Below are 57,671 nucleotides of genomic sequence, written 5' to 3'. Positions count from 1 at the left end.
GGGTGCGCATCAGCTCCGGCTCGAAACGGCTGACATCACCAAACGTATAAAACTGTTCGAGGTAGATGTCCGTCAGGCCCGTGCGCTCATGCAGCCCACGTAACACGGCGTCGTTCAGATTTTCATCCGCTCGTACAAAACCGCCCGGCAAGGCAAACAGGCCGGTGTTGTGATATTCCATAATCAGGATTTTCAGGTCGCCGTCTGAAAACCCAAAAATCACGGAGTCGTAAGCAATATGCGGTAAAAAGGCCTTTTCTGGCATATGGAAAATTTTCTTCAAAAATAGTTAGCACTTGTGATAATAACCAATTACTATTGTCACAAACTGAGACAATAAGGATGAGAACTTTTTACTTACTGACGGCACTCCTGCTGTGCTGCTTGAAAAACACCGGTCTGTTCGCCCAGGGCAACAATGGTTTTCCGGTGCAAACCAAAGTGGAAACGGGCACTATCGAGGGCCTGTATGACACCAAAACCGGCTTACAACTCTATCTGGGAGTACCGTTCGCCAAGCCTCCGGTGGGGGACCTCCGCTGGAAAGCACCGCAAGCGCTTGCCAACTGGACGGGCGTGAAACAAACGAAGGCGTTTGGCCCGCGTGCCATTCAAGCCCCGGTATTCGGGGATATGGGTTTCCGTTCGAACGGCATCAGCGAAGATTGCTTGTACCTGAATGTGTGGACGCCGGCTAAACGCAACACGGCCGGGCTGCCTGTTTTGGTCTATTTCTATGGGGGCGGATTCGTCGCCGGAGATGGTTCCGAACCTCGGTACGACGGCGCAGCAATGGCCAAAAAGGGAATTGTGGTGGTGACGGTCAATTACCGCCTGGGATTATTCGGCTTCTTTGCCCATCCGGAGTTAAGTAAGGAAGCCGCGTACAAAGGATCCGGTAATTACGGACTGTTGGATCAGGCTTTCGCATTGAAATGGGTGAATAAAAACATTGCAGCCTTCGGCGGTGATCCGAAGAAAGTCACCATTGCAGGCGAGTCGGCTGGTTCCATCTCGGTCAGCGCGCAAATGGTTTCTCCGTTGTCAAAGAACCTGATAGCAGGAGCCATTGGCGAAAGCGGTTCCGGAATTGGCGCATTGTCAGCGGTACCCCTGGCCGAAGCCGAAAAAATCGGTGCGGACTTCGCAAAAAATGCGGGTTATGCCTCGCTGGCGCAACTCAGGGGTGCCAGCACCCGCGAGCTGTATGAAGTGTATACCGAATCCAAACGTTTCGGTTTTCCTCCTGTGGTCGACGGATATTTCTTCCCCAAAACCATGCTGGAAATTTTCAAGGCCAGAGAGCAGGCGCAAGTTCCTTTGTTGTTGGGATGGAACTCCGCCGAGATTCCAGGCTCCGCCTTTACCCAGGGCCCTGTTACGGAAGAGAATCTGGTGAAGAAAGTGAAAGAGGCATATCCGAATGATTGGGAAGAAGTATTGAAAGTGTATCCGCATGGCGACGCAAAGGAAGTGGAATGGGCTGCTACCAATCTGGCCTCCGATCGCTTCATTTCTTACAGCACCTGGAAATGGTTTGATATGCATCGTAAAAACAGCAACCAGCCGGTTTATCGCTATCTGTACAGTAAACTACGTCCGCCGTTGGTCGATAAAAGCTTAACACCCGGCCTGGCTGGCGGCGTACAGCAGGGGAGCCCAAAAATGCCCGAGCCTATCGGCGCTCCGCATGCGTGTGAAATCGAGTATTGCATGGGTAACCTCGATCTGGTGAAAGACTATGCCTGGACGGCTGACGACCACAAGGTGTCGGAAACAATGCTGAACTACTTTGCAAACTTCGTCATCAAGGGAAATCCCAACGGTGATAAACTTCCCGAATGGCAGGCCGCGCAACCAAACGATGCCACACCACCGGTGATGATCCTGAACACGGAATCGAAAGCAGTAAAATATAATGATGCCCGCTATTTGTTTCTGGATAAAAAGAGTGAGAGTAAGTAGGCTTATAATCCGACCGCTTTTTTTGTAAAAGCGACGACTTATTTCGAAAGGAAAATAAAAAGACAGAAAGCCGCCATTTGGTAAAACCAAGTGGCGACTTTCTGCTATAATTCCTATTATAATTTTTAATTTTAATTCAGAATGAGACGTGTTTTGGTGGTTTCTCCGTTTGGTCTTCCCATGTGCAGGTAATATGTTCCTCTCGGTACATCGGAGACGTCGATCTCTAATTTTTTATTTTCCTTAAAGTTTGCGTACTGCTTCAAAGCATTTACAGACTTAACCTGTTTTCCGCTTTTTTCGCTTATTAGTAATATGGTCGATGGGAGCGTTGAAAAATCATCGACGTTGTCAAATTCAATGTTGACCACTTCTCTGGCAGGATTAGGGAAAACAGTGTGGGATGTTGCAATTCTGGCTCCGCAATAATCAACACAAATAGTAATCCCTTTTTGAACCGATCCAAAACAATTGCTTACGTTAACGGTAATGCCATAGCAGTTGTTGACATATGAATTGAAATAGGCTGTTGGTCCACTGTAATTAAAATAGGTATTGGCGGGATCGCTTACGGCCCAGGCTCCCCATACACTTCCGGGTTCGCCAGTCCATACGTTTAGATCAACGCCGCTACCATTACACATAAAATCAGGCGAGCCACCACCATTTGTAGTTACTTGTATTGCGGCCGGAATAGGAGCGCTTCGCTTTACATTTAGTGCGAAGCTGTAAGCGGAGTAGGCTGCACAAACCGAGGAATAAGACCTTACTTTCACGGTTCCATCCGAAGTACCAGTGATGTAGGCAGAATTGGTACCGCCTGGTGAGCTGGCTGAAATTCCCCCCGTTGTAATCCATTCGTAGCTTGTCGCGGAGGACGCTGTTGCCGTAATGGTAACAGGATTGCACAATAGTATGTCTGCTGAGTTAATGGTGGGTTGGGTAGGCAATGGGCGGGTAATGTTAACCTGGATTGCCACTTTCGTGGTCCCGTCAATCCGTTTAGCTTCCACTTTGATGATTCCCGGCCCACCGGCAGACGGCGTAACTGAAACACTTGGTGTAGTGGTTGTTGTACTGGCGGGAGACCAACCGCTTGGGAAAGTCCATGTATAATTAACTGTTTGGCTAGGGTCTGTTGCGACAGCTGGTACGGATACCGTAACAGGACTCGTTCCGCAAGCATGGTTGCGATAATTATTATTATTGTAGTTTGTCCCGGCAATATTCATGGTACTTATGGATCCTATGTGCTTGACCTGGACTTGAAGAGCCGGTGCCGTTAATGTATATACGGTCGAGCCATTGTTGATTGTATAAGTTAACGTCGCCTGCACCATATGTTGGTTTGCCCCGTTTGGTGTATTGGCCCATTGCACATTTTTTGCTTTCCATCTGGTCATCAAGGGCGATGTTGACCGGTTTTCCCACACGATTGTACTTGACGTATTGTGCCCGGTGAACGTCCAGTTGACCGTTAGATTGGTAGCATTAGCAGGCATATCGTATTCGGTTAATACATATTCTTGGTTTGTTAAGGGCTCAACCATACTAAAATTTCCGGTAATGAGCACGTTGGGTGCAGCAAAGGAATTTGTCCATAAGGAGATACAGGTTAAAAGGAGTAGCAATCTTTTCATGATACATTGTTTGTTTAGAAGTTATAACTGAGATAAACTGATGAAATGGTGAGTGCGGCAGGAGGTCTATTTGATCGTAAAGTGTATGCAATAAAACGCCTTGACAGTTTTTTATGCGCTGACTTACGTGAATCGCATAAAAATCCCGTCCGATATGCTTTCGGTTAATGAATTATATATAGAATAAATTGTCTTTTGTAAAGCTAAGTAACTCGTGGCTAATTATCAAAATGTTATACAAAATATTTTTATATTCCAATTGTTACCAATTGTATACTTAAATAGTGTAATTGAAATTAGCTTGGATAGCTTTTAGCTGATTGGGTTTTTAATTCTTTGTTGGTAAACCCTATTTGTGAAATGTTATGAAGTAATTTCGTTTTGTGCATACAACTTCAAATTTAGAATCAATTGCTTCGGTGCTTCGGGACCTTTGGGATAGGCATACACCGACCATATGGCCGCGGAAACAGCCAGGCAGAAAAGTTTCATGATAAATTGTTATTGAATGTGGAATGCAGGATCAGGAGAGTATCACCTGATCCTGCCGATTGTACTGCGTGACTTGGGAGTTATTTTGGTAAAGACTCAGTTTTTCAAATAACTGATCAGCGCCTCTTCCTGCCGCACATTCATGGTTTTGCTGACGTGAACGGCCATCCGGAAGTAAGCAATGCCCCAGAGGGTATTAGCCAGAAACTGGATAATTACGCCCGGTACGGGGATCAGCGCAAACCCCAGCAATGCCAGCCAACCGGTCCATTTCGGTAATATTCCACTCTTTTGGACGGCGATGGCCATGCAAAACAAACCCGCCATGGTACATGCCAGCGAAATCCCGAAAAGTGCGGCCAGTGATCCTTCCATGGTGGCATAGGAGATCGCATTCGGTGCCCCGGCCAGGAACAAGTGTCCTGCGGCAGGAAACAGGAAATAAGCGACGGCAAACACGCCGATCCCCAGCATCTGATGTGTGAGGGTAAGGAGCAGCCCTGCAAAGGCCCATTTTTCGGCCCTCGTTTTTTGCAGGTACAGATACAGCCCTACGGTCCCGATCATTTCCAGAAACACCCCCAGAAATCCCCGCCCTGCCCACCACAAGTAGGCATTGGATGTGGTCAGTTCAGCAAATGCTCCGGGTTCGGCACTGGCCTTGAAAATAACATTCTCCTGCTCTATCAGGAGGTCGCCAAAGGCAAAAACAAGCCCTGCTATCCCCAGGCAATGCAGGGATACTACGATTCTTTTTTTCATGTAGGTATTATTATTTATTCGATTGGTAAATACCAGTTGATAAACAGGTTATCAGGATCTTGATAGTCGGGCAAGGTGTCGAACCTGAAATACGACGCGCCATAACGGTGTTGTATATTCGTTTGCTGTGCCAACATGTTGTTCACCTCGGTACTCATGGTTTCATAATCCCGTACCCGGCAGCAAAAATCATATCTGACGTATCGGCCATCCAGTATCCTGGTTTCAAGAAAAGGATCTTCCGGAAGTTCAAAACCTATGGGAACAATGGCGGCGTCATAACGCGAGTCGCGGGTGCCTGTCATATGCGGGCATTCATGCAGAATGGCGTAGTAGTTAAAATCCCCGGGAGATCTGTTGATCGACCTGATGTATTCGGCGACGTCTTTCCATACCGCGAATATGCTTTCGGAGAAATAGTCACCCCTTGAAGCGAAAACCCGCGCGACCTTGGGCGACTCGCTGTTAACGACGCCTTTTGTAGATATATACTTGAAAGTTTGCACCGGAAAAGTCTGCTGGTGCTGCTTCGATTTCCGATACTGAAGCGGGGGCACTTCGTATAATTTTTTAAATGCCCTTCCAAAAGAGCTGTCATCTTCAAAACCGATCAGGTATTTTATTTCATGGACCGGCACCCGTGTTAAAGCCAGGAAGTAGGCGGCGGTATGCAATCGCTGCTCCTGAATGTACCTGCCAAGGCTCGTCCCCAGCTCGGCGCTCAGTTTCTTCTGAAGGTGAAAGGGGGAGTAGCCTGTCAGATCGGCCAGATTTTCCAGGGTAATTTTACTATCCAAATGGCTATTGATGTATAACAGTACTTCGCTGGTCATTTTTTCAATATTTACACTGCAAATGTACGCCGCCCGATTTATAAAAAATGTGCAGTTCTTGCGGTCGCTTCGAATAGCAGCGATCGAAACCGGCGGTAAACTGCGATGGTTGGATGGGATTGTAATGCGCAGCTTTTTGAAAACGATCCACGTGACAACGCTCCCCGTTTTCCTGAAAGCGTCCTGCACATTCCGTGAAGACGGAAAACGCCGGCAGGTGAATGAAACAATGCAAATGCCGGCGTCAGACAGAAAGAGGGTTTTAAGCTTGTTTGCGGAGATATTTGGTCAAGATGACGATCAGCTGGCCATCGATTTTACCCTCAATTTGTTCTGTGTTGTCTTCCACAACACGGATATTTTTGACTACCGTACCCATTCTGGCATTCAGGGAACTGCCCTTCACGTCCAATGTGCGGGTGAGCACGACCGTGTCCCCGTTTTTCAGGATATTGCCATTGCTGTCCCGGTGAACGGCCATGTCGGCTGCTCCTTCGTGGTCTGAGCTTGCCTGGGCCCACGTCAGCATATCTTCGTCCAGATACATCATATCCAGATTGTCGGCAGCCCAGGTCTCATTTTTCAGGCGGCTCAGCATGCGCCAGGCGACGACCTGCACAGCGGGTACCTCGCTCCACATCGTTTCGGAGAGAAAACCCCAGTATTCGCTGTTCATTTCCTCTTCTCTTTCTATCTGCGAACGGCATTGCTTGCACACGACAATCTCGTTATCGGAGTAGCCGACAGGTGGGATCTGATAAACGGAGATCTGCTGATCGGATTTACATAGTTCGCATGCGTTGCCGCTTCTTTTTTCTAGTTTCAAATTCATATGATGGTCAAAATTATTTTCCTCAATAGGCCGCATTCCCGCAGATCACTCCGGTAATTCCTCCGAGGGAGCAAGTTCTTTCAGCATTTCCTGCGATTGCTGCAACTGGCGCACGTAGATATTTTTGGCCAGGTCGAGGAACTGGTATACCTCCCGGTCGGGAACATCGTAGTAAATGGTGGTTTTTTCCCGGCGGCTGCTTACAAACTTCATCACGCGCAACTTGGCCAGATGCTGCGAAAGGATCGATTGGTCGGCTTGTATAACAGCCTGTAATTCGGTTACAGAAAGCGGGCCTTCCCTGAGTGCGTCGAGTATGGCAAGTCGGACAGAATGCCCCAGCGCCTTGAAAAACTCAGCTTTGTAAAGATGTAGCGGGCTGTTCATTGGTTTTGTTATATTAGAATATTCAAATATATGTGATTTTATCCAATATACTTGCCTGCGAGGGGGGGCGAGCATGTCGATCGGTTCGCTAAGACGGCAAATCGGTGTGGGGCCTGAGCAGTATGAAAATGAGTTATCAGGCGATGGGAATTTGAGGTAGAGATCATATCTTGAGGGGCCAAGCCTCTTCCTTACCGAACCCAAAACCGCATTAGCCATGCTTTCTCACTACCTAAAAGTAGCTTTTCGCCACATTCAAAGGCATTATGTGATCAGTTTCGTGAACATTGGCGGGTTGGCGATCGGGCTTACGGCCACTTTGCTGGTTGCGGCCTACGTCGCCAATGAGTATAGTCACGACCGTTTCCACGCCCATGGCGACCGGATTGTCAAAGTGGAATTCAGTCATAACGATGGTGAAAAGTCCTACTCCATGCCCTGGCTTTCGTACAATTTTGGACAGGTATTGAAGAACCAATGTGCCGAAGTGGAACAGTTTGGAAGGATAACGGACCAAAGTATTTATAGCCGGCTCGTCCAGAGTGATATCAAGCATAAATACTATGAAGCGGGCTTTGTGGCGGCTGACAACAATTTTCTGGAAATGTTCTCTTTCGAATTTGTTAAAGGAGATAAAAAAACGGCTTTGACTAAGCCTAACACCGTTCTGTTGACGGAGAGCATGGCTGCCAAATACTTCGGTGACCAGGAGCCCATTGGAAAAACGATCACTTACGACAAAACGCAGGTTTACGAGATCGTCGGTGTTTTGAAGGATCTGCCTCATAATTCCACGATCAAGTTTGATTTTCTGAGCGACCTCATCTCTTTCCGGGCCCGTGAGGTGAAAGAGATGGAGGGGTACACGGAAAAGAGCAAGCTGAAAGAGCAAATCCGCATCGTAGGTGCCGTCGGGTCCTACCACACCTATCTTTTGCTGCGCCCTAATGCTTCGAAGGAGTCGGTCAACCGGAAAATCCCTTCACTACTTTCTCCTTCTTCCAAAATAGCAGATGTCAAAGACAGCTACGACCTTTTCCCGCTTTTTGATATGCATTTTGAAAGGGACGACAAATCTGCGAAGCAAAAGGCCATGGTGTTTTCGTTCATTGGGTTGCTGATCCTGTCGCTGGCTTTGTGCAATTATGTGAACCTCACTACGGCTTCGTCTTCCAGCAGGGCAGGGGAGGTGTCGGTTCGGAAAGTGGTTGGAGGGCAACGCATTGCGTTGATTTTGCAGTTTTATCTCGAATCGGTCATTTATGTGACTATCGCATTTGTATTAGCGGTAGGGCTGTTTTGGGGCTTAAAAGATTACCTTTACAGGTCGCTCGAATTGCCTGTGGACGCTTCCTTTTTGAAAAATCCATGGTTCCTGCTTTCGCTGATCGGCTTTTACATTTCCAGTATACTTCTCTCGGGCGGCTATCCTGCCCTTCTTCTTTCGCGTTTGGCACCGGGGCAGATTTTCAGGGGCGCCTACGGTACGATGGGAGGCGCGGCGCGTGCACGCAAAGTGTTTACCGTTTTTCAATTCGCGGTTTCCATTGCGCTCATTATTGGTTCTATTTTGATTACCAAACAAATGCAGCTTTTCCAGACCAAAAATCTGGGTATTAACAGGGACAGGATTGTGACCGTATTTCTGGATCATGAAGACGGGTTGAATAAACACTACCGGGAAATCCGGCAGAGCGTGGAGGACCTCTCTGGTGTTGAATCGGTCACTTCATCTGCTTTGCTGATGTATTATCCTTTCGGCAATAAATGGGATCTGAAAAGGGTGAATAGTGATAAAACGGTAGGTGTGAATTATTTCCGCGTCGACGAACATTTTGTGGAAACAATGCAGATCAAATGGGTTGCGGGCCCGAGGAGGCGGTCGGGTGAAAACAAAGGAATTGGTGTTGTGCTGAATGAAACTGCTGCGAAGGAATTGGGGATACAAACAGAGAATTACAACCAGACATTGGATTTGGGTGCGGAAACTCACAGGGATTTGTTGGGTATTATCAAAGATTTCCACTTCAATTCACTCACTCAGAAGATTGCCCCGATGGGATTGGAGATCGCTGATGACAGCATTTTTCATGACTACCTGTACATCAAGCTGGCCCGCAATGTGGACATTCCGAATACCCTGGCATCCGTTGGGAAAATTTATAATCAGTTCAATAAAAACCGGCCTTTCGAATATGCGTTCCTCGACGACACGTATAATAAAATGTACAAGAACGAGCAGAAAACCGGCCGGATCGTTTACTGGTTCACGGGTGTGGCGATCGTAATCGCCTGCCTGGGGTTGTTCGGGCTGACCATTTTTGCGGCGGAACAGCGCAGGAAGGAAATCGGTATTCGGAAAGTGCTTGGCGCGACGGTTTTGAATATAGTAACCATGCTTTCCGGAGACTTTTTGAAACTGGTATTCCTGTCCGTTTTAATTGCGTCGCCGGTTGCTTATCTGGCCATGAAAAGCTGGCTGGAAGATTTCGCATACCATGTGCCGATCAGCGGGTGGGTGTTCGTAATGGCCGGGGCGGCGGGGTTGTGTGTGGCCATTGTGACGATTAGTTTTCAGGGTTTTAAGGCAGCGGCGGCTAATCCCGTTAAGTCACTGAAAACGAATTGACAGCAATTGGCCCGAAGGCAAATGCTTCTTTGAATTTTCCGCAACAAGCCCGATTCGCTGCCGGGGTTCGGACAAGTACCAGCTATATTGCGTGCACTATTGTTGGTATGAAGTCCCAAATGAAAAAATATAATCTGCAACTCGGCGCCGTGATGGCGACCGTGGTGACCTTGTCGATCGTGCCTGTTCGACTTGCCGAAGGCCAGGGCGCCAATCTTGTAAGCCTGGTAGGATCGGAAATCGTGATCTGGCTCATGTGCATGGCCACCTGGCTATCCAGCTACCAGACCTATTACAAGTTCAAATTAGTCAAATGGCAGAAAATAGCGGTGGCGCTCCTGTTCTGCGCAGTGATTTCCAATTTGTTTTTCCTGGCGTCGTTCCGCTTGTTTGAGGACTACCCGCTCAAATCCATGCGTGAGCTTCCGCTCTGGATTATCACCATTCGCCTTTCTTTGCGGGGCCTTTTGCTGGGACTGATTATGGTCCCCATTATTTTCCTGCTTGAAACCGAGCGGGAGCGGCAGGAAGAGGCGTTGAAAAGGGAGAGAGACCGTGTGATGGATGCCGAGCGGCAGAAGCATGTCCTGGAAGCGCTCGTTTCGGAGCGAACGGCGGATTTGGAAGAAGCGCTTTCCTTTTTGGGAGAATCGCAGGAGGAACTGGACCATCAGGTATACCTCCTCACCCGTGTGGTTGCGTCGATCGCGCATGACGTACACGCCCCGCTTCAATTTATGATCACGGCCACGAAGCACACCGGCAAGTTCATTGATAATAAACAGTACGAGCAAGCATCCGAATACAACCAGCAAGTAGAACGCGGCCTGGACGACATGGCTATGTTGATGCAAAACCTCCTGGAATTTGCCAGAAATCAGATTCACCGGGGAGCCTTGCATTTGGCACACCTAAACCTGGCGGCTTTGGTGCGGGAAAAAGCCGGCTTGTTTGAACCGATCGTAATTGCTGGCGGCAATACACTACAGATTTCCCTGAACGAGAACCTGACGGTAAACTGCAACGCCAATCTTTTAGGTGTTATCCTGCATAATCTGCTGGACAACGCAATCAAAAATACCCGGGATGGGGAAATACAAATATCCAGTGCGATAGCCGGCGACCGGTTACACCTCTATATTGAAAATCCGGTCGGCGGCGTCGCGCCGGATGGAATTCTACAAACTGACGGGCAGGGCAAACCCGGGCAGTATCCTGCCCGGTTGGGGCGGGATAATGAGGGGCTTGGCCTGATTTTGGTAAGGGATATTGCGGCGCTGCTCAATATCGGTTTTGCGATTGAAGCGGTTGCCGGGAAAGTAGTGGCGAGGCTGACCTTTTCCGAATTCTTGGGATCCTAGTATAACTGCCGGCACTTACCGGATGGTCCGGTTATGCGGTAAACACTCAATTTCCGGAAGAGGAGGAGAAAGATGTTACCGTTTATTGCACTTCTCTAATGTCAATATTGTACAATATTTTGACAAAATAGGCTTAGTTTGAAAATGTCACTTTCAGCGCCAATATTTCACTTTTTCTTTTTGCATTATCAGATCTATTTATATTAATTTACCAGCGGTTAATTTGGTAAATTTCATTAGTTATTCAAATAATACTATTAATATCGACATAGATTTTACCTTTTCCTTCGCCGCGGCGGGGTGCCGTTTTTGCTTGATTACATACGCCATTCCGCATTTTGCCTAGTTTCCGGCCTGCCTCCCGCACGCAACCCCCCGCGTGGGAATGGTAGGATGTTACCCAATGCCTAACTAAAACCAAAACTTAAAAATCCTATGTATGCTGCTACCTGAGGGCCGTCTAAGGCCTTGATTTCATTGTACTTTTTCTTCAAACACTAACTAGTTTATCTATGATGAATTTTTCTCTGCGTCTTTTTCGCCCTGGTGAAAGAAGCGCGAAAGGACGGATGTCCTTTGGCATGAAAGGTTTGGGCGCGTTCATTCTGTTTTGTACGTTTTTTCTGGGATATGCACATGCCCAGGATATATCGCTGAAAGGGAAAGTGACCGACAGCAAGGGCAATGCATTGCCAGGGGTATCCATTACCATTAAAGGGACGAGCAAGGGTACTTCCACCGATATGGAAGGCGGCTACGCCATTTCCGCACCACCGGCATCTACGTTGGCATTCAGCTTTATCGGCTTCACTACGAAGGAAGTGACTGTCGGCAGCCAAACGACCATCGATGTGGTGCTGGCCGATGATGTAAAAGCGCTCGAAGAGGTCGTGGTGATCGGTTATGGGGCTGTCAAGAAGAAAGATGTGACAGGCTCGGTCGTTTCGCTGCAACCCAAGGATTTTAACAAAGGGGTGATCACGGCTCCGGACCAGCTGATTCAGGGCCGGACACCCGGGGTGATGGTGATCAATAATACCGGGCAGCCGGGTGGTGCGACCACAGTCCGTATCCGGGGGAACTCCTCGATCCGTGCCGGTAACAACCCGCTGTTTGTATTGGATGGTATTCCGCTTTCGGGCAGCTCGGCGCGTCCCGGCGGAAGTGGTGGTTTCGGTTCTGACGGTGGTAACCCGTTGGCATACCTCAACCCGAATGATATTGCCAGCATGGACATTTTGAAAGATGCTTCGGCAACGGCTATTTATGGTTCCCGTGGTGCCAACGGGGTGGTGATCATCACTACCAAAAGAGGTGCTTCCGGTGCCCCCACGGTGAGTATCAATGCTTCGACCGGTGTTTCCAGCCTGCTGAGAAAACCGGAAGTGCTGAATGCCGACGAATTCCGGGAAGCAGTTCAATACTATGCGCCCAACGACCTGAAAGGGGCTGATTTTGGCGGAAATGTGAATGCATTCGATGAAATTACCCGTGTTGCTCCGGTGCAGAATTATTCGATGGCGATCACGGGCGGTACCGATAACGGTAAATACCGCGTTTCGGCCGGTTATATGGATCAGAAAGGTATCATCGAAACGTCGAGACTGAAAAAATACACGGCGAGCATTAACAGTAGTTTCAGGTTCCTGGAAAGCAAGAAGTTAGGGCTTGATTTTAATGTACTGTTTACCCAGACAAACGAGAACCTCGCCCCGATCGACGTGGGCGTAGGCTTTACCGGTAACGTGATTTCGCAAGCGCTGACCTGGAACCCGACCCGCCCGTTGCGCGTCAACGCGGACTCGCTCACGTACGTGAGCCCGACGACGATCAACCCGCTGACGTCGCTGAGAGCGTATAAGGACATCGCGATCGTCAATACTACGGTGGCGAGCATTGCTCCTTCCTACAAGATTACCAATGACCTGGAATACAAGCTCGTGTATAGCATTACCCGCCAGACCGGTAACAGGAAGGGCCGGTATATTGCCGGAATGGTGGACCCTGCACAAATCAGAAATGGTTTTGCTTTCATCGGAAACAATTCGGAAACCAATCAGCAGCTGACCCAGACGCTGAGCTATAACAAGGACATCAGCCCTTCGCTGAACCTGAATGCGGTAGCGGGTTATGAGTTTCTTGACTATGCGAACAGCTGGAACTCCGTGAGCGGTAGCGGCTTCACGTATGTGGGCCTGGATTTCTACGACTATCTGAACTATTCGGTGGCGAGCAACCGCGGGGCTAATTCCTTCAAATCCCCGACAAACCAGTTGCAGTCGGTGTTTGTACGCGTAGGATTGAATTACCTCGATAAATACCTGTTCACCGGAACGGTCAGAAGGGATGGTTCTACCAAATTCGGGGAAAACAACAAGTATGCCAATTTCCCTGCGGTAGCACTCGCATGGAATATTTCGAACGAACCTTTCCTGAAAGGGAATAGCACGGTAAACAACCTGAAACTGCGTTTGGGCTGGGGTAAAACGGGTAACCGCGAGTTTGACTCGGGTGCGTCGCGTGACCGGTATGTATTTGGTACCCAAAGCATCAGCCAGGCCAACTTCGGGAACCCCGACCTGAAATGGGAGACTTCCGAAACTTTCAACGGGGGTATCGACTTTGGCTTGTTCCAATCGAGAATCGTAGGTTCGATCGATGTCTTCAACAAAAAGACGACCGACGGTTTGTTTGAGAGAACGCTGGCACAACCTGCGCCGAGCGGAAAAATCTGGGTGAACCTGGATGGAGAGGTAGTGAACAAGGGTGTCGAACTTGCGCTGACCGGTACTGTGCTGGAAAACAAAGACTGGACTTGGAATATTTCGGCCAATGCTACCTACCTGAAAAACAGCGTTTCGGGCTTGCCAGGGTTTTACGAAACGGCCGCATTGAGAGGTCAGGGCTTCTCGGGCGTTTTGGGACAAAGAATGGTAAGCGGCCAACCGCTGAACGTTTGGTACCTGGCCAAGTATGCAGGCCTCGACCCTACGACCGGAACCAGTATGTACGAAGGCGCGGATGGCCAGGTGGGCACTTCCGTGGACCCCGCTCAGAACAAGTTCTACGTACATAGCCCTAACCCGAAATACCTCCTGGGTTTCTCTACGGACGTGACTTACAAGAAATTCTCGGCCATCGTCAATATGAACGGAGCATTTGGGCACTACCTTTTCAATAACACTTTTGCAACTGTACTGGGTATCAATAACCTATCTACCAAGAACATCGCGAAAGATTTCTTCAACAAGGATATCAAGGAAGCCACCTCCAATTCGGCGGCGCCTTCCACCCGATACCTTGAAAAAGGCGATTACATGAAAATGTCAAACGTCACCCTGAGCTACCGGGTTGGCAACATCGGGAAGGCTTTCAAGAACCTGAACATCTCGTTGACAGGCCAGAACCTTTTTGTACTCACAGGGTACAAAGGTTTCGATCCTGAGGTGAACACGGACGGTTCAAGCGGAGGCATTCCATCCCTTGGGATCGAATACATCCCGTACCCTTCGGCAAGGACTTTCCTGCTGGGCGTAAACTTTTCGTTGTAATTCATCAAAAACAAAGAATCTATGAAACTCAAATCATATTGTGCGGCAATTCTCAGTTGCACCATGCTGCTTTCCTGCACCGACCTGGACGAGAAACTGGGCAGCGCATTGGAAAAGGGTACCACCGGGAATATCAATCCCGCCGAACTATTGATCAGCGCCTATTCTTCGCTGAACGGGCCCTATCAGCAGGATAACCGCTGGTGCTTGCAAGAGCTCTCGACAGACGCCGCAGTCGCACCCACACGTGGGGGCGACTGGGATGATAACGGTACGCACCGGGCTATTCACCTGCATACCTGGAATGCGGATAACTCGTATATGAGCAACACATTCGGCGGTTTGCTGACGGCCATCTATCAGTCTTCCAACGTACTGCGCTATGCTCCATCGGCTCAGCAGGCGGCGGAGGCAAGGTTTATCCGCGCCTTGGCGATGTTCGATGTGATGGATTTGTGGGGTGTTGTGCCTTACCGCGAAAGCCTTGAGGATTTCCGTGAGTTGCCCAAAACGCTGACGTCGCAGGAAACGATCGATTTCATCATCTCGGAAATGAATGCCATCATGAAAGACCTGCCTTCCACAGGGCCGGCCTATGTGGCTAACAAAAATGCGGCGAGGGTATTGCTGATGAAAGTGTATTTGAACAAGGGCGCGTTTTTGAACAGACAAAGTCCCAAGTTCGATGCGGCTGATATGAGCAAAGTTATTTCCCTGGCTAACGAGATCACCGACTATAAGATCTCCGCTCCGGGTAAGTATTTTGACAATTTTGCGCCTGATAACAATGTGAAATCGACCGAGAATATTTTCACATTATATAATGAAGAAGGTGTACGTGGCGGTGGCGTGGACCGGGCTTACTGGACGGTGTCGCACTATAACATGACCCCGGGTGGATGGAATGGCTGGGCAACGCTGTCCAACTTCTATGATAAGTTTGCGGCAGGCGACGAAAGAAGGGGGATTTACTACAATTATCCGGCGGATACCACTTCCAACCGCACCAAAAACTACAAGATCCAGAACGTAGGTTTTCTGGAAGGCCAGCAGTACAGCTGGGTAACCAACAAGCCGCTCAATGCGAGAAACCCTGCTACTCAGCCGTTGGTTTTCACCAGGGATATTACAATCCGGACAAGCGGCGCCACTTTGGAAACAGCTGGGATAAGGGTGATCAAGTATCCGTTCGACTACGCTTCAAAAGGACAGCGGAACAACGACTGGGTAGTGTACCGGTATTCGGATGTGTTGCTTATGAAGGCAGAGGCCATTCTGCGCGGGGGCACGCCCGGCGCGGCGGCGGACGCTCTGGGAGTCGTCAATTCGATCCGTACCAACCGCGGCGCAGCTAACCTGACGGCTCTTACGCTGGACAATCTTCTGGACGAGCGTGGAAGAGAATTGTATTGGGAAGGATGGAGAAGACAGGACCTGATCCGATTCGGCAAGTTCCTGCTGGCGGGACAAATCAAACCTGCGGATCCGGACCCGAAAACGCTGGTTTATGCGATCCCAAGCCCGCAAATCGCGGTTAACAACAATCTCAAACAGAATCCGGGGTATTAATGTTGTTTAAAAATTGATATTCTGAAATGACAATGAAGCCCGGCAAACTCCACGTTTGCCGGGCTTCGCTGTTTAATGTCCTGAAACCGATGTGAGGGAACTAACCCAGTTCCTCCGCCAGGCCAATAAGAATTCCTTCGGCGCCACGCATATAACAGAGCCGGTACGAGTCCTGATATTGAACCACTTCACCCACCAGCTGGCCGCCATGCCTGGAAAGTCGGGCTACCATTTCATCAATGTCTTCCACGGCGAACATGGCCCGCAGGTATCCTAACGCATTCACAGGCGCATTACGGTGATCCGATTCAACGGGAGGCGTAAGAAATCTCGATAATTCAAGCCGGCTGTGACCGTCGGGGGTGACCATCATGGCGATCTCGACCTGCTGTGAAGCCAGGCCGGTAACGCGACCAGACCATTCGCCTTCGATCGTCGCACGCCCTTCGAGAATCATTCCCAGTTCCGTGAAAAATGAAATGGCATTATCGAGGGATTCCACGACGATGCCGATATTATCCATTCTCAGTAGTTTGTTAGCCATATGTCTGTCTGTTTGAAAATTAAAAGCCATTTTTCCACTTCCGGGCAATGGATATGGCGGTTTCCAGCATGTATGGGGCCCAGTTTTCAACTTCCCAAGCGGTGTTGCGCAGGTCGGACGCGAGCAGCATTGCCCTTGCTTCACTGACGTTTCCAGCTGTTTCCAGGATATAAGATAGTTGAATTTGTTGTTGATATAAATCGGCATCTTCCAACGGAATGGCGTTCAAGGATGCTGCCAATGGGGCAAACATGCGTTCTGGTATCGGGTCAAATTTCCGTGCCAGCGATTTGACTATGCTGTCCATGCGAAGAAAATCAGACTGGAAAGCGGCCTGACTGGCATAGGTGGAGAGGGCCGTACCCATTTGTTCGAGCACGACGAATTTCAGATTAGGGCATTGGGGAATAGCATTGCCGAGGAATTCAAATACGATTTCCGGTACCGATTCGTCGTGCGTGTCGCGCCGCACGGGCTTACCCTGGGGCGTAGCCGTATCTTCCCAGCTCCCGCCCGAAATATGGATTTCCCGCACCTTATTGAGCGGGTACAGCTTTAAAATATCGACAAAATCAATGTTGAAATTGTGAACCTGGCAGTAGATGTTGTGCAGGTCAAGAATGATGAAACCATTGACACTTTCTACCAGCTGGTCTAAAAAGACACCATGCTTCCTGACTTCATCGATGGAATAGGAGAAGGCGAGGTTTTCCAACCCTACCGGACATTGACATGCATCCTGGATCCTTTGCAGACGATCTTGCCCCAGCGCCAGTGTCCGGGGAGTAAGCGGAATGCCGATCGGCGCGCCTTTATGGAAATCTTCGCCGGTCATGAAACCGAAATGCTCGGTAATATGGTCGAAATTGAACTCGGCGGATAGCTTTTTTAGTTTGCGAAGCCATTCCTGCTGCCCGGAAGACCATTTGCCGGAAAACAAGGAAAAATACACGCCGTGGCCCATTAACCGGTTCTGTTTGCTGAATTCGCTCACCAGGTCGGTAAACCAGGGCGGGATCTCGTCGAATTTGTAAAGTGTGTCAAAGGACCACTCAATGGCCTCCACCTTTTCCTGTTCAAACAAAGGCAGGGCCGCTCGTAAAATATGGGTGTCCAGGTTACAGGCGACCGCTGAGTAGATTTCAGACATGGATACGTAAGAATCACCCCATTCCGCAGGCCGGACAAGGATCGATTTTTTTGTTCTTGGTTATTTTTTCGCCGTTTGGTCCAACAGCATTGTCTGTGCAGGCCGTAGCAAGTGCAGTAACTGTAACCGCAACAGCCACTGCCTGTAATACCGATTTTGAGATTTTCATAAGGGAGTTTGTTAAGGTGAATCAGGGAATACACGGAAGAGATGTAATTATGATGAATTTGGTTGTAACCGGTTTTGATTAAAATTTCCACAACCTCCTGTTCCCCTGCGCCAATAGGCAAGATTTGACTAGTAGCATTCACGTTCCAATCTTCAAATCGCTAGGGTTTCCGGCTCTCTGTAGCGTTTATGCCGGCTGATACGTCATGTGTTTGAAATCAAATCTTTCAAAACCATGAAAAATATCAGACTGTTTGGAAACGGCCTATTGCTGCTGTCACTGCTCTCGTTCGGCGCATGCGATCACAACAACGAGAATGTCAAGCCCGACCCGGGCAATGAGCTCAAGGGTGATTACGAGCGGATCATGAAAGGCAGGGCGGATTCTAAGGGTGTCCCTTTTGAAATCTCGAAAATCGTGCTTACCGGAAACACCCTGGCGATCGATGTGGCCGGCGGATGTTCAGCGGACGACTTCAAAACAATCTGGAACGGAGTGGTATTGCTGTCCTATCCCCAGCAGATCAACCTTGTAGTGGCCAATGAGAGCAACAACGATTCTTGCCAGCCCAAAGGGTCGTACACCTTGCAGGTCGACCTCAAAAAATTGATCGGTGATTCGTTCAATCCAACTGACTTTATGGTGACCGTGTCCAATGGATCCAAAGTGGCCGATAAGGTAGTGGATGAGAATGGCAATGTCTCGAATTTATAATCAAGCAAGGTAATCGCGCCGGCTGCCCTTTGGGCGGTCGGCGATTAAATTTTCTCATACTTTGAATACCCTTGTTCTGCAACATTTTCTGGAATCGGAATGGATCGAAGGCTGTCGACGCGGTGACGCGCGTTGCCAGGAAAAGGTATTCAGACATTTTTACGGCTATGTAATGGGAATATGTTTAAGGTATTCCAGTTCGGATCAGCAAGCGCAGGAAATTTTAAACGACAGTTTCCTGAAAGTCTTTGAGCATATGCTGACCAGCGGGGAAATACTCGTATTCAGGGCCTGGTTGAGAAGAATTGTGGTTAACACGGCACTTGACCACTATCGAAAAGAGCGGCGTAGGATGGAAAAAATCACCGCCGACATTGCCGAAGAAGATGCGACGATCGCGGAGGATGTGATCGACAGGCTTTCCGCGGAGGAGATCATCCGGCTGTTACAGGAGTTGCCGGAAAGCCAGAGATTGGTATTCAACTTGTACGAAATCGAAGGATACAGCCACCAGGAGATCGGAGAGATGCTTGGATTCCCGGCGGGCACCAGCAGGACCTATCTGACGCGGGGAAAGCAACGGATAAAGTCGTTGATGTTACAGCGAAAATTTGGAAATGAATATGGAGAATGAGGACGCGTTTCGGAAGGTAAAAGACAAGCTGGCCGGGTTTGAAGCGGGCTTTCGCGATGACTCGTGGTCGCTTTTCGAACAGCACAGGCTCAAAAAGGAAAGGCGCCGGAGACTTGTGGGTGCCCTGCGCGTGGGGGCGCTGGTCCTTTTCCTGGCAGGTATTTTGACGGGCTCATGGTTTTTTCTCGAATCCGGAGGGAAGCACGCACGATCCGGCCAACGCAGAGCGGCCATTTCTAAACCTGTCGAGAGAGCTGCAATCGCTGTAACTGATAAGCCCTCTGGCCGGCATCCTCACGGAAATGTGGTTCGAGGAAGGACGCATAGCACGACAACCGCTCCGGAATCGACTGCAACGACTTATAAAGCCAGCTTCAAAGCAAAGCAGAAGATTCCGGTAATTTCCGGTTTATCGCCATCGCATGGCAACCCATCAATAGCTCCGGTTCATGGGGCACCAGTTTGGCCCTACATGGCGAGAGAATTGCCGAACATGGGGCCCTCGGTTTACGAAGTGAGTTTGGAACTACCGGCCATTCAGCAAAGCGAACAGCATATAGCCGGACGCAGGCAGCGCGGCTTTCAGTTGAGTTTAGGCCCGGCTGTACGGGCCAACTACGCCAGGCCCTCCGAAAGCAGGCTTACCCTGGGGCCGGCAATCTTCGGGACATTCCCCATGACTTCCCGGTTCTCGCTGCGCGGGGGACTCGCCCTCATGCGCGAGCACGTCTACGTGAGCAACCGGAATCCGGTATTTAGCAAAGACGCTGTCAAATGGCTCAATCGCGGCGATTATCATTGGTGGGAGCTTGAAATTCCGGTTGATATTCAGGTAAGGTTATATCAAAATCCGCGATATAGTTTGTCCGGTCTTTTCGGGGTGTCATCGTCGCTGTTCTGGGGTGAGCATTTCAGGGAAATGTATCAGAAAGGCAAAATCGTGACCACTACGCTGGCGCTTCACGACGGGGAAGTCAGGGAAGTTGAGGGGCTGGCGTCAACCCAGGATATGCCGTTAACAAGTGGTAGCACCGGCGCGGTTTTTGCCCCGGTAACCCATTTTAATGCGTCGATCCTGTGGGAAAAGAAGATAACTCCCAACAGGGCCATTATGGTCGAGCCACAGGTTCGCTACCCCGTCGGCGGCATTACCAGCCGTAATCTGAAATTCACCTCCATAGGGCTTCAAATCAGAATATCTTATTAATAGGGAGATTTTCAAAGCGCACATCCGACGGCCGGACAAAGACACCAATCTGGTGTTAGAAAATGTCAATTCGCTACTTATTTGTTGCGTTGAATAATGGCATCTTTGACCCGATAAAACACGGATATGCGCTTGCAGAATTGTACGAAGTTTTTTTTCGGAATAATCATACTGATAGGTTCAGCTGTTTCCTGCTTTCAGTGCATTCAGGCGAAGAAGGGCGGGCGGAATGCCGGGGAGGTTTCTTACAGCTTCCAGGTAAGGCCTATCCTTTCTGACAAGTGTTTCGCATGCCATGGACCAGACGCCAAGCACCGTGAAGCAGGGTTGCGACTGGACGTAGCAGAAAGTGCTTACGCAAAGCTTCGCGACGGCAAAGGATTTGCCATTGTACCCGGTAATCCGGAGGCATCGGAAGTTTATAAAAGAATTATTTCGGCCGACGCGGATTATCAAATGCCAACGCCCGAGTCCCATTTGGGATTGCTCACGAAGGAAGAAACGGAGCTATTAAAGCAGTGGATTGCACAAGGAGCGAAATACGAAAAGCATTGGGCGTTTGTTGCTCCGAAACAAAGCGCCTTGCCGGAAATCAGCGATGAAGATTGGCCTAAAAATGAAATTGACTACTTCACACTCGCCAGAATGGAGGAGGTCGGATTGGAACCGAGCGAGCCCGCGAGGAAAGCCCAACTGATCAAGAGACTGTCGCTGGACCTTACCGGCCTGGCGCCTTCCCCCGAATTTCAGAAGAGATTTGAGCGTGACGACACCGATAAAAATTATGAAAAAGTCGTCGACGAGCTCCTGAGCCAGCCCTCTTATGGTGAAAAAATGGCCGTACATTGGCTCGATATAGCACGTTACGGGGATTCGTTTGGTTATCAGAACGATCATTCCAGAACGCAATGGCCCTGGCGTGATTGGGTGATCAGCGCATTCAACAGGAATATGCCCTACGACCGGTTCGTTACCTGGCAGCTGGCAGGCGATATGCTGCCCAATGCCGGAAAGGAACAGATTTTGGCCACCGCTTTCCTGCGAAATCATAAGTATAATGAAGAGGCCGGCATCATTCTGGAAGAGTACCGCATCGAATACAATCTGGACAAAACCAAAACGGTCAGTTCCGGCCTGATGGGCCTGACAGTGGAATGCGCGCAATGTCACGACCATAAGTATGATCCGATCTCGCAGGAGGATTACTACCGGTTGTTCGCTTTTTTTAATAATTCCAGGGAAAAAGGGCAGGACAAAATTCGGGGTGGGGTAGCCGTGGCGCCCATCCTTGAAGTGACGGACGCGGAACGAAAAGGCGTGCTGAATTTTATCAATAGTGCAGACACAAGCACCGTCTGGCTTTCGGTCATGAGCGAAAACGACACGCTCCGTCCTACGCACGTGCTCAACAGGGGCGTGTACGATGCACCGGGAAGAGTTGTGACGGCGAGTGGTTTAAAATCGGTCATGCCGTACGACACCACGAAGTATGCAAGAAACCGTGTGGGGCTTGCCGGATGGATGTTCAATAAAAGCAATCCGCTGACGGCGAGGGTATTTGTAAACCGCGTATGGCAGGAGTTTTTCGGACGCGGGATCGTTAAGAGTGCCGGCGATTTTGGGATGCAGGGAGACCTGCCTTCGCATCCCGCATTGCTCGACTGGCTCGCGGTCGACTTCATGAAGCATGGCTGGAATGTAAAACGCCTGGTGAAGCAGATCGTTACTTCAGCCACCTACCGCCAGTCTTCAAAACTCACCAAGGAAAAAGAGGAGAAAGATCCCGAAAATATATACCTGTCGCGCGGGGCGCGTTACCGTGTGCCCGCCGAAATGGTGCGGGATATTGTTTTGTCGACCAGCGGGTTGTTAAACCGTGAAATAGGAGGGGCTAGTGTGAAACCTTATCAGCCAAAGGGGCTTTGGGAAGGGAGCACGGCCAACCGGGGCGACCTGACGAAGTATGTACAGGATACGGCGGGCAAACTCTACCGGCGGGGGCTGTACACTTTTATCAAAATGACTTTACCACCGCCCGCTATGATCGTGTTCGACGCCAGCAACCGGGATCATTGCGAAGTAAAACGCCAAAAAACCAATACACCGCTGCAAGCCCTGATCATGTTGAATGACCCGGCGGTGCTGGAAGCGTCGCGCGTGCTCGCGGAACGGATCGTTGGCCGGAAAATGTCGGTTGAGGAAAAAGTGCGGACGCTATTTCAGCAAATTGTGTGCAGAAAGCCGACAGAAAAAGAAGTCGACTTGCTGGTGGGCTACTACAATTCGGAATTCGTCAAATTTTCGAAGGACCAGCAAAAGGCTGTGAAGGTGCTGAATGTGGGAGATTTCGTACATGAAAAAGGGATTAGAAAGGACCAGGCGGCAGCATTGATGCGGGTTATCAGTACGATTTACAACATGGAAGAAACGATCACCAAATCCTGACAGACCCGCTGTATTGACTTACTACTATGGAAAAGCCCATTTTCGACTTCGGGATGAATATTAACCGCAGGCACTTCCTGTCCAAGGTGAGTCTGGGTATTGGAAGCGCGGCCCTGGGCTCCCTTTTAATCCCTGACATGTTCAACGGAGGTGAGGGAACGAGCGTGAATGATATTGTATCGGGTTTGCCGCACTTTGCGCCCAAAGCGAAGCGGGTCATTTATCTCTTTCAAAATGGTGCACCCTCTCAGTACGAACTGTTCGACCACAAGCCGCTACTCAATAAGATGTTTGGAGAGAACCTGCCGGAATCCGTCAGGGGAGGGCAACGGCTGACAGGTATGACGGCGAATCAGACCAGTTTCCCGTTGGCGGGGTCCGTTTTCAATTTCGCGCAGCACGGCAACTCGGGTGCCTGGGTGAGCGAACTGCTCCCTCACACGGCAAGGATCGCGGACGATCTCTGTTTCATTAAGTCCATGAATACGGATGCCATTAACCATGATCCGGCCCTTACTTTTTTCCAGAGCGGTGCGCAGGTGGGTAGCCGTCCGAGTATGGGGGCCTGGCTCAGTTACGGGCTCGGCAGCGAAAATCAGAACCTGCCCGCGTTTTGTGTTTTGCTCTCGCGCGGGATCGGCAATGGCCAGGGCGTGTATTCCAAGTTATGGACGAACGGTTTTCTCGATTCTGTGCACCAGGGTGTGCAATTTAGTAGTGGAGAAAACCCTGTGCTATACCTGGGTGATCCGGATGGAATGGACAGAAACGAGCGCCGGGAAATGCTCGACAAACTGGCGGCATTGAACGAAGGGACTTTCGCGGAGTACCAGGATCCGGAGATAGTGACCAAAATCCAGCAATATGAAATGGCGTTCCGGATGCAGGCTGCCGTTCCCGAAATTACGGATATGAGCAAGGAGCCGGAGTCGGTCGTGAAATTGTACGGCCCCGACTGCCTGGTTCCCGGCACCTATGCAGCCAATTGTCTCCTGGCCCGCAAACTATCCGAGCAGGGCGTGCGATTCGTGCAACTTTACCACCAGGGGTGGGACGGCCATTCCAACTTGCCGAAGGAAATCAGGGCGCAGTCGATGGATGTAGACCAGGCATCCGCAGCACTTGTGACGGATCTCAAACAAAGGGGGTTGCTGGACGAAACCCTGGTGATTTGGGGAGGGGAGTTCGGAAGGACCAACTATTGCCAGGGCAAGTTTTCCAGGGACGACTACGGACGGGACCATCACCCGCGGGCATTTACGATCTGGATGGCCGGAGGAGGTATCAAGCCCGGAATTTCATATGGTCAGACCGACGATTTTGGCTATAATATCATTAAGGACCCGGTGCATGTTCATGATTTACACGCTACCATTCTCAACCAGCTGGGGCTTGACCATGAAAAACTGGTTTTCAAGCATCAGGGACGCCGCTACCGCCTCACAGACGTTGCCGGAAAACTTGTGAAAGGGATTATCGCCTGACTGTCGCTATCTTGAATACTTCGGTATGAACTTAATCGCCGTGTTGTAAGGGATTTTGGGCACGATGGCGAAAACATGGTCTATGCCTCCCACCGGCGTCGACCAATACCGGAGGTCTGCCGTAATAGTCAGCCTGTTGTGTGCGCAATCGGCCGTGACAGACTGTGACATCACCGAAGCACGCGTGTTATTTTTGACACTGATCACGATCAGGCTTTTGGTAGTGAAGTCGATTTTTTTCTTTAAATATGCGATGAATAGTTTTTGGTACAATTCATTTTCATTCTGAATTATTTCAAAACCCATATCAAAACTTCCCGGCTCTAACAGGCGCGCGCGCGGATTTAATTCATCGTTGAATAATTCGAATTTCACAGCACCATCTTCACATTTGTATACATAGGGCTCTTCTTCCCGGCACGAGCCGAGAATGACACCCATCAGACACAGTAAGATAGTCTTAAAATTCCCCATGAATGCGCTGGATAAATGGAGTTTTGGCCTATTGGTTTATCGCGAACTGCTGTTGTTAGCAACCGCTCATTTAAGCAATTAGTTTGTTGTTACAAGATAAACATACGAATGATCATAATATTGTTATAACCCAAATTATGATCAAGCTTGAATAGCCTTGAAGATGGAGACGTAGCCGCATTATAACAGCAATAGCTTGATCACAGGTTTAAGTTCTTCAAAGCTAAGGATTGTCCAGGGTATTTGGCGCGGATAGAATATCACATATTGTGTCGGCAGTAAAACGCAAATTGCCGCTGCTGCCGCATACAGGTATTTCACATTGCGGATTTCGTGCTTGCTGATAATAAAAGCCGAGATAATTATTAACGGAAATGCGTAGGTCAGACTTCGAGAGATGTCGAACACAGAGTATGCTATCAGTATATGGCCAGCCATGATGGCCAACAGCGACAAGGCCAGCAGCAAGTTCCCTTTTCTTGCCAGCAAACCAACGGCAAAAAGGAACAATACCCATAAGCCCTCAAAGGTCAGGAATACTCCTGAAAGCCGGTGTTTCAATTGATAAGGAATCAATCCCAGTTCAACACCGGATCCGGTGCCGGTAGGCGTATGTAAACCAAATAAACTGGCTAGTAATGCTCTGATTATCAGGTATGATGCTCCGGTGAGCAACACGATCGACGATGTTCTTTGCAACCAGTCTTTCTTGCCGCGAAACTGCCGGAATGATTGAAGATCAAAATCCGACTCGGACAGCAGGTGAAACAGGTAGATGGAAGCCAGCGCAACGACCGCCCTTTCGTCCGTCCAGCACGCCAGCGTCAACGTGAGAAAAACGCCGACGCGGTTTTTGAGGTACATCCCAAAGGCGAGAAAGAAATATGCGAAGCCGTCAAACCAGAAATCGTAATCCCAAAAGAAGGACTTTGCAAGATAAATGGTGGAACTTCCCATGACCAGCAGCAGGGTTGTCATAGGAGATAGCCGCGTCAGCAATATTTTCATTAGCATAAAAAGGAAAGGTACCAACAAGGCAGATTGAATCAAATAAATGACAATCACACTATGGCCATTTGAATGGGCTGATACGCCCAGTATTTTGGCGAGTAATGGTACGGTAAATCTGAAATCTATTTTTCCGCCGTGTGTTTCCTGATTCACCTGAACTGCTGCTAACGGGTCAGATACTTTATCGAAAAAGTAGGCGTAGTTTGTTCCTAAATTATTGTCAGATATGAGCTCTAAATACCTTGGGTAAGTGAATAGCAAGACAACGGCAAATATGATAATCGAAGTTATCAGCATCCTGCGGTCGGAACTCAGGCACTTGGTTAAATTACCTTCATTAAAAAAATGTTTTATCGAATAACTCGGTGTCCGCCTTTTGAATGCTTTGGCGGACACCGGAAGAGTTTTTGGGACTGAACGAAACGGAAAAGTTTGTTCCATGAAGTATATCCTAAGGATGAATAGCTGGGTTCGGATATACAGACCCAATTAATGCATTAAACAGTTGCCTGTATGTTACATTTTTTTAATAATTCAATATTCGCAAATGATTTGCCTACTCTTTGATGAATTTGAATGTCCGCCCGTCGCTCAGCCGGATCCAGTACGTTCCGGTACTCAATGACTGTACATTGATCTCCTGCGTTTGACCACTTATTTCGAACTGCTTTCTGGTCCTGCCATTGATGTCGATTACGGTGGCGGTACTGCCCAGCATATCGGGATCGGTAATGTCGAGTTTCAGGGTTGCCTTTACCGGATTAGGGTAAATAGTCACAGGCGTTCCGCCATTTCCGTCGAGTGCTACGATGCGGCTGTAAGCGAACGTTTTGTCCTGGTCTACCATTTTCAGCCGGTAATAGACCTTGCCTTCACCATTATAGGCATCGGAGTATCCGTACTGCTGGCTGGCGCCGTTCCGGGCGGATAGGGTATGAATCGTAACGAAAGATTTCGCGTCGGTGCTCCGCTCGATTTGAAAATGACTGACATTTTCTTCCTGGGCGGTCTGCCAGGAAAGGTGATTGAAGCCCTTTTCCCGCTTGCCATTGAAATTTACCAGCCGTAGCGGCAGAGGCTCGCTTTGTGTTTTTACAAAGAAACCGCTGAAACCGGAGACATGGAAGGTGATTTCCCAGCGTTCGGCGTCGGGGTTCCAAACGATCCGCTCATCGTCCGGATCGATGGTCGTGGTGGCGCCCGGATAGGTATCGGGCAGGCCGGTCCCGTCGCCGCTCGTGCCGCCTCGCTTTTCGATTTTAAGGTTGGCGATACCCGTCGCGTCGCCAGGTCCGGTGGGTAAGGCGAGCGTGTTGAGGGCGTTGAATCCGTTGAACTCTGCCTGCGTAAAATACAGGGTCACTTCTCCGGTAGCTGTTTCTCCATTCGTTTCAGGCGTGATTTCGTAATGCCTTTTTACAAAATGGGCGGGCTGGGCTGCGTCTATCCATACTTTTGCGGTTGTCTTGCCTGAAATAGCGGAAGGGGCATCGTCACCCGTTACCTTGGCCACCAGCACACTGCAATTATTGGCATAATAGTACCGGGTGTCGGTGTAGGGTTGGTAGGAAGTTACGGTGGTGTTGCCCGAAGCCGCAGAAGTGGCAGTTGGGTCGGTAGCGCATTCGAAATTGGCCCGGATCATGAACTGTTTCGCGAAAGATGCACCATATGCTTCCACGGCGCCCCAGCCTGCAATCGGGTTATTGGGCCAATCCACAAAGTTGGTGCGTGGCACAAAAATGCCTGACGCCTGCCCGATCGCCAGCGTGCTGTCGAGCTCTTTCATGCTGACAAATATGGTGTCGCCGGGGAGGACATTCAGCGTGGGACTAACCATGAAATCGTGCCATTTCGAGGCATCTGTGCTGGTCAGCGTGCGTGCCGGTGCATCGAACAGCACCGTGCCGGGCATCCCGTTTTCAAACTTCATGACTGTGGCCCCGATGCTCATGGTATTGCCTGGGAGAACCGTGTTGACAATATAAGCCGACAGCGAGGAAAGCTCGGTGGCAGTGTGAATGGGATAGATGGTCCCCAGGTAACCGGGTTTTGTGGAGCCAATGCCGAGCATTCCGTTCCCTATGCCATTGTCGCGCGCAAAAACGGTCTGGGTAATTTCCAGCGAATCGACGTACTCATCGTTCTGAGGCAGCTGATCCGTCACGCCCGGAATAATGGTTTTGATACGGACCGTATATTTCCCGGCCGCATCTGCGACAAACGGCGCGACGACCGGCAATGTGTCACTCACCGCCATGGAGGCCACATTCACCGGAGCGCTCTGGGACGAGAAAACTTCCTGGTTGGCGCTATCGTACACACTTGCTTTGATGTACGCCCCACTCAGCGTACTGGATCCCTGGTTGTTGATCCGGCCATAGAACTGGTGGGGCAGATTCTGGCTCACAGGTACTTTAGGGAATATTGTTTTGGATGGGTTAACAAGCGCTGCATCGAAATCCAGTACCCTTTCTACCAGCACGTCGTCGATGAGCAGTAAAAACTGGTCGTTGGAAACGTTCCTGAATGCGATCCGGACGGTCTGACCGGCATACGACGAGAGATTAACCTCCCGTCTTGTCCAGGAGGAACTTTCCGCGGCGATCGAAAAGAGCATTGTCGAAGCGCTTACCTGGTTGCCCAGGTCGCCGGTGCCGCCCGTCGGGACGTTCGGTTGGGCCATCACCCGCACTTCGTACCCGTCGGGGTACTGCGGATCATAAGCAACGGCATTCCAGGAAAGCCGTATCACGCCGCCGGTGCCGGGAATGGCAATGGGGGGCGTCCACATCCAGTCGTCCGCAGCGCCTGGAACATTATACCACGAGGTACTGAACGCCGCTGAATCCGTAACATTATGCGCGAAATCCTCACGCCGCTCCCAGGCCTCATTCACGTAGGCTACTTGGGCCGAGGGGGTACGGTTGTCGGCATTGCGCAGCAGCCATCCGGCCGGGAAGGTGTAAGTACCGGCACCGCCGGCGGTCGGCCCGCCAACGCCGTCAAAGTCTTCCTGGAAAATAACTTGCGCGTGGGAGGAAAGGCTAACGAGCACCAGGAGGTACAAAAGAGTAGAGATTTTTTTCATAGGTCTAAAAAATGGGTGCGTTAATCAGAAGCCTGTTTGAGGATTACTGGCATTATTTCGATAAAGGCTATACGTTGTGCCATTATACCTTTATAGGCCTTGCCGATTTCTTCGTCTTTATCCGGGTTTTTAATTTCGGTGGTTTTTGCGCAAATTACTTGCGGGCCGCCGGTACGCTTTCAATCGGCTGCACATTGGTTTTGCTTAAATATCCCAATCCCGCGACTATGCTTCGAATTTTAGCTTCACGGAAATCTGTAAAGTCATTCGCCTTTGTAACGGCGGCTCTGTTATTCTTTGCTCCCTTTTGGGTGCAAGCGCAGTCCGACACATACGAGGTTTTTGCGATCAAATTCGCAGGTACCGACAAACAGTTTTACGAAGCCGAATGGGCTACCGGTGGAGGTAAGGATGTACCGGTCCCTATCAGCTTCATGTTTTGGTTATTGAAGGGAAAGAACGGCCGGAATATCCTGGTGGACGCCGGATTCATGCCGGAGAAGGTGAAGGAAGAGGAGTTTTTCAAGCTGGCAGGCTATATCCGGCCCGATTCCGCATTGCTGAAAATGGGGGTGAAGCCCGGCGATATCAGCGATATTATTCTTTCTCACCCGCATTGGGACCACCTCGGCGGTGCAGCCCTGTTTCCGAATGCTACTCTATGGATGCAGGAGCATGATTTCGAGGGGTTTGTAGGAACCGCGTGGCAAAAGGACGGACGCCGGGGCGGATTTGCGCAGGGTGATGTCCGCATGGTGATCGACCTCAATCTGGCAGGGAAGCTAAGCCTGATCGCCGGTGATAATAAAGACATATTGCCGGGAGTGACGGTTTTTACGGGTTCGAAACATACCTATGATTCGCAATATGTGATGGTCAGCAACGGAAAGGAAAAAGTGGTGATCGCTTCGGACAATATCTGGATTTATTACAGCCTCGACCATCTGACGCCTCCTTCACCCGGCGGCACAACCGACCCGCAGGGATATGTGGAAGCCATAAAACGAAGGTGAGTGATCCCAAATATATCCTGCCGGGCCACGACTCACGGGTATTCGAAAAATTCCCCGAAGTCGCTCCGGGTGTCGCCGCGATCAGGTAGCGCACGTGCGGCACGCAGGTACCTACAATACAAGCCCGAAACCCATACGGACGTAGCCCAGGTAGCGCCGCGAGTTTTCATTGACTTTTAACATGTTATGGCTCATTCCCGCTGAGAAATCAATGAATGCGCTGCCGAACATGACCTGCTGGAAGCCGGCGCTGGCGCCCAATCCCAGGTGACGTTTGCTTTTCCCTTCACCGAAATAAGTTTCGCTGTGATAGAAGAGGTGGTGCATATAAGGGGCAACATAAAAGCCGGAAAGGTTATTCCCGCCTGTTCCCTGCCGGATTGCCTTCTTCTGATTAGTATAATACCGTAAATGCAAAGTGGATTGAAGCTGATAGTCGTTCGTAACAAACCTAGCCCCTGGTGCCGGGAAATCCTGCGATACGATGCGGAGGTAGTCGACAGAAAGCTGCGTGTTTAGAGAGAACGGGCTGCTTTTTACCTTTCTTTCATAAGATATCCCCGCGCTTCCATTGGAATAGTTGCGGGAAATATAAACCGTCGGCCATTGCAGCTTCCAGAGTTGCTGCACGAAGTCGTCGCAACGCAGTACCTCGCAAAAAGGCTGGTTTTTCTGCCGTTTCCAATCGCCGAATGCAAGCCCCATGCTCGTACGCGAAGCAATCGCGATCCGGGACGACTTGCTGAACTCGTAAGCCAGCAGCAGTGGATCATCGTCCTGCCGGTAATCCTGGTAATAGAGCGCGATGCCCAGTTCCATCCGGCCCTGGTTCAGGAAGCGCCTCTGCATCCCGAACTCCAGACCGATTCTTTTCAGGTCGTTATTCACCACTTCCTTGCCCCACTGCCGTTCCCCTACTACCGCGAGGAAATTTCCGGTGAAGTTGTTGCTGCCAGTCCCTTCCCGCATCCGCCGACGCATATCGTAATACCACCGGCCATATATTTTTCCTAAAATCGTCCCTGCCAGGCCGGTATTCCCGCCCGAACCTCCGCTGATGCCCAATTCTGCGCCCACCGACCAGGATGGTAGTGCTTTGTACTCATACCCGACGTCGACCTGCGTGGTATTATCGGCTGTATTTTCAACGCTGAAAACGTAGTTGGGCATAAATGTAAGCCCTATTTTCAGCATATGGCGGGTCGGGACTTTGGTCATGAACACGTTCTCATACCGGTCCACAAAACGCTGTTTGACAAACGTTTCCCCGGAGTCTTCTTCGGCAAAAGTCACCTGAACGGAATCCTGCCCGTTGGAAACGTGGAAAATGCATAGAAACAGGGCAAAAAACAGCAGCTTCATGAATGGTAAAAGTTAGTGATGAGGTCACGAGACGTCACGCCGGTCCCGCGACAGATTCAAATTACTGATTAGCTTTTGTATCAAAGAGGCTCCATCGGTGGAGGATGGTTGTATGGGAAAACGAAAATCATAAGCCGATCAGATGGCTTAATACACTACCATAATGTCGAATTCTCAGAGTCAAACAGATTATAAATTAAATTATTTAAGAATCTAGGTAGGGTGTTGTCTAAATATTTTGTCATCGTTGTAATTGGTGTACAATAAATTCGTCGGATTGAAAAAGATGCAGAATAAAACTTTGAATCAAGGTTTTGCAGAAAAGAGCTTCGTTCAGGCAGAGGCCGATAATGATCGCGAGGCAGATTCGGCGGCGATAGACAAGGAATTCTTTATCAGAAAGGTGTTTGAAACCGATGTAAAGAAGGGTTATGACCTCCTGTTTTGCCATTACTATTCGTCGTTGTGCAGCCACGCGGTCAGGTACGTATATTCACGAGAGGTAGCGGAGGATATCGTTTCGGAGGTATTTCTGGCTTTCTGGAAAAAAGCGGTGCACACGCATATCACTACGTCGTTCCGGGCTTACCTGTTTATGTCGGTCAGGAACAAGTGCCTTACGTACCTGAAATGGGAGCTTAAAAATGAGATGGTCGAAGAATTGCCCGATGCAACGCTGGTATCCATGCATTTGCAGCCCGACACGCTGATCGAGTTCGATGAGCTTTACCTGCGGATTGTGAAAATAGTCGATGGGCTACCGCCCCAAAATCAAAAAGTTTTCCTGATGAGCCGTTTCAGCGGGATGTCGTATCAGGAAATCGCGGACAAGCTTCAGATATCCCGAAAAGCAGTGGAAGCACACATTAGCAGGGCCCTCACGGAGTTAAGGAAAGCACTCGACGGCTTGAACTGACGCGGGTTGCCATTTTGCAGGGATCGCTTCGACGCGCGGTTCCAGGTTTTAAAAGGCCGTTACGGCCCTTTACCATATTTTAAAATAATAAAAAATGAAGCCAGAAATGACGAAGTATGCTGTTTTTGCCCATTTTTCGGGTGACGCAACCCCTCTTCAGAAGGAAATGATGGGGGAATGGCTGAAAGACAGGCGAAATGTTGAATTATATTTTGAATGGCTGGACGAATGGGAGAAAATGCATCTCCAGTTCCAGCCCGATACAGCCGAAGCGCTTGCGAAGATCAGCGAAAAATTACAGGATCCGGCCGATGCGGAAGTGGTATTGCCCGTTGTGCCAACCCTTCATTTCTGGAAAAGGAGGGGATTTCTTTGGGCTGCTGCCTGCTTGTTCCTCGTAGGAATCGGCGCCTTCATGGGCAGGGACATTTTAACTTACGGCAGGTACGAGACGGCTTTCGGAGAGCAGAGCAAGTTCCTGCTGGCCGATGGAACGGAGGTGGTTTTGAATGCGAATTCACGGTTGAAGGTCCCTCGGTGGGGTTTTGGTAAGTCCACCCGCCACGTCTACCTCGAAGGGGAAGCTGAATTTTCGGTGCGACATACGGTTGATCACCAGTATTTCAAGGTGCATAATGCGGATAACAGCTTAATTACCGTGCTGGGGACGGAGTTCGTAGTTTATACGCGGGCCAAACAAACCAGCGTGGTGCTCAACAAAGGTAAGGTGGAGTTATCGTCACCGGGTAGCGAGCAGGCGCTGACGATGTCGCCCGGCGACCGCGCCACTATCGAGACGAGCGGGGAAATCGTCGTCGAAAAATTATCGAAACAACAACTCGCCCAGCATTCGGCCTGGAAGGAGCACCGGTTCGTGTTCGATGATACACCCCTGCGCGAGGTGGCCGTGAAAATACACGAGTTGTTCGGAGTGGAAGTGAAAATTAAAGACAAAGGACTGGCTGCGCGCACAGCAACCGGTTCATTTCCTGCGAAAAATGCGGAGGAGCTTCTGACGATCATGTCCTATATGTACAATTTCGAAATTCAGAAAACCGACGATAAAGTCATTCTAATTCCTAACCCTTAATTATTGTTCATCCTAACCTGCCGATTTATGAATCTAAAATTACCGTTGATCAGGTTTTTTTTCCTCTGTATAGCGATCGGTGCAAGTCCCAATCTCGTGCTGGGCCAGCTGTTTGCCAACACGAAGGAGGTCGCCCGCCAGTCGGACACGCGTCCGCAAATGGTGGAGCTTACGGACATGTTGTTGAAGTTGAAAGACAAATACCATGTGGATTTGCTGTTTGAAGAAAAGATTATCGCCCGGGTTAGGGTGCCGGCTAACAGCATCCGGCCGTCGGCCTCTTTCGAAGAAAACCTGGAAGGACTGTTGCGGTCGACGGGTATCCAGTACAGAAAAGTGAAGAAAGATACCTACGTGCTGCTGGATGAAAAGGTAGTACCCATTCAAAAGCCCCTGGAACAGGTACCGAGCCGCTTGCCCGAGAACGGCGTAAAAGCGATTGAAATACTGGAAAGGAAAATCAGGGAAGTGCCCATGAGCAACGCGGACGTGCCGATTACAGGCCGGGTCACCGACGAAAAAGGGGAGGTGCTTCCGGGGGTAAATGTGACGGTAAAAGGTACTTTGAGGGGCGTTTCGGCGGATGCGTCGGGAAATTACAGCCTGTCGGTGCCGGTGGGAGAGGTAACGCTCGTATTCTCGTTTGTCGGTTACGTTACGCAGGAAGTTCCATTGGGCAACCGCAAGACGCTCGATGTGATCCTCAGGCCGGACAACAAAAACCTCGATGAGGTCGTGGTAGTCGCCTTTGGAACACAACGCAAGGAAAGTATCGTCGGGGCGATCTCGTCGGTGTCGGCCAGCGATTTGAAAGTGCCGGTAAGCAAGCTCAGTAATGCCCTGGCAGGTCAGATAGCCGGTATCGTGTCGGTGCAGGGAAGCGGCGAGCCGGGCTCGGGGTCGAGCTTCTGGATTCGCGGGATCAGCAGTTTCGGGGCCAGCAATACGCCGCTCATTCTGGTAGACGGTATCCAGCGGTCGATGGACCTGGTTGACCCGGAGGATATCGAGTCGTTCTCGATCCTGAAAGATGCCAGCGCTACGGCGGTGTACGGGGTCAGAGGGGCCAATGGAATTGTTCTGATCACCACAAAAAAAGGAAAGTATTCCGACAAGCCGACCATCAATACCCGGTATGAAAGAGGCTTTTTAGCCCCGACGCGGCTGCCTAAGCTGGCGAATGCGAGCCAATGGATGGATTATTACAACGACATCAGCTACGACGCTAATGGGACCACTCCATTTCCCGACCATGTGAAGCAGAAATACCTGTCGGGCGAGGACCCGGACCTTTACCCTAATGTCGACTGGATGAAGACGATCTACAAGGATGCGACGACGAGCAACCGCCTGAACCTGAATGTGACCGGCGGAGGAAAGATCGCCCGGTACTATGTTTCGGGATCCTATTACAATGAAAATGGCCTTTTCAATCCGGTCGTGCGGGAATCGTACAACCCGTCCGTGAAATACAACAGGTTCACTTTCCGCTCGAACCTGGATGTGGATATTACCAAATCGACCGAATTGAGCCTGGCGCTTTCGAATACCTATGAAAATAAGAACCGGCTCGGCGTAGACATGGCCACCATGTATGTCATCGCGATGACTACCCCGCCGATTGCCATCGCGCCTTACTACTCCGACGGTAGCCATGCGCAGCCGCTGGTGGGCAGCAATCCCTATTACTCGCTGAATTCCACCGGGTTCTCGCAGGATTTCTGGAATACCTCACAGTCCCTGATGAGCCTTACCCAGGATTTGAGCGACTTCGTGGTGCCGGGATTGAAATTCAACGTCAAGTTTTCCTGGGACGCGACCAACGAATCGACGCTGGATAAGCGGAAAAACCCGGCAACTTACTATGCGACCGGACGCGACGAAAGCGGCAAACTCATCTTGCACAAGAATGCGGACGGCAGCGATTACCTGTCGTTGGCCAGATCCAACCGGGGCACGAAAACGACTAACCTGGAATCGTCCCTCACTTATGACAATACGTTTGGTGACCACCGTGTGGGAGGGTTGTTTCTCTTCACCAGAAGGGAGCACACCAACAACTTCCCGGGAAACTACATTATGGCATTCCCTTACCGGAACATTGGTATTGCAGGCCGTTTGACCTATGCCTTTAAAAACAAGCTATTTTTTGACGGGAACTTCGGTTACAACGGATCGGAGAACTTCGCACCTTCGCATCGCTTCGGGTTCTTTCCGTCGATTGGGTTAGGATATAACATCAGCAAGGAGAAATTCTTTCATGACCTGTTCCCGTCGGTTAACCTGATGAAATTCAGAGGCTCGCACGGGTACATCGGCAACGATCAGATCGGGGGCGACCGCCGGTTCGCGTACAACTCGGAAATGCAGTATTCAGGGGCGTACACATTCGGTACCACCGGCCAGAAACCCATCACCGGTATCGCGACGGGTAATCCGGGGAACCCCAATGTGGCCTGGGAGGAAGCGATCAAAACGAATATCGGGTTCGAACTCGGGATTTGGGACAAGCTGAAACTTCAATTGGATTATTTCAACGAGCGCCGCGACGGGATCTACATTTTGCAGCAGAGCGTCCCCTCGGTAGTCGGGATCAATGTGGCCCAGTATGTAAATCTTGGTAAAATGGCTAACCGCGGCATTGACGGATCGATCGAGTACAGCTATGTCAAAGGGGACTGGTTGCTTTCGGCGAGAGGAAATTTCTCTTACAACCGCAACAAGGTCATCTACAACGATTCGCCGACCCCGATATATGGCTACCAGGAAATCGCGGGGCAGGCCTATAACCAACAGTTCGGACTGGTTTCGATGGGCCTCTTTAAGTCAGTAGAAGATATTCAGCAGAGTCCGGTACAGAAATTTGGTTCGGTGGTGCCCGGTGATATCAAATTCAAAGACATTAACGGCGACGGGGTGGTCGACAGCTACGACCGGATCGCAATCGGACGAACTACCGTGCCGGAGCTGTCCTATGGCTTCGGTTTGAGTGCCAAATACAAACAATTTGATCTGTCGGCATTCTTTCAGGGAGTGGGGCATGTGACGCGGATCATTGGCGGCGATCCCTTGCAAGGTCCTCAGGGAAGCATCCTCGTGAACGGACAGATCCTGGCCGACGCAGCCGAGAAGAGATGGAGCCTGCATAACCAGGACCCGAATGCAGAATATGCGCGGATGTCGCTGGCTTACAACGAAAACAACCGGCAGGCATCTACCTTCTACCAGAAAAACATGCGCTTCATCCGGTTGAAGAATGCCGAAATAGGCTACACCATCCCCAAAAGCATCGTGACCAGGGCCAGGGTTTCGACCGTGCGTATCTATGCGCAAGCTGTCAACTTGTTCACATTCAGCAAATTTAAGTTGTGGGACCCGGAGCTGAACGCCAGCTTCGGGAACATTTACCCGCAAATGAAAACAGTGAGCTTTGGGGCAAGTCTTAATTTTTAACAGCGACCAACATGAGAAAGTTATCTATCATAACCGGCATATTATTGACCCTATTTGTAGCGACTTCTTGCAGCGATTACCTGTCGGTGGAATTGCAGAATGCGCTGACACTGGAAGAAACGTTCAATAAAAGGGCTACTACCGAGGCTTACCTTGCCCAGATATACGGTTTTTTGCCCGATGATTCCGACATGGTCGGTGGTGAAAGTTCCGTTGTCCCGAGATCGGACGAGGGGATGTTCTCGTGGTTATCGGGCGTGTCGTGGCTTAATATGAACAACGGTTCATGGGGCCCCACGACATCCTCCTACGCAACCTGGAAAAGCAGCTACACGGGTATCAACCAGGCCACTATTTTTATGAATAATGTAGACAAGAATGTCGAAATAGGGCCGGCGGAGAAGGAGGTAATGAAAGCCGAGGCACGTTTTATCCGCGCGTTTTTGTACTTCAACCTGTTGCGCAAATACGGACCGGTATATATCTGGGGCGACAAGGATTCTGATATTTCCATCCGCCCCGAGACGATCGACCGGCATACGGTAGACGAGAATTTTGACTTCATTTTAGCGGAATTTGATAAGTGCATCGCGGCGCTGCCCGCTACCATCACGGAAGAAGCCTGGGCCGGAAGGGCAACGAAAGGGGCGGTAATGGCCGCAAAAGCCCGCGCCGCACTGTACCGGGCACGTCCGCTATTCAACGGGGCGGAATATCTGCGGGGAATGACCAACAAAGAAGGCAACAAGATTTTTCCTCAGAGCGTCGATCCCCAAAAGTGGGAAGTCGCGGCGCAATCGGCCAAAGCGCTGATCGATATGAACCAGTATTCGCTTTACATGGATAATACGGAGACCGATCCCATGCGAAAGGCCATCAAGTCCTACCAGGGTATATTCTTCAAATTCTGGAATTCGGAAGTGATTTGGGGGCGATGGCTGGGCGCTGCGAATGGCTGGGTCGTAAGGGCTAATCCGCCGAGGGCTGTAAAGGAAGGCTATGGCGGATATGCTCCCTCGCTTAAACTGGTGGACACTTACCCGATGGCGGCTAGCGGGCGCTATCCGGTCACGGGGTACGATGCAGCCGGCTATCCGATCGTCGACGCCAAGTCGGGGTACCGGGAGGAGGGTTTTACGCCGGGTTACATTCATCCGATGGACGACTGGGCGCCGATCAGGGCGCATAACAGCACCGTCGGACGGGACGCCCGCTTTTACGCATCGATCCTAGCGAACGGGTTCAACTGGTACAATCGCGGAGCAGGCGACAAGGTAATCACGTTTTACACCGGAGGTACTTCGGGCTACCAGGCGTCGGGCGACTGTGTGAAAGCAGGTTATCTGTTCAGAAGGATGAGTGACCCCAGCAATAATACAGAAAACGGCCAGTGGGGCCAGTTTTGCTGGCCGATGTTCCGGTTGGCGGAAATTTACCTGAGCTATGCCGAGGCGTGCAATGAAAAGCCGCAGCGCAATGAAGCGGATGCTTTGACCTACATCAACAGGGTCAGAAACCGGAGCGGGCTCAATAACCTGCAAGTGGCTTATCCTGAGGTGGTCGGAAACCAGGCCCTTCTGCGCGAGCTCATCCGCAAGGAGCGTATGGTGGAAATGGCCTTCGAATCGCACCGGTACCACGATGCCCGGATGTGGATGATTGCCGAAAAGGAATTTGTAGGGCCTAACTACACGCGAAACCTGGCCGCCACCAACTACGATGATTCCTGGAAACGTACTTCGACCTTATTCCCCGGTACGAGGGTATTTGAAAAGAAACACTATTTCTTTCCTATCAATCAGGAGCAATTGAATGAAATGAAAAATTTCACACAGAACTATGGATGGTAATTTCAATCAATACGGACCAGCGATGATGAACAAACTAAATAGACTACTGCCGATCCTGATATGCGTGCTCATGTTGGCCGGATCGGCTTGTGAAGACCCGAGAATGAATAACATGGCCGGGGACCAGGTTTACCTGAATAATTTCGGTGAAAATGAGCAGAATGTTTTCAAATGGGAGCATTTTACCTATCAGCTTCCGGTTATCAAGAGCGGGGTAGGACAGCTGGGAGGAGTAGTTGCCTTGCACGTGGACGAGGCCGTTTTAGCCAACTACGGTGATAAATACGCATTGCTGCCGGCAGCGCTTTACAAAATCAAAACCCCGGAGCTGACGCTGGGCAAGTCGGACTACAACGCGTTTTTCGAGATCGAATTTGATGCGGCGGGAATAGAAGCATTGGAGGAGAAAACCGGTCTGCGCTATGCGGTGCCGTTCAGACTTTCCTCAGGCACCATTAAAACGGCCGCTGACCAGCAGCTCTGCTCCGTGGTCGTGCCGAATGTGCTGGAACCCTATATTCAGTTCAAAACGGCGGGCCTGTCGCCTGCGACGTTGTCGGTGAGCACCACCAATTCTCCGGCAGAAACAAAATGTTATGCATTTGTTCAAACCAACTATCACAACAAGGCCGACTTGCAATACAAGGTAGCGGTAAGCGAAGCGGCCCTGGCGAAATACAACAAGGAAAACGGGACAGACCACAAGTTGCTTCCTGCCGCCGCCTACAAAATCGACGAGACCAGCTTTACCATTGCAAACCAGAACAACGAGCAGGCGCTGTCGTATTACCTTATCAAGGGCAAAGTTTCCAATGGCGAATACATGCTGCCGCTTGAAATAACATCCGTTTCGAAATACGGCATTAACCCGGCCGGATCGACTATGCTCGTCCCGGTCAAAATCGAGGACTGACGAAACGCTGGCTGCTCCGGTTGTCTTATAATGAATGCCAGGAAATGTCAAATCAGAATATGCAGGGTATTATCATGACCAGTAACTGGAAAAATATCATTAGTTCAATGTTGATGGGTTGTTTCGTGTACGTGGAGGTATGCGGGCAGACTTTGCCTTCGGCCCCTTTCCAATTGTCCGGGAAAGAAAAAAGGCAGGGATACCACGTCCTCTTCGATGGGACGTCAATGGATCAGTGGAAGGGCAATACAGCCGAATATGTGCTGGAAGAGGGTACTATTACAATGCGGCCCTCGCAGCGTGGGGGCGGAAATCTGTATACCAAAAACACTTATACCGACTTTATCCTGCGTTTCGAGTTTTGGCTGTCGCCGGCCGGCAATAACGGGCTCGGCCTACGCCATGATTATGTCGAGCCCGATAAAGGATATAGTGGTATGGAGCTGCAAATACTGGATAACGAGCATCCAGACTATGCCAATCTCGAACCCGGTCAGTACCATGGCTCTGTTTACAAAATCATTCCTGCCAAACGCGGTTTCCTCAAACCGGCAGGGGAATGGAATATTCAGGAGGTCCGGGCAAAGGGCGACCACATTCAGGTAATTTTGAATGGGGAAATGATTTTGGATGGCCATTTGAAGGAGGCTACGGCCAGGTTAAAACCAGGATCTTTCCAAAACGCAGTGCTGAATGAGTCCGGGCATATTGCTTTTTTGGGACACGGTTCAGTAGTGAAGTTCAGAAATATCAGGATCAGGGAAAGAAAGGCTTTTTGTTGTGCGCAACAAGCTTACCGGGCCAGGGTTTCGAGCGTCAGGTGATAAATGGCGTCCGCACATTCATCAGCTTGCCACATGGCGGTAGGCACGAGGAGATCGGGTGCAGCCGGTGCCTCGAAATCCGAACCGATGCCCGTGAAATTTTCGATTTCATGGTTACGCGCCTTCCGGTAGAGGCCCTTCACGTCGCGCTGCTCGCAAATGGCGATCGGGCATTCCAGGTATATTTCGATGTAACGGTCGCCCAGGGTTTTTCGCAGCAGGTCCCGGTGCGATTGCATGGGCGTAATGAACGAGCAAATTACAATGAGGTCCTTTTCGAGCAGGATTTTGCAGAGCTCCGCGACGCGCCGGATATTTTCGAGGCGGTCGGCATCGGAAAAGCCCAGGTCGCGGTTCATGCCGGCTCTTACCACGTCGCCGTCGAGCGGCAGCGTGCGGTAACCGTCGGTTTCGAGCCGATGGGCGACAAGCCGGGCCAGGGTGCTTTTTCCCGCGCCCGAATGCCCCAGCAACCATATGACTACCCCTTTTTGCTGTTCTTTCATTGGCATAAGCACAAAAAGCTGCCGTTGAGCAGCGACGCTTTGTTGTACAAAAACGGTTCGCCCGATGCGGTGGTCATTTTGCCGCCGCTGCATTCGAGGATCGCTTGCCCGGCGGCGGTATCCCATTCCATGGTCGGGCCCTGGCGGAAATAAATGTGCGCCAGCCCCTCGGCAACGAAACAGAATTTGATGGAACTTCCTACCGACACCTGGCGCGTGACCGGGTATCGGGCCAATACCGCCGCTTCCTCCGGGCTTCCGTGTGAACGGCTGCCTACAGCTGTCCAGTCGGCGTCGGCGTGGCTGGTTTGAAGGCGGACAGCATTACCGGCATTGTCGGTTTTCCATGCCCCGCCCGCCTGGTCCGCGTAGTAGGTCACGCCCGACACGGGTACGTGTATGACGCCCATTACAGGCTTGCGGTCGCGGATGAGCGCGATGTTGACGGTAAACTCCCCGTTTCGCTTCACGAATTCCTTGGTACCGTCGAGCGGGTCCACGCACCAGTAGGTATGCCAGTTTTTTCTTTCTTCAAAAGGAATGTCCCTTCCTTCCTCCGAGAGCACCGGTATGCCGGGGAAATGTTTGGCCAATGCGCCAACGATCACCTCGTGCGAAGCTTTGTCGGCGAGGGTTAGCGGTGAGTCATCGGCTTTGTGTTCCACTTCGCCCGATCGGGCAGGGTCGTTGTAGATGCCCATAATAGCATTTCCGGCTTCGCGGGCAATGGCAGGCAATATATGAATGTCTATCTGCATGATTTTCAATGTAGGGATAAGGGGCGCCCGGCCAGGGGCTGCCGACCGGCTATCGCTTTGAGCAACTGTTCCTGCGGGCGCCTTTTTTCAAGGTCTTCCGGCCTCAGTTTCGCCCTGAACTCGCTTTTTGATGCCTGATTGATTTGAGAAAATTCTGCAATATCCCGCGCTGAAAAGGAGGTCTCGTCCTTTTCATAAACAAGCTCGTAGTCCAGTTTTACCAGCGTATCCCCGGCCACGCGCTCGAAAATCCGGATATCAGCTTCCGAGAGGCCAATCAGGAATTTGCGGTGGTTGTCGGTCAGGACAGGTTTTACCACATTCTGCCACATCAATCCCGAATTGGCCGTTTCGCGTGATTCAGCCGATTCGTGGTAGGCCAGTACCGTTTCCGAGTATTCCGCGCCGATGAATGCACAGATACGTTTCAGTTCGGTTTCGCTGTCTTTCAGCAAATCCTCGTAACGCACGCGGAGCACGCGACCCGGGCCTAGTTTTTCAAATAATGCAATGGATGCCTCCTGTTCGCTCTTCCACTGCTGCGCCAGGTGATAGCTGTGTTTTTCACCCACAATGGCCTTTTTGAAAGACAGCGCTACATCGCGGCCGTCACGAAAAAGGTGGATGTACCGAGGCGGCGTGCTGTATTGTTCGAGTTCTGCGGCATAATGGATATTGGCCATGCTTTTGCACATCCAGATACGCGCGCCGTCGGCTGCGGCTTTCAGTTCATATACCGCTTTGGCGACTTCGGGCAGGGTAGGCACCTCACACCGTTGCCGGATCGCCGGGCGGTCAAGCGTAACGGCCGTCCAGGACACCGGGTTCGTTTCCACCAGCGTGCATACATCGTCGATCAACTGCTCGAACCGACTTTCGATGGTCAGGTCGCCGTACACGGGAAGCAGCGGCATGAGCCTTTCGAGGATATGCGGTGGGTGGGGCGCCGATACTTCAGGCAGTTGGTTGAGCATGAGCCGCAGCAGATTGGAGCCGCTTCGCTGGGTGCCGATAATTTGAACTGGGGTAAATGTCATGACTTACAATATAAGTAATCCAAGAATACCGGCTGCCGGCACCACTAATGCCGGGTCGGCTTTGAAGTAAATCGTTGTGCCAAGCGCGGCGGCAAACACGGCCACTGAAAAAACAGTTAACCCATTGCCCCACAAAATGGAGGCGCCAGCCGATACGATCATGCCGATAATGGCGGGCCTCAAACCTTTGAATACCGCAATGACCAATTCAGATTGATTGATTTTGTTAAAAAAACGGGCTGCTATGATCGTTAAAATGGCGGTCGGGGTGAAAATGGCGATGGTGGCATTCAATGCGCCCCAGAAGCCGGCGAGTTTGTAGCCGATGAAGGTGACGCTGATGAAAATTGGCCCGGGCGTAACCTGGCCCATGGCAATGGCGTCGGCAAAGGCACGGTCGGAAAGCCAGTGGTGACCATCCACGATGATTTTCTGCATAGCCGGGATGATTACATAACCGCCTCCGAATTGGGTAAGACTCATGCCGGAAAATGTCAGCAGGATGGTCCGGTGCAATGCGGCTAGCGGATTGCTTTGCGGCCAGGCGATCAGCGCAATTATTGATATGATAAGCAAAATCAGCAGATAGGATATTTGAAAACCCGCTCGCGTAGGTTCAGGCGTGGCCGATGAAGCAGCCTTTTTGAAGTATATCAAATAGCCCATCAGCGCACTGGCCAGCAAAACTGCCAGGGTAGTGAAGTAGGATTTTGAAACAAAAACCACCACGGCCGAAACGACCGCAATGAGTACTTGCGGGATGTCCGAAATATTCTTGCGTCCCATGCTGATCGCCACGCTGACGATAATGGCCGCGACAGCCGGCAATATTCCCGCAAAGAAATGGCTCATGGCCGGCACATCGCCATATTGAAAGTAGAAATGCGAAAGCGCCAGCATCAATACAAATGAGGGTAGAATGACCGCGGCGACGCTGACGAATGCGCCTTTCCACCCGCCGAGCTGGTAACCTACATAGGAAACCACATTCACGGCCATCGGCCCCGGCAGCACCGATGCGAGCGAAATCCCCTCCATAACCTTCGCATTGTCGAGCATACGGTCCTTTTCAACGACCTTTTTCTGAATCATCGAAATCAGCGACATGAAGCCGCCCCACGACGTAGCGCCGATTTTCAGGAAAGTCAGGAAAAGATAGACGGGTACCGGTTGCATCGCGCGTCAGTTTACCAGGTAGGGGGCAACCTGCTCTTGTGGAACAAACTCGGCGCGATAAGGCATAATCCTGCTTTTGAGCGCCCACAGGAAACGTCCGTCGAGATTGGTGAGGACAATGCTGTTGGTTTTCGAGCTGCAATGCAGCACCGCATCGCGCCCGACCAGGTAAGCGCTGCCCATACGCGCGGTGTAAAATTCTTTGGGCAATGTAATATGGTGTTTCAGTACCGAAGTTTTGTTCGACTCGTCGAGCCCGAATGTGAGTGTACGGGTGGTTTGCTTGCTGGTACCGTTATCGAACAGCATCAGGTCGCCCTGGGCGTTGCGGTGAACGGCATGGCCCTGGTCGAAAACGCCCTCGGCAGGCATTTGGAAATCGCCACCCCGGCCGAATTTCCAGATTACCTTGCCGGTTTTGGAGTCGATCTTCCAGATTTGCCCGTTGTTGTAAAATGACATCAGGTAATTCCCGTCGCGGTCGAAACTCACGCTGTTGGCATGCATCCAGTCTTTTTTCTCTTGCATGATTTTCGGGTCTTTCAGCGGGTCGAGCGCATCGAATACCGACCAGCCCCATACTTTCTTCCCCTTGCGGTCGAGTACGAGGATTCCATCGCTTTTGACCGTATCCTGCTTGCTGCCGCCCACGGAGCTGAGGTCCATGATGCGGGTTTGCACATTCAATGTCACGATCTCGCTGCGGTCGTTGAGGATAATCTCGTGGTGGATCGTTTCCTTGAAATCGTTTTCGCCCTTTTTCAGGTGCAGGAGCGTGTCGCCGGTGAGCGATATTTCCAGGATTTCGTTGCCATAGCTGGTAGGATATTCTTCTGTCCCGAGAATGGACAGGATGGTTTTGTTGCGTGTGAAATGTGTGGTTTTGAAGCCGGTGCCATTCACCTGATGGTACCAGCGGATATCGCCTTTATGATCCAGCAGGAAAATAATCCCCGGCGTTTCGCGGCGAGAGAAGAGGATAAAGCCTTTTTTGAACGGATCCGGAACGATGGTCGAGTCGGGCGCAATGGTCTGGAAAAAATCCTGGATCCACATCGGGTAGCTCGACGTCCGGAAATCGTAAACCTTGCTGGTGGTTTCCTTACCACCTTCCGAGGAAATAATATGGTAAAGGTATTGCGATTTGGGCCGCAGATTCGTCAGTACCAATGCGTGGTCGGTACCCGTTGGCGACGAAATGGTGGTGAACTTGTGCAGCGAATCGGCCTTTTGCCAGTACTCGATGCGGACGGTGTTGGGGTCGGTGGTTTTGACGTCGATCCTCACTTTCAGCGTATTCCTGCCCGGAGCGCTAAGGCTGATCGTTTCGATACCCGTGCCGTTACAGCCCACAAAAGCGATGCCGGTGATCAGGATAGCGAGGGCGAGGAGGATGCGTTGCATAGGAAATGGATGTAATGGATTTGTAAATATAATTCAAAACCGGCCCCGAAAATGGCAGCAGGCAATACGCGGGAATGCGTACTGCCTGTCTGCATAATTGCCCGACGGTTATCTGCCGGTATTCGAAAGGTTAGGATTAATGTCTACCTGTGCCTGTGGGTACGGGAAATATCTGTGTTTGTTAATATCGATCCGCGGCGTTTTGCCGATGGCGCTCAGGTACGTGTTCACCATGCTCTGGTACTTGTCCATCCGGATCAGGTCTTCGCGGCGTTTGCATTCGAAGAAGAACTCCCATCCACGCTCTTGCAGGATCGCGTCGCGCAACGTTTCTTTGGTGAATGTGCCCGCAGCGCCCAGCAGGGTGGCTTTCGAGCGGCTTTTTACCTGGTTGATCAGCTGGATGCTTTCGGCGTTCGGGCCGGTGAGCTCGTTCAATGCTTCGGCACGGCTCAGCAGGATGTCGGCGTAACGGATAATCGGGAAAACGTGACCGTCGAGGTAGGTCGTCGAGCCTTTCGGGTCGGCGTATTTCTTCGATGCGACGTCGGGCAGGTAATAATAGCCCGCTGGTGGGTTAACAGCCCCGGCCGGTGGCTGCACGTAGCGGAGACCGTCGGTACCGATGTAGTCGTAGAAGAACATTTCACGACGCTCGTCGTTTTTTTCGAACGTGTTCCAGAACCGCCACGGGATCCCGAAATACTGCCAGCGGTCGGTCACCTCCTTGTGGTTGATCGGCCCGAAGTGGTTCATCATTTCGGTGGCATCCACGAGGTTGTTGGACAATGCGCTGAAAATGTTTTCCGAGCACCATTTGTTGCTTTCTGCGAACAATTCGGAGTAGGAGGGGTACAGCTGGTACTGTTTCAGATCGGTGATCTGCTGACTGATCTCCACTACTTTCTGCCAGTTTTTCTCACGCATATACAACTTGCAAAGCAATGCGAGCGCGGAGCCTTTGGTAGCACGGCCTACGTCGTTGGTTTTGTAGATTTTGCTGCTGGTGTAGTTCAACGGCAGGTTCTGCGCGGCATATTCCAGGTCGCTGATGATCTTCGCATTGATGTCCGCTACCTGGGTAACAGGCGTTTTGGCTTCGTAATCCGGGTTCTGGATGTTTTTAGCTACCGAATCCTCGGTCATCAATGGTACGGGGCCAAATGCGTTGGTCAGGTCATAATAGCCCAGCGCACGGAGGAATTTCAGCTCACCTGCAAACTGCGCCTGCTCTTCGGCGGTCAGCGCTTTGATCTTCGGAATATAATACAATGCATTGTTCACGTCCGAAACCAGCTTGTACTGGTGCTGCCAGGCGTAAGCGAGGTAGGTATTGCTCGGTCCCCAGTTGGCGTCCGACATCAGGCCCACGTCGCCGCCCGATTTCGCGTGGCCGGCGTCGGTGGTAAGGTCGGTGATCGTTACCTGGAAACCCGCGTAGTACATCCAGGAGTCGTTGCTCCCGCTCGGTTGTTTTAGTCGGGAATAGGCGGCATTCACGGCGGCAATGGCATCGTCTTTCGACTGGAATGCATTGGCGTCGGTGAGAATGCTGTAAACTTTCGGTTCGATGAGGCTTTCACAGGAAACCGCCACGAACAACATCATCAGTGACAGAATTGAGATGTATTTCATTTTGATGCTATTAGAAATTGATTTTTAGGCCAAGGGTATAGGAACGGTACGACGGGAATGCGGTATAATCGAGGCCCGACGCGAGGTTGATGCTGCTCGCCGAGCTGCCGCTGTTTGCCGCTTTGGTATTCACCTCAGGATCGGTGCCGGTGTAGCCGGTGATCGTGAACAGGTTCTGCACCGTGCCGTACAGCCTCACTTTCACCCGGCTTGCCTGACCGAACGGAAGTTCGTAGCCCAGCGTGATCATCTTGCAGCGCAGGTAGGATGCGTCCTCGATGAAGCGGGAGTTGATATAGCCACCATAAGAAGTAGTAGCGTAGCCATCCTGCGGAATATCGGTATTCTGGTTGTTAGGCGTCCAGCGGTTCAGCGCCGAAGTACCGAAGCCCGATTCGAGGATCAGCGCATTGGCATTGTACAGGCTGTAATCCAGCGCACCCTGCATGAAGATATTCAGGTCGAAATTCTTGTACCTGAACTCGTTGCCTATCCCGAAAGTATAATGCGGGTTGGCATGGCCAAGGAAAGTACGGTCGTTGGCGTTGATCACATTATCGCCATTCACATCCACGTATTTCGGGCTTCCTGCCGGTGCATTGGGCTGTGGGCCGTAGGTTTCGCCGGTTTTGATCACACCTGCATATTGGTACCCGAAGAAACTGCTGAGCTCGCGGCCCGGTTCCAGCTTGGTGAAATCCACCGCACGGCCTCCGTATGGGTTGGCAGTAGTAGTGATAATGTACGGGCGTCCGCCGAGGTCGAGGATCTTCTGCTTGTTATACGCAATGTTGAATGCGGTTTTCCAACGGAAGCTGCCTTTGGAAACATTCTGTGTATTGAGTGAAAGTTCAAGACCGTTGTTCTGGATCGCACCCGCGTTGACAATCTGGCTGCTGAAACCCTGCCAGTCGCCGATAGGGATGTTCATCAGCAGGTCGTTGGTCTTTTTGTGATAATAATCGAATGTCGCCGAAATGCGGCCGCCCAGGAATGCCATGTCCACACCAAGGTCGAGCTGTGCGGTGCTTTCCCATTTCAAATCGGGGTTGGGCAAACGGGTTGCCGCCACGCCGCCGTACGAATTGTCGCCGTCGAGGGTCACGTTCACGGGCGAGAAGGTAGTCATGTAGGCATAGTCCCCGATACGGTCGTTACCGGTCACACCATAGCTGGCGCGTACTTTCAGATCGGAGAACAGGTTGAGGCTTTTGACAAACTCCTCATCCCCGATGCGCCATGCCAGCGAGCCCGACGGGAAGTATCCGTAACGGTTGTTTTCCCCGAAGCGTGACGAACCGTCGCGACGGATGGTGAAAGTGGCGAGGTATTTGTCCTTGAAACCATAATTGATCCTGCCGTAAGCCGAAGCGATTTTGGTATTGATTTTCGAGCTGGTCGAGGTTACGCGTTCGGTTCCTGCACCCAGGTTGTTGTACAAAAACACGTCCGAGCTGAAATTCTGAACAGCCGAGTAATGCTCTTCTGTTTTATCATCCTGTGTCGAAACACCGGCTACCGCATTGATCGAGTGGGCGCCGAAGGTTTTGATATAGGTAAAATAGGCCTCTACCAGGTTCCGGTAAGCCGCATTGTCGTTCACGGTGGCGCGGCCTTTTACTTTCTCCCCGTCCACGAGGTCGCGGGGGAGGTAAGTACCTTCCTTGAAACCATTGTATTCCGTTCCCGCATTGACCTTGAATGTCAGATCGTTGGTGATCATGTATTCGGCAAATGCATTGACATTGACCTTGTTGCCGAACTTGTCGTTGGTAGGGGCAAGCAGCCACGCCAACGGGTTGTCACGGCCCTGGAAGCGGGCAAAAGTGCCATTCGCGTTGTAGGCAGGCACCGCCGGCGAGGCCGAAAGGATGCCGTACATCACGTTGGAAGGTACGATAGAACCGTCGTAGTTCTTGAAGCGCGAAAAAGTATGCGCACCGTACACATTGGCACCCATTTTGAAACGCTTGCCAAACTGCTTGTCGGCGTTCAGACGCACCGAGTAGCGGTCGTAGTCGGTATTTTTCAAGGCGCCGTCCTGGTTGAAATAGTTCAGCGACAATGCCACGCGGGTATCGTCATTGCCACCGCTGGCGGTGAGGCTGTAACTCTGCACGCTCGCATTGCGTGTAGCGAGTTTGAACCAGTCGTTGCTGATGCCGCTCGCCAGGTCGGTAGGCGTGTACAATGCCGGAAGCCCTTTTTCGGCATTCTTCGCATTGGTGATTTCCATGGCTTGCAGGCCGGTCATCTTCTCGTAGCTGCTGCTCACTTTCTGCACGCCGTAATAGCTGTCGAAAACAACTTGCGCCTTTCCGGCCTTTCCCCTCTTGGTGGTGATGATCACAACGCCGTTGGCGCCGCGGGCACCGTAAATGGCCGTTGCAGAAGCATCTTTCAGGATCTGGATGTCTTCGATGTCGTTGGGGTTAATGTCCTTTCCGGTTTCGGATGGGAAGCCGTCAACCACGTACAAAGGCTCGTTGGTGGATGAAATGGAGTTGCCGCCCCGAATGCGCACCACGGTAGTACCGCCGGGCGCCGAGTTCGACTGGCTCACCTGCACGCCGGCCGCACGTCCCTGGAATGCCTGCGCCACGTTGGAAGTGGCACCGCCCAGGTTGAGGCTCTCGCTCGCAATAGAGCTCACGGCGCCGGTCAGGTCCTTCTTTTTCTGGGTACCGTATCCCACCACCACCAGCTGGTCGAGGGTTTTGGAATCTTCTTCCAGGGTAACCTTGAAGACCGTCTGGTTGCCCACGGTGATTTCGGCTGTTTTGTAGCCGATAAACGAAATGCGCAGCACCGACTGGCTATTGGGAACGGCAAGGGAGAACTTCCCCTCTGTGTCGGTAATCACACCGGTGGTAGTGCCCGACAGCGATACGTTGGCACCGGGTATCTCGGCGCCCTTGGCGTCGGTCACCGTACCCGACACGCGGATCTCGCCGGTCTGACCGAAGCTGCTGCCGATAGCCAGCAGGGCAACGAAAATGAAACTCAGTATAGCCTTTAACTTCATAGGAATTGGGTTTTTGGGGTTAACATAAAAAGCTCTTCCAGACGGGAACGACTACCGTTGGTAGCTCCTGTCAAATGCGCTCATTTTGAGTGAAATATAGGTTGAAACAAATGTAGAAAACAAAATGTGTGCGCACACACTCTGAAATTAAAATTCCTGCATTTTGTCAATTTGAAAGAAAATTTTACTGGAAAATGAAACCGAAATACTTCATTTTACTGATTACGGTTTTTTCGATATAATCAGTAACCATCCGCGGCCTTTTGTAACCGGAATAGACTGTGTAGCAGTGAAATGGCCGGCCGGCTGGAAGTTGACGATCCCGGGAGCGGTGATCTGTGCCTTCTGCGGGTCGATGCCCAGTTTCTTCCAGTCGATATTCAAATGGAAACTGGTGTCGCCCTCTGCCCAGCTGGCAATGGAGACGAGCGCCCGTTTGTCCTGCACATAGCTGGTAGTGAGCACCTGCGGATGATCGGTTTTGACGGGATTGGAATCGGTCCAGTAACCGAGCATTTTGCTGCCCTGCATCCCGAACTCGTCCCAAACTTTCCAGATGGCGCGTGCGTCGCTGCCTTCTTTCCAGGGCATCCGGTTGGTCATGCCGTAAACCAGTCCTCTCCATGGATTACCGCCGTTTTCCAGCATTTCGCCCATGAGGCCGAAAGGAATGCCGGAAACCTCGGTCATGAAAAAGTCCGGGTTATTTTGCTCATAGTCAAAGTATTCACCGAACCAAAGGCGGTTCAGGTAGGGGAAATGCTCCATATACAGGTTCGCGCTGTTGTTGAACCCGTCGTTCTTGTTGTACTGGTTAGCCGAATGCAGGTCGATATAGCCCGGGTGGCCATCGCGGGTGAGTACGCGCTTCACACGCTTCATGGTGGTGCGGTCGAAAGCCACGTCGTCGAGGTAAATACCGTCGATGCCCACATGCTGCGTCAGCCAGTTCATACCCTCCACATAGTAGTTATGCCAGCGGCTCATGCCTGAATTGACGACCGAGGCGTCCTTGATTTCGGGAACATACCAGGCGGCAATGTAATCGTCGCCCAAATGCTCCTGCAACCAGGCATAGCCCAATCCCTTGCCCGGCGAGAATATCTCGTGCCCCAGGCTGCGCAGCGGGAACAGCTCACAGGCGCTGTTGGACAGCTCGCGCACCGTGTTGTATATTTTCACCTGCAAGCCGTCTTTATGCGCCTTATCGATATACTCCTTCATGACTTTGTACTCGATAAAGGGGTAATTAATATAGGGGTTAATGGGTGTAGCGTGGTGGATGTTCACGATCGTGGCACCTTTCGCGCGTATCGAATCGGGATCATTATAACGGTGGTAAAACCGTGTTTTCCATTGGGCATCCGTGTCCAGCGCGTGGAATGGCGTGATAAGTAACGTGAAATTGTAATGCAGACTTTCACCTTTTTTCATCGTACGGGCGCCGCTGTAATTCCGGATCAGCACCTGTCCGTCGGTTTCCGAAATCCGGATGCCTCCCTTGTTGCTATTACCCCAGGAAGTAGGCAGCAGAAGGGGCTTTTGCAAATAAAAATTCGTATTCAGCGGGCGTACATAATGCTCGTCGCGCAGGGAGAAATTGAGCCCGGCATTGACATCGCCAATCCACGCGCCGTCCTGGTTTTTGGTGGCTACTTCCCATTTCCAGTCATAGGAGGCAGGGCGTTTGCCGCCTTTCAGGTTGAGGCCCATCATGTAGCGGGCGGCATCCGGGCTCATTGGAATATCCATGTAAACATCGTCCAGCTCCGTATCCGAAAGCGCCGTCAGTTTGATGTCGTAAGCCACGAAACCGTCGAACTCGATATGGCCCGCTACGTCCATACGCAGGTGCGCGGAGGTGCCCGAGGCTGTCCAGGCGACAGTCCCCGGCGCCTGCTCGGTATAGCGCACGCCCTTATCTGTCCAATTTTCAACTTTTCCGCCTTTCGACGTGGCGACAAAGCGGAAAGGGGCCTTCAACACATCTTTCGGGGTGGTGGAGAGGCCGGTCATTTCCGGCGTGAAGTAGGTCTCAATCCGCTCCGGGAGCCCGTTGTTGCCGACGGTAAACCTGCGGCCCAGCAGCGAAACCGCATTGCCTTGCCGCTGCAACGGCAGGTAAGGGCCGATTACTTCGTTCTGTTGTGCCATGGTCGAATTGAGCCATGCCAGTCGGGTTTGCTTTTGTGGCTCGCTGATCCCCTTGTCGGCCAGCGCGGGGCCGCTGATTTGCAGGGTAATATCAACGGCCGTTTCAGGGGCATTGGAAGCAGTTACATAAACTTTCCCCGTATAGCTGCCCGCAGGAATGTTCGCGGGAATGTCGGCCAGGCACCAGATGGCCTGTACTTTGCCCTGGGCGACCGATACCTGCTTTTTGACCGGTTGCGCATCCCAGCCGGTGCCGTCGGTGTTCAGGCAGGAGAATGCTTTCGCAGGAATAACGGCCAGGCCGCCCTGCTTTAAGTCGGAAAAGCGTATGCGGACGTTATTCAGTGGTAACGTTATAGGATATACGCCTATTTGGAAAGTATAGTTTTCTCCGGGACGAGCCTGGTCACGGAATGCGCGGTTGGCGCCTTTCAAGATCCATCGCTGGGGCAGGTCGTCCGTCATACGGATGGGGTGCATCCGGTCTTCGGGAAACACGAGGTATTTTCGGGAAGCATTTGCCGCCCGCAATTTTTTGACTTCGCCCGATTTTGCGATTACCTCCATCGGGTAGGGGCTGCTCATTTCGTTAACCGCCTCGATATACCGGACTTTTGCAGGTACCGCATTTTTCAGGCCGCTTAGCCAGCTTGCGGAGGCGGTGTTGCTTCGTTTCAGGTAGTTAGCCGTCGGATAGTTGGTCCTCCCCTGAACTTTGTAGGGCAAATAGTAAATGTAATAGGTGCCCGAACCCGATACCGGCTCGAAAATAACCCCGCCCGATTCACGACTGATGTTTTCGGTTTTTACATTCAAAACCCTACGGCCGGTTGCACTGTCTACCACGATCACCTCGCTATCCGTATGCAGGTCCCGGCGCCGCCAGTCGATCACCGCATGGGCCGCGGCAATGGTGGCCGTACTGCTTTGCTGCTTCACGTCGATCACGGCGCGGACGTTGCCCAGTGAGTCGGGATTCCATGAATTGTTGCCGGAAACATAGGGAAGTTCCTGCGCAACGGAAAGCCGGAACGAGACCAGGGAGATGAAAAGAAGCGGTAGGGTCAGTTTCATAAATACGAAACTACCAAATAAAAGTGTGTGCGTACACACTTTTGTAAAATTTTAATTTTGTTGATTTACGCGGATACAGTTATCGGTTACAAAAACGGAAGGTAGCCGATAATGCCTGTCGGTCAGACGAGCTTTTCCGCTGTATTCATGACCTCTTCTTCCAGATAGTACCGGAGGTTTTCGAGCGTGATGATATCCAGCGGCAGGAACTTCGTTTTGGAGACCGCCTTGCGAAACACCAGGAAGTCGGCGAGTTGCCGGATGCCGAGGTAACCCTGCCGTTCAGGATTCTGGTTGATCAGGAAACCGATGCTGCCTTTTTCGAGGTAATGCAGGTTGGCTGGCACCAGGTCGTAGCCGATAATGCGGATATTTTCCAGTCGCCTCCGTTCCAGCTCCGAGGCTACCAGGTGCGCTTTGGAAGTCGTAACGAAAATGTGCCGGAGGTCGGCGATGCCGTTCACGGCTTCTGCGAGCCTGTTATTGAAACTTTCGGTGTCGGAGCTGTCGAGTTCGATCGTCGTGATGCTGAAAGTGTCACGCTGCTGACTGAAATAATCCCGCAAGCCTTCCTCTTTTTTGAGCAAGTGGGCCGCGTTGTCGATTTTCTCGTCGATATGCACGATCAGGATCGAGCACGGCTCCGATTGGCCGTAATGCATGAGCTTTCCGGCCAGCTTCCCGCTCTGGTACGAGTCCTGCCCAATGTAGCTCAGCGGCCCGTGATCGGATATTTCGGTGTTGAACAACACAAAAGGGACCGACGTCTCGTGCCATTGTGCAAGGAAGGGTAGTACCTCGTGATAAAAGATTGGCGACAGGAAAATCCCGTCGGGGCCCGTGGCGGTCAGCTCCTCCGCCTTTTTGACAAAATCCTTTGCATCATAGGGATTGAAAATAAATTGCCGGACCGAAACGCCGAATTGTTTCAGCTCGCCGGCTGCTTTTTCAATACCCGTTTTGGGGGCCTGCCAATAGGAATCCACCTGATGGTCCGGAATCAGGGCGGCAAACCGGTACTGCTTTTTCGAGCCCAGCGCCCGGGCCATCAGGTTGGGCTCGTAGTTGCTTTCGTCGATGATTTTCTGAATGCGGATCCTGACTTTTTCCGCCACTTTTCCGCGGTTATGAATGACGCGGTCCACAGTGCCGGGGGATACTTTGGCTTTAAGGGCAATGTCTTTGATTCGTATTGTCTTTTGGTCCATGAAGGTAGATGCAGTTTATCAATGCCATAAAGGGCAGGAAGCTGTAATATTACTTGTAAAACCGTATCTTACGCAACCCAAATCAAAATCCCGACTGATATGCTTCCCGATCACAACGGTTTTTTCCTGAATCCCAAGCGCGCTCAGCTGGCAAATATTCGCCTGGCGGTCAAAAAACAGGTAATGGCCGAATACGGCCACGAGCTGGACAAGGCAACGGGCTGGCGGAAACACCTGGTCAGATGGAAGCTGAATGCCCTCGCGGAAATCAGGTACCGGGATATCCTTTTTACAGGACGCGCGACGGACACGCATTAACTTCGATGATTAACATTCATGGCGGACCTAAGCATACAAGCTGAGTGGGGGAAGTTTGGTTACCTGTTCAGAAGGGAAGAAATTCCGGCCAGGACGGTACTGCTCGAAGAAGGCGAGGTTGCCAGGAAAGTTTACTTTATTGAAAAAGGTTGTCTGAGGCTTTCTTTCAATAAGGACGGTAAAGACATTACTTTCCAGTTTTTCTTTGAAGGAGAAGGGGTTTCCTCGGCGGAGAGCTTCCGCTACAACCTCCCAAGCCTCTATACGATCGAGAGCCTTGAACCCTGTGTGCTCCATACGCTGACCAAAAAGGATTATTTCGAGATCATCGAAGCCTCTCCGTTGATCCGGGAGGCGATGGAAGAACAAACGCACCAGCGACTGCTGTACGTCGAAAAACTATTCCTTTCCAGGATCAAAAACAGCCCCGAGGAAAGGTACAGGGAGTTGCTCGAACAATACCCGCAAATACTGCAAAGAGTACCTCAGCATTACATTGCCTCTTTCCTGGGGATCACCTCCGTATCTCTGAGCAGAATACGGAACAGGCGGTAGCGTTTATTAACAATTGTTATCGTTTGCCGGACGCTTGGTGCCGAATTTTGTCATGTCATCAGTTTCACATTCAAAATTCAAAAACCATGCAGCCATTCAAAATTCAGATCTCAGCCTCCGAAGTTGATTACCTCAAACAAAGACTGGCCCATGCCCGCTGGACTACGCCGGGTATACAAAGCGGATGGGAAAAGGGCGTACCGGTCGATTACCTGAAACACGTCGCCGATTACTGGCAGAAACAGTTCGACTGGCGGAAACAGGAAGCGGATTTGAATCAATACCCGCATTTCCTGACCGAAATCGAAGGGCAGAATATCCATTACCTGCACATCAAATCGACCAGGGCAAATGCAGTTCCCCTCATGCTGATCCACGGCTGGCCGGGATCGTTCGCCGATTTTACCCGGGTCATTGAACCGTTATCCAATCCGCAGGACCCCGATCAGATTGCATTCGACCTGGTGATTCCTTCCATTCCTGGTTTTGGTTTTTCGATACCCGTCAAAGCGAAGGGTTACAACATGTTCAGGATCGCGGCCACATTCACCGAGTTGATGAACAGGCTGGGTTACGAAAGGTTTGCCGTACATGGCGGGGATATGGGCGCGGGCATTGCGGGGATCATGACGGGCGTGGCTGCGTATAACCTGATAGGAACACACATCAATTCGGATTTTTTCGCCGTCGCAGGCCTGGGGATGTTCCCTTCGGACGACGCATCTTTCACGGATGAGGAAAAGGCCGGACTGGAACGGATGAGGCTGTATAAAAAGGAGGGTACGGCGTATCTGGATATTCAGGCGACCAGGCCTGAAACGATCGGCATCGCATTGTCGGACAGCCCGGTAGGGCAGCTGGCATGGATGGTGGAAAAATACAGGGAATGGACTGATCGGGACAAAAACCTTCCGGAGGATGCGATTGGGATGGACCTCATGCTGACGAATGTTTCCCTGTACTGGTTTAATCAGCTGGGCGCATCGAGCGCGGCGATTCTGTCCGAAAATATGAGCATGGCATTTGATTGGGGTGGTGATCATAACGGGGAGGCGAATCAGTGGACGCCCCCGAAGGTGCCGTCAGCCATAGCCTGTTTTGGCAAAAAAGAAGAGGAAAGCCTGTTGAAGAAATTGACTTCCTTCATGGGCGAGCCCGACAGGTGGTCTTTTTATGAAAGGGGATGCCATTTCCCGACCATGGAGGTACCCGATTTGCTGGTGGAGGATATCAGGCAATTCTTCGCTGCTATCCTCCCATCTTCCATATCGCCGGGTCAGAGCGGTGCCAAAGACGCCCGCTCAGAATAGGCGATCGATTGAATACTGGCCGCCGCCGGAAATTAACAAGGACAGGCAGAGGCCGATGACCAGCAAATGGTATTCAAAACCTTCGCCGGCCTGGTTTCCATACCAGTTCATAAAGAAGCCGTATCGGCCGCTGGTCGTCCACACGGCTCCGATCATCACGATCGCGAGGGCCGTCGCCCAGAGCCGGGTGCCGAACCCGAGGAAAAGGCTTATCGGTCCGACAAACTCGATGATAATGACCAGAAATGCGATGGGCCAGGGGAGTTTCATAGACTCCGTAAAGAAATTCATCGTGGCCTTAAAGCCGTATCCGCCAAAAATTCCCAGCATTTTCTGAGCGCCGTGCGGGAGCATGACCAGTGCGATGGTCAGGCGTAGTAAAAAGCCCGACCAGTCGGTGTTTGTGTAAGCAATGCTTTGATCCATTAATTGTTGAATTTAGTTTCACAAAGCAAGGCCCGAAAAAAGCGTAAACTCTTAATGTAGATTAAGAATTGACTTGTCCGGAAAATGCATGCGCATGTCGCGGCGGCGCATCGAACTGAGGAATTCGGGAGTAACGCCGAGGTAAGAGGCTATATCTTTCTGGGCTATCCGATTTTGCAAGCCGGGGTATTTCAATTGAAATTGCTGGTAACGTTCGTCGGCCTTGCTGGCAAGGTTCTGGGTGAGCCGGCGCTGTAAAGCGATATAGGCAGTCTGGTACATGAGCCGGTTGAATTTCTCAAACTTGGGAACACGGTCCAGCAAGAGGTCCATATTCGCCCGACTGATTTTCTGCACCTCGGTATCCTCGATTGCCTGGATGGCGTAAAATGCGCCTGACTGGACGGCAAAGCTCTCAAGGTCGAATGCCCACCAGTTTTCGGGTGCAAATTTCACTACGTGTTCCGAGCCGGCCGGATCCAGATAGGAAACCTTCAAACAGCCGGAGACGACAAATGACTGGTACCTGCACACCTCGCCGGCTTGCAGGAGATATTCTTTTCTCCGGAGCTTTTGGGTTTGCAACAGCGAGAGGAAAAAATCTTTTTCGGCCGGATCAAGCTCGATGGATTCGGCCAGGTTCTGAAGAATGAGCTGTGATGCCATGCTATCTCTGAATGATTATTTCAATACACCTTCCCGGTTCTTTTTCACAAAATC

General features: G+C 51.1%; 45 protein-coding genes (2 of these 45 running past the window's edge). 20 read left to right on the top strand and 25 right to left on the bottom strand.

Translation table 11 applies throughout. The features are described from left to right. Nucleotides 1-265, bottom strand: partial view of an NrtR DNA-binding winged helix domain-containing protein gene (locus J7619_RS01095; RefSeq protein ID WP_291193043.1) — the start only. 428 nt of this gene lie to the left of the window's left edge; only the first 265 of its 693 coding nucleotides appear in the window; it begins with the start codon at nt 263-265; its stop codon lies off the left edge, out of view. Between the two features lie 77 nt (nt 266-342). Here J7619_RS01095 and J7619_RS01090 point away from each other — a divergent pair, with 77 nt between their 5' ends. Continuing rightward, complete coding sequence (locus J7619_RS01090) at nt 343-1,965, top strand: carboxylesterase/lipase family protein (RefSeq protein ID WP_291193041.1); 1,623 nt, start codon at nt 343-345, stop codon at nt 1,963-1,965. Between the two features lie 131 nt (nt 1,966-2,096). Here the strand turns inward: J7619_RS01090 and J7619_RS01085 are convergent, their stop codons facing one another. From J7619_RS01085 to J7619_RS01065, 5 genes are all read right to left on the bottom strand, one after another. Continuing rightward, a complete protein-coding gene (locus J7619_RS01085) occupies nt 2,097-3,605 on the bottom strand; it encodes a T9SS type A sorting domain-containing protein (protein ID WP_291193040.1) in 1,509 nt (502 codons plus the stop codon). 588 nt (nt 3,606-4,193) lie between these two features. After that, nucleotides 4,194-4,859 carry a hypothetical protein gene (locus J7619_RS01080; protein ID WP_291193038.1) on the bottom strand — a complete coding sequence of 222 codons (666 nt, stop codon included), beginning with the start codon at nt 4,857-4,859 and terminating at the stop codon, nt 4,194-4,196. 14 nt (nt 4,860-4,873) lie between these two features. Further along, nucleotides 4,874-5,692, bottom strand: coding sequence for an AraC family transcriptional regulator (locus tag J7619_RS01075; protein ID WP_291193036.1), 819 nt, complete (start codon nt 5,690-5,692; stop codon nt 4,874-4,876). A gap of 262 nt (nt 5,693-5,954) precedes the next feature. Continuing rightward, on the bottom strand, nt 5,955-6,524 hold the full coding sequence (locus J7619_RS01070) for an alkylphosphonate utilization protein (RefSeq protein ID WP_291193034.1): 570 nt from the start codon (nt 6,522-6,524) through the stop codon (nt 5,955-5,957). 45 nt (nt 6,525-6,569) lie between these two features. Beyond that, nucleotides 6,570-6,911, bottom strand: coding sequence for a metalloregulator ArsR/SmtB family transcription factor (locus J7619_RS01065; protein WP_291193032.1), 342 nt, complete (start codon nt 6,909-6,911; stop codon nt 6,570-6,572). Nucleotides 6,912-7,128: 217 nt separating this feature from the next. On the opposite strand from J7619_RS01065, the gene J7619_RS01060 reads away from it, so the two are divergent. From J7619_RS01060 to J7619_RS01045, 4 genes are all read left to right on the top strand, one after another. Continuing rightward, nucleotides 7,129-9,540: an ABC transporter permease gene (locus J7619_RS01060; protein WP_291193030.1), complete on the top strand. Its 2,412-nt coding sequence runs from the start codon at nt 7,129-7,131 to the stop codon at nt 9,538-9,540. 119 nt (nt 9,541-9,659) lie between these two features. Continuing rightward, nucleotides 9,660-10,901, top strand: a complete 1,242-nt coding sequence (locus J7619_RS01055) for a HAMP domain-containing sensor histidine kinase (protein ID WP_291193028.1) — start codon at nt 9,660-9,662, stop codon at nt 10,899-10,901. A gap of 512 nt (nt 10,902-11,413) precedes the next feature. Beyond that, on the top strand, nt 11,414-14,452 hold the full coding sequence (locus tag J7619_RS01050) for a SusC/RagA family TonB-linked outer membrane protein (RefSeq protein ID WP_291193026.1): 3,039 nt from the start codon (nt 11,414-11,416) through the stop codon (nt 14,450-14,452). Nucleotides 14,453-14,473: 21 nt separating this feature from the next. Beyond that, a complete protein-coding gene (locus J7619_RS01045; protein ID WP_291193024.1) occupies nt 14,474-16,021 on the top strand; it encodes a RagB/SusD family nutrient uptake outer membrane protein in 1,548 nt (515 codons plus the stop codon). 100 nt (nt 16,022-16,121) lie between these two features. On the opposite strand, the gene J7619_RS01040 is transcribed toward J7619_RS01045, so the two are convergent. From J7619_RS01040 to J7619_RS01030, 3 genes are read right to left on the bottom strand one after another with little or no spacing between them, the layout of a single operon-like run. Next, entirely contained in the window at nt 16,122-16,565 is a 444-nt protein-coding gene (locus J7619_RS01040; RefSeq protein ID WP_291193022.1) for a VOC family protein, read from the bottom strand. Between the two features lie 19 nt (nt 16,566-16,584). Beyond that, nucleotides 16,585-17,715, bottom strand: coding sequence for a DUF692 family multinuclear iron-containing protein (locus tag J7619_RS01035; RefSeq protein WP_291193020.1), 1,131 nt, complete (start codon nt 17,713-17,715; stop codon nt 16,585-16,587). Between the two features lie 13 nt (nt 17,716-17,728). Next, entirely contained in the window at nt 17,729-17,884 is a 156-nt protein-coding gene (locus J7619_RS01030) for a hypothetical protein (RefSeq protein ID WP_291193018.1), read from the bottom strand. Nucleotides 17,885-18,118: 234 nt separating this feature from the next. On the opposite strand from J7619_RS01030, the gene J7619_RS01025 reads away from it, so the two are divergent. The 5 genes from J7619_RS01025 (at nt 18,119) to J7619_RS01005 (ending at nt 24,368) form a co-directional block, all read left to right on the top strand. Continuing rightward, nucleotides 18,119-18,598 (top strand): hypothetical protein, encoded by a 480-nt coding sequence (locus tag J7619_RS01025; protein WP_291193016.1) that lies wholly within the window; start codon nt 18,119-18,121, stop codon nt 18,596-18,598. Between the two features lie 61 nt (nt 18,599-18,659). Next, nucleotides 18,660-19,232: an RNA polymerase sigma factor gene (locus tag J7619_RS01020; protein ID WP_291193014.1), complete on the top strand. Its 573-nt coding sequence runs from the start codon at nt 18,660-18,662 to the stop codon at nt 19,230-19,232. Continuing rightward, entirely contained in the window at nt 19,222-20,439 is a 1,218-nt protein-coding gene (locus J7619_RS01015) for a hypothetical protein (RefSeq protein ID WP_291193012.1), read from the top strand. Before J7619_RS01020 ends, J7619_RS01015 begins: the two co-directional genes overlap by 11 nt. Before the next feature lie 126 nt (nt 20,440-20,565). Continuing rightward, nucleotides 20,566-22,884 carry a PSD1 and planctomycete cytochrome C domain-containing protein gene (locus tag J7619_RS01010; protein WP_291193010.1) on the top strand — a complete coding sequence of 773 codons (2,319 nt, stop codon included), beginning with the start codon at nt 20,566-20,568 and terminating at the stop codon, nt 22,882-22,884. A 26-nt stretch (nt 22,885-22,910) separates the two neighbouring features. Next, a complete protein-coding gene (locus J7619_RS01005) occupies nt 22,911-24,368 on the top strand; it encodes a DUF1501 domain-containing protein (protein ID WP_291193008.1) in 1,458 nt (485 codons plus the stop codon). 6 nt (nt 24,369-24,374) lie between these two features. On the opposite strand, the gene J7619_RS01000 is transcribed toward J7619_RS01005, so the two are convergent. The 3 genes from J7619_RS01000 to J7619_RS00990 form a co-directional block, all read right to left on the bottom strand. Next, nucleotides 24,375-24,809 (bottom strand): hypothetical protein, encoded by a 435-nt coding sequence (locus J7619_RS01000; RefSeq protein ID WP_291193005.1) that lies wholly within the window; start codon nt 24,807-24,809, stop codon nt 24,375-24,377. A gap of 213 nt (nt 24,810-25,022) precedes the next feature. Then, nucleotides 25,023-26,294, bottom strand: a complete 1,272-nt coding sequence (locus tag J7619_RS00995) for a hypothetical protein (protein ID WP_291193003.1) — start codon at nt 26,292-26,294, stop codon at nt 25,023-25,025. Nucleotides 26,295-26,409: 115 nt separating this feature from the next. Beyond that, nucleotides 26,410-28,944: a T9SS-dependent choice-of-anchor J family protein gene (locus tag J7619_RS00990; RefSeq protein ID WP_291193001.1), complete on the bottom strand. Its 2,535-nt coding sequence runs from the start codon at nt 28,942-28,944 to the stop codon at nt 26,410-26,412. An 11-nt stretch (nt 28,945-28,955) separates the two neighbouring features. On the opposite strand from J7619_RS00990, the gene J7619_RS00985 reads away from it, so the two are divergent. Beyond that, nucleotides 28,956-29,957 (top strand): MBL fold metallo-hydrolase, encoded by a 1,002-nt coding sequence (locus J7619_RS00985; RefSeq protein ID WP_291192999.1) that lies wholly within the window; start codon nt 28,956-28,958, stop codon nt 29,955-29,957. Nucleotides 29,958-30,068: 111 nt separating this feature from the next. Here J7619_RS00985 and J7619_RS00980 read toward each other — a convergent pair whose 3' ends face one another. Further along, on the bottom strand, nt 30,069-31,319 hold the full coding sequence (locus J7619_RS00980; protein WP_291192997.1) for a hypothetical protein: 1,251 nt from the start codon (nt 31,317-31,319) through the stop codon (nt 30,069-30,071). A gap of 301 nt (nt 31,320-31,620) precedes the next feature. Here J7619_RS00980 and J7619_RS00975 point away from each other — a divergent pair, with 301 nt between their 5' ends. From J7619_RS00975 to J7619_RS00950, 6 genes are all read left to right on the top strand, one after another. Then, entirely contained in the window at nt 31,621-32,235 is a 615-nt protein-coding gene (locus J7619_RS00975) for an RNA polymerase sigma-70 factor (RefSeq protein ID WP_291192995.1), read from the top strand. 94 nt (nt 32,236-32,329) lie between these two features. Then, nucleotides 32,330-33,325: a FecR family protein gene (locus J7619_RS00970; RefSeq protein ID WP_291192993.1), complete on the top strand. Its 996-nt coding sequence runs from the start codon at nt 32,330-32,332 to the stop codon at nt 33,323-33,325. A gap of 27 nt (nt 33,326-33,352) precedes the next feature. Next, complete coding sequence (locus J7619_RS00965; protein ID WP_291192991.1) at nt 33,353-36,778, top strand: TonB-dependent receptor; 3,426 nt, start codon at nt 33,353-33,355, stop codon at nt 36,776-36,778. Nucleotides 36,779-36,789: 11 nt separating this feature from the next. Beyond that, nucleotides 36,790-38,628 carry a RagB/SusD family nutrient uptake outer membrane protein gene (locus J7619_RS00960; RefSeq protein ID WP_291192989.1) on the top strand — a complete coding sequence of 613 codons (1,839 nt, stop codon included), beginning with the start codon at nt 36,790-36,792 and terminating at the stop codon, nt 38,626-38,628. Between the two features lie 22 nt (nt 38,629-38,650). After that, complete coding sequence (locus J7619_RS00955; protein WP_291192987.1) at nt 38,651-39,541, top strand: DUF1735 domain-containing protein; 891 nt, start codon at nt 38,651-38,653, stop codon at nt 39,539-39,541. A 44-nt stretch (nt 39,542-39,585) separates the two neighbouring features. After that, complete coding sequence (locus tag J7619_RS00950; protein ID WP_291192985.1) at nt 39,586-40,365, top strand: DUF1080 domain-containing protein; 780 nt, start codon at nt 39,586-39,588, stop codon at nt 40,363-40,365. Here J7619_RS00950 and cysC read toward each other — a convergent pair. The 9 genes from cysC to J7619_RS00905 all read right to left on the bottom strand — a co-directional run bounded on the left by cysC (nt 40,335) and on the right by J7619_RS00905 (nt 54,342). Next, a complete protein-coding gene (cysC, locus tag J7619_RS00945; RefSeq protein WP_291192983.1) occupies nt 40,335-40,871 on the bottom strand; it encodes an adenylyl-sulfate kinase in 537 nt (178 codons plus the stop codon). The two genes, J7619_RS00950 and cysC, sit on opposite strands and share 31 nt — an antisense overlap. Then, the gene (gene cysQ / locus J7619_RS00940) at nt 40,868-41,629 is read right to left on the bottom strand and encodes a 3'(2'),5'-bisphosphate nucleotidase CysQ (protein WP_291192981.1); all 762 of its coding nucleotides are present in this window, start codon (nt 41,627-41,629) and stop codon (nt 40,868-40,870) included. The genes cysC and cysQ overlap by 4 nt, the downstream gene beginning before the upstream one ends. A gap of 5 nt (nt 41,630-41,634) precedes the next feature. After that, on the bottom strand, nt 41,635-42,666 hold the full coding sequence (locus J7619_RS00935) for a sulfotransferase (protein ID WP_291192979.1): 1,032 nt from the start codon (nt 42,664-42,666) through the stop codon (nt 41,635-41,637). Between the two features lie 3 nt (nt 42,667-42,669). Then, nucleotides 42,670-43,842, bottom strand: a complete 1,173-nt coding sequence (chrA, locus tag J7619_RS00930) for a chromate efflux transporter (RefSeq protein WP_291192977.1) — start codon at nt 43,840-43,842, stop codon at nt 42,670-42,672. A gap of 6 nt (nt 43,843-43,848) precedes the next feature. Further along, the gene (locus J7619_RS00925; RefSeq protein ID WP_291192975.1) at nt 43,849-45,246 is read right to left on the bottom strand and encodes an aryl-sulfate sulfotransferase; all 1,398 of its coding nucleotides are present in this window, start codon (nt 45,244-45,246) and stop codon (nt 43,849-43,851) included. A 108-nt stretch (nt 45,247-45,354) separates the two neighbouring features. Next, nucleotides 45,355-46,881 carry a RagB/SusD family nutrient uptake outer membrane protein gene (locus tag J7619_RS00920; protein WP_291192973.1) on the bottom strand — a complete coding sequence of 509 codons (1,527 nt, stop codon included), beginning with the start codon at nt 46,879-46,881 and terminating at the stop codon, nt 45,355-45,357. Between the two features lie 10 nt (nt 46,882-46,891). Continuing rightward, nucleotides 46,892-49,906 carry a TonB-dependent receptor gene (locus J7619_RS00915; protein ID WP_291192971.1) on the bottom strand — a complete coding sequence of 1,005 codons (3,015 nt, stop codon included), beginning with the start codon at nt 49,904-49,906 and terminating at the stop codon, nt 46,892-46,894. Nucleotides 49,907-50,128: 222 nt separating this feature from the next. Further along, a complete protein-coding gene (locus tag J7619_RS00910; protein WP_291192969.1) occupies nt 50,129-53,134 on the bottom strand; it encodes a glycoside hydrolase domain-containing protein in 3,006 nt (1,001 codons plus the stop codon). A 122-nt stretch (nt 53,135-53,256) separates the two neighbouring features. Then, nucleotides 53,257-54,342, bottom strand: a complete 1,086-nt coding sequence (locus J7619_RS00905; RefSeq protein ID WP_291192967.1) for a substrate-binding domain-containing protein — start codon at nt 54,340-54,342, stop codon at nt 53,257-53,259. Between the two features lie 99 nt (nt 54,343-54,441). Between J7619_RS00905 and J7619_RS00900 the strand changes: the two genes are divergently transcribed. The 3 genes from J7619_RS00900 (at nt 54,442) to J7619_RS00890 (ending at nt 56,525) form a co-directional block, all read left to right on the top strand. Next, nucleotides 54,442-54,660: a hypothetical protein gene (locus J7619_RS00900; protein WP_291192965.1), complete on the top strand. Its 219-nt coding sequence runs from the start codon at nt 54,442-54,444 to the stop codon at nt 54,658-54,660. 18 nt (nt 54,661-54,678) lie between these two features. Beyond that, the gene (locus J7619_RS00895; protein WP_291192963.1) at nt 54,679-55,215 is read left to right on the top strand and encodes a Crp/Fnr family transcriptional regulator; all 537 of its coding nucleotides are present in this window, start codon (nt 54,679-54,681) and stop codon (nt 55,213-55,215) included. An 86-nt stretch (nt 55,216-55,301) separates the two neighbouring features. After that, complete coding sequence (locus J7619_RS00890) at nt 55,302-56,525, top strand: epoxide hydrolase family protein (protein ID WP_291192945.1); 1,224 nt, start codon at nt 55,302-55,304, stop codon at nt 56,523-56,525. Here the strand turns inward: J7619_RS00890 and J7619_RS00885 are convergent. The 3 genes in view from J7619_RS00885 to J7619_RS00875 are tightly spaced (at most 51 nt apart) and all read right to left on the bottom strand, a layout consistent with a single transcriptional unit that may run on beyond the window. Further along, complete coding sequence (locus J7619_RS00885; RefSeq protein ID WP_291192943.1) at nt 56,517-56,951, bottom strand: DoxX family protein; 435 nt, start codon at nt 56,949-56,951, stop codon at nt 56,517-56,519. The two genes, J7619_RS00890 and J7619_RS00885, sit on opposite strands and share 9 nt — an antisense overlap. 51 nt (nt 56,952-57,002) lie before the next feature. Beyond that, entirely contained in the window at nt 57,003-57,617 is a 615-nt protein-coding gene (locus J7619_RS00880; RefSeq protein ID WP_291192941.1) for a Crp/Fnr family transcriptional regulator, read from the bottom strand. Nucleotides 57,618-57,632: 15 nt separating this feature from the next. After that, nucleotides 57,633-57,671: the 3' portion of an AraC family transcriptional regulator gene (locus J7619_RS00875; protein ID WP_291192940.1), read on the bottom strand. Its footprint extends 1,101 nt past the window's final position; 39 of the gene's 1,140 nt are visible here — the last part of the coding sequence; its start codon lies beyond the right edge, outside the window — the gene reads right to left on this strand; it ends in the stop codon at nt 57,633-57,635.

Source organism: Dyadobacter sp. (genome assembly GCF_017744695.1).
Lineage (GTDB): Bacteria > Bacteroidota > Bacteroidia > Cytophagales > Spirosomataceae > Dyadobacter.
This window is presented reverse-complemented; position numbering and strand designations above follow the sequence as displayed.

Bases quoted from the DNA above. Each gene is read 5' to 3' on its own strand.
- J7619_RS01065 (WP_291193032.1), bottom strand. From the start codon at position 6,911: ATGAACAGCCCGCTACATCTTTACAAAGCTGAGTTTTTCAAGGCGCTG.
- J7619_RS01070 (WP_291193034.1), bottom strand. From the start codon at position 6,524: ATGAATTTGAAACTAGAAAAAAGAAGCGGCAACGCATGCGAACTATGT.
- J7619_RS01025 (WP_291193016.1), top strand. From the start codon at position 18,119: ATGAAAAATATCAGACTGTTTGGAAACGGCCTATTGCTGCTGTCACTG.
- J7619_RS00995 (WP_291193003.1), bottom strand. From the start codon at position 26,294: ATGGAACAAACTTTTCCGTTTCGTTCAGTCCCAAAAACTCTTCCGGTG.
- J7619_RS00900 (WP_291192965.1), top strand. From the start codon at position 54,442: ATGCTTCCCGATCACAACGGTTTTTTCCTGAATCCCAAGCGCGCTCAG.
- J7619_RS01015 (WP_291193012.1), top strand. From the start codon at position 19,222: ATGGAGAATGAGGACGCGTTTCGGAAGGTAAAAGACAAGCTGGCCGGG.
- J7619_RS00925 (WP_291192975.1), bottom strand. From the start codon at position 45,246: ATGCAACGCATCCTCCTCGCCCTCGCTATCCTGATCACCGGCATCGCT.
- J7619_RS01060 (WP_291193030.1), top strand. From the start codon at position 7,129: ATGCTTTCTCACTACCTAAAAGTAGCTTTTCGCCACATTCAAAGGCAT.
- J7619_RS01030 (WP_291193018.1), bottom strand. From the start codon at position 17,884: ATGAAAATCTCAAAATCGGTATTACAGGCAGTGGCTGTTGCGGTTACA.
- J7619_RS01085 (WP_291193040.1), bottom strand. From the start codon at position 3,605: ATGAAAAGATTGCTACTCCTTTTAACCTGTATCTCCTTATGGACAAAT.
- J7619_RS00970 (WP_291192993.1), top strand. From the start codon at position 32,330: ATGAAGCCAGAAATGACGAAGTATGCTGTTTTTGCCCATTTTTCGGGT.
- J7619_RS01005 (WP_291193008.1), top strand. From the start codon at position 22,911: ATGGAAAAGCCCATTTTCGACTTCGGGATGAATATTAACCGCAGGCAC.
- J7619_RS01000 (WP_291193005.1), bottom strand. From the start codon at position 24,809: ATGGGTGTCATTCTCGGCTCGTGCCGGGAAGAAGAGCCCTATGTATAC.
- J7619_RS01075 (WP_291193036.1), bottom strand. From the start codon at position 5,692: ATGACCAGCGAAGTACTGTTATACATCAATAGCCATTTGGATAGTAAA.
- J7619_RS00895 (WP_291192963.1), top strand. From the start codon at position 54,679: ATGGCGGACCTAAGCATACAAGCTGAGTGGGGGAAGTTTGGTTACCTG.
- chrA (WP_291192977.1), bottom strand. From the start codon at position 43,842: ATGCAACCGGTACCCGTCTATCTTTTCCTGACTTTCCTGAAAATCGGC.
- J7619_RS00990 (WP_291193001.1), bottom strand. From the start codon at position 28,944: ATGAAAAAAATCTCTACTCTTTTGTACCTCCTGGTGCTCGTTAGCCTT.
- J7619_RS00910 (WP_291192969.1), bottom strand. From the start codon at position 53,134: ATGAAACTGACCCTACCGCTTCTTTTCATCTCCCTGGTCTCGTTCCGG.
- J7619_RS01040 (WP_291193022.1), bottom strand. From the start codon at position 16,565: ATGGCTAACAAACTACTGAGAATGGATAATATCGGCATCGTCGTGGAA.
- J7619_RS01010 (WP_291193010.1), top strand. From the start codon at position 20,566: ATGCGCTTGCAGAATTGTACGAAGTTTTTTTTCGGAATAATCATACTG.
- J7619_RS00935 (WP_291192979.1), bottom strand. From the start codon at position 42,666: ATGACATTTACCCCAGTTCAAATTATCGGCACCCAGCGAAGCGGCTCC.
- J7619_RS00905 (WP_291192967.1), bottom strand. From the start codon at position 54,342: ATGGACCAAAAGACAATACGAATCAAAGACATTGCCCTTAAAGCCAAA.
- cysC (WP_291192983.1), bottom strand. From the start codon at position 40,871: ATGAAAGAACAGCAAAAAGGGGTAGTCATATGGTTGCTGGGGCATTCG.
- J7619_RS01090 (WP_291193041.1), top strand. From the start codon at position 343: ATGAGAACTTTTTACTTACTGACGGCACTCCTGCTGTGCTGCTTGAAA.
- J7619_RS00980 (WP_291192997.1), bottom strand. From the start codon at position 31,319: ATGAAGCTGCTGTTTTTTGCCCTGTTTCTATGCATTTTCCACGTTTCC.
- J7619_RS01080 (WP_291193038.1), bottom strand. From the start codon at position 4,859: ATGAAAAAAAGAATCGTAGTATCCCTGCATTGCCTGGGGATAGCAGGG.
- J7619_RS00950 (WP_291192985.1), top strand. From the start codon at position 39,586: ATGTCAAATCAGAATATGCAGGGTATTATCATGACCAGTAACTGGAAA.
- J7619_RS01055 (WP_291193028.1), top strand. From the start codon at position 9,660: ATGAAAAAATATAATCTGCAACTCGGCGCCGTGATGGCGACCGTGGTG.
- J7619_RS01045 (WP_291193024.1), top strand. From the start codon at position 14,474: ATGAAACTCAAATCATATTGTGCGGCAATTCTCAGTTGCACCATGCTG.
- J7619_RS00955 (WP_291192987.1), top strand. From the start codon at position 38,651: ATGATGAACAAACTAAATAGACTACTGCCGATCCTGATATGCGTGCTC.
- J7619_RS00960 (WP_291192989.1), top strand. From the start codon at position 36,790: ATGAGAAAGTTATCTATCATAACCGGCATATTATTGACCCTATTTGTA.
- J7619_RS01050 (WP_291193026.1), top strand. From the start codon at position 11,414: ATGATGAATTTTTCTCTGCGTCTTTTTCGCCCTGGTGAAAGAAGCGCG.
- J7619_RS00915 (WP_291192971.1), bottom strand. From the start codon at position 49,906: ATGAAGTTAAAGGCTATACTGAGTTTCATTTTCGTTGCCCTGCTGGCT.
- J7619_RS01035 (WP_291193020.1), bottom strand. From the start codon at position 17,715: ATGTCTGAAATCTACTCAGCGGTCGCCTGTAACCTGGACACCCATATT.
- J7619_RS00920 (WP_291192973.1), bottom strand. From the start codon at position 46,881: ATGAAATACATCTCAATTCTGTCACTGATGATGTTGTTCGTGGCGGTT.
- J7619_RS00965 (WP_291192991.1), top strand. From the start codon at position 33,353: ATGAATCTAAAATTACCGTTGATCAGGTTTTTTTTCCTCTGTATAGCG.
- J7619_RS00885 (WP_291192943.1), bottom strand. From the start codon at position 56,951: ATGGATCAAAGCATTGCTTACACAAACACCGACTGGTCGGGCTTTTTA.
- J7619_RS00890 (WP_291192945.1), top strand. From the start codon at position 55,302: ATGCAGCCATTCAAAATTCAGATCTCAGCCTCCGAAGTTGATTACCTC.
- J7619_RS00985 (WP_291192999.1), top strand. From the start codon at position 28,956: ATGGGTGCGTTAATCAGAAGCCTGTTTGAGGATTACTGGCATTATTTC.
- cysQ (WP_291192981.1), bottom strand. From the start codon at position 41,629: ATGCAGATAGACATTCATATATTGCCTGCCATTGCCCGCGAAGCCGGA.
- J7619_RS00880 (WP_291192941.1), bottom strand. From the start codon at position 57,617: ATGGCATCACAGCTCATTCTTCAGAACCTGGCCGAATCCATCGAGCTT.